40 protein-coding genes and 3 pseudogenes (1 of these 43 running past the window's edge) are annotated in these 57,671 nt (G+C 71.7%); 21 read left to right on the forward strand and 22 right to left on the reverse strand.

The window, feature by feature from the left end; genetic code table 11:
* Positions 1 to 597: 597 nt before the first annotated feature.
* Positions 598 to 849 carry an SCO4848 family membrane protein gene (locus tag EG812_RS27615; RefSeq protein WP_126713315.1) on the reverse strand — a complete coding sequence of 84 codons (252 nt, stop codon included), beginning with the start codon at positions 847 to 849 and terminating at the stop codon, positions 598 to 600.
* A 69-nt stretch (positions 850 to 918) separates the two neighbouring features.
* Here EG812_RS27615 and EG812_RS27620 point away from each other — a divergent pair, with 69 nt between their 5' ends.
* The gene (locus EG812_RS27620) at positions 919 to 1,458 is read left to right on the forward strand and encodes a hypothetical protein (protein WP_126713316.1); all 540 of its coding nucleotides are present in this window, start codon (positions 919 to 921) and stop codon (positions 1,456 to 1,458) included.
* A 69-nt stretch (positions 1,459 to 1,527) separates the two neighbouring features.
* Here the strand turns inward: EG812_RS27620 and EG812_RS27625 are convergent, their stop codons facing one another.
* Genes EG812_RS27625 through EG812_RS30165 form a run of 3 tightly spaced genes read right to left on the reverse strand, consistent with a single transcriptional unit; the run spans position 1,528 to position 7,421 of the window.
* Positions 1,528 to 2,343 (reverse strand): DUF6406 domain-containing protein, encoded by an 816-nt coding sequence (locus tag EG812_RS27625; RefSeq protein ID WP_126713317.1) that lies wholly within the window; start codon positions 2,341 to 2,343, stop codon positions 1,528 to 1,530.
* Positions 2,344 to 2,388: 45 nt separating this feature from the next.
* Positions 2,389 to 3,231, reverse strand: coding sequence for a DUF6406 domain-containing protein (locus tag EG812_RS27630; protein WP_233579671.1), 843 nt, complete (start codon positions 3,229 to 3,231; stop codon positions 2,389 to 2,391).
* A 32-nt stretch (positions 3,232 to 3,263) separates the two neighbouring features.
* Complete coding sequence (locus tag EG812_RS30165; protein ID WP_353505312.1) at positions 3,264 to 7,421, reverse strand: C2 family cysteine protease; 4,158 nt, start codon at positions 7,419 to 7,421, stop codon at positions 3,264 to 3,266.
* Between the two features lie 981 nt (positions 7,422 to 8,402).
* Between EG812_RS30165 and EG812_RS30170 the strand changes: the two genes are divergently transcribed.
* On the forward strand, positions 8,403 to 8,798 hold the full coding sequence (locus tag EG812_RS30170) for a leucine-rich repeat domain-containing protein (RefSeq protein WP_353505313.1): 396 nt from the start codon (positions 8,403 to 8,405) through the stop codon (positions 8,796 to 8,798).
* Positions 8,799 to 11,753: 2,955 nt separating this feature from the next.
* Here the strand turns inward: EG812_RS30170 and EG812_RS30175 are convergent.
* The 5 genes and pseudogenes from EG812_RS30175 to EG812_RS27690 all read right to left on the reverse strand — a co-directional run.
* A pseudogene (locus tag EG812_RS30175) lies at positions 11,754 to 13,433 on the reverse strand (toxin glutamine deamidase domain-containing protein); the annotation flags it as partial.
* Positions 13,434 to 13,465: 32 nt separating this feature from the next.
* A complete protein-coding gene (locus EG812_RS30180; protein WP_126713342.1) occupies positions 13,466 to 13,768 on the reverse strand; it encodes a hypothetical protein in 303 nt (100 codons plus the stop codon).
* 1,153 nt (positions 13,769 to 14,921) lie between these two features.
* Positions 14,922 to 18,851, reverse strand: a pseudogene (locus EG812_RS30185) (YwqJ-related putative deaminase); the annotation flags it as partial.
* Between the two features lie 45 nt (positions 18,852 to 18,896).
* The gene (locus EG812_RS27685; RefSeq protein WP_013736412.1) at positions 18,897 to 19,235 is read right to left on the reverse strand and encodes a hypothetical protein; all 339 of its coding nucleotides are present in this window, start codon (positions 19,233 to 19,235) and stop codon (positions 18,897 to 18,899) included.
* A complete protein-coding gene (locus EG812_RS27690) occupies positions 19,232 to 19,624 on the reverse strand; it encodes a YbaB/EbfC family nucleoid-associated protein (RefSeq protein WP_013736413.1) in 393 nt (130 codons plus the stop codon). Before EG812_RS27690 ends, EG812_RS27685 begins: the two co-directional genes overlap by 4 nt.
* 121 nt (positions 19,625 to 19,745) lie before the next feature.
* On the opposite strand from EG812_RS27690, the gene mycP (EG812_RS27695) reads away from it, so the two are divergent.
* Positions 19,746 to 21,038 carry a type VII secretion-associated serine protease mycosin gene (mycP, locus tag EG812_RS27695; protein ID WP_126713318.1) on the forward strand — a complete coding sequence of 431 codons (1,293 nt, stop codon included), beginning with the start codon at positions 19,746 to 19,748 and terminating at the stop codon, positions 21,036 to 21,038.
* A gap of 81 nt (positions 21,039 to 21,119) precedes the next feature.
* On the opposite strand, the gene EG812_RS27700 is transcribed toward mycP (EG812_RS27695), so the two are convergent.
* The 3 genes from EG812_RS27700 to eccB all read right to left on the reverse strand — a co-directional run bounded on the left by EG812_RS27700 (position 21,120) and on the right by eccB (position 23,336).
* Positions 21,120 to 21,407, reverse strand: coding sequence for a WXG100 family type VII secretion target (locus EG812_RS27700; RefSeq protein WP_013736415.1), 288 nt, complete (start codon positions 21,405 to 21,407; stop codon positions 21,120 to 21,122).
* A gap of 13 nt (positions 21,408 to 21,420) precedes the next feature.
* Complete coding sequence (locus EG812_RS27705) at positions 21,421 to 21,750, reverse strand: WXG100 family type VII secretion target (RefSeq protein WP_013736416.1); 330 nt, start codon at positions 21,748 to 21,750, stop codon at positions 21,421 to 21,423.
* A 158-nt stretch (positions 21,751 to 21,908) separates the two neighbouring features.
* On the reverse strand, positions 21,909 to 23,336 hold the full coding sequence (gene eccB / locus EG812_RS27710; RefSeq protein WP_126713319.1) for a type VII secretion protein EccB: 1,428 nt from the start codon (positions 23,334 to 23,336) through the stop codon (positions 21,909 to 21,911).
* Between the two features lie 140 nt (positions 23,337 to 23,476).
* On the opposite strand from eccB, the gene EG812_RS27715 reads away from it, so the two are divergent.
* Entirely contained in the window at positions 23,477 to 24,223 is a 747-nt protein-coding gene (locus tag EG812_RS27715) for an SUKH-3 domain-containing protein (RefSeq protein WP_126713320.1), read from the forward strand.
* 8 nt (positions 24,224 to 24,231) lie between these two features.
* Here the strand turns inward: EG812_RS27715 and eccD are convergent, their stop codons facing one another.
* Entirely contained in the window at positions 24,232 to 25,620 is a 1,389-nt protein-coding gene (gene eccD, locus EG812_RS27720; RefSeq protein ID WP_126713321.1) for a type VII secretion integral membrane protein EccD, read from the reverse strand.
* A gap of 172 nt (positions 25,621 to 25,792) precedes the next feature.
* On the opposite strand from eccD, the gene EG812_RS27725 reads away from it, so the two are divergent.
* From EG812_RS27725 to EG812_RS27745, 5 genes are all read left to right on the forward strand, one after another.
* Entirely contained in the window at positions 25,793 to 29,755 is a 3,963-nt protein-coding gene (locus EG812_RS27725; protein ID WP_013736420.1) for a type VII secretion protein EccC, read from the forward strand.
* Between the two features lie 131 nt (positions 29,756 to 29,886).
* Positions 29,887 to 30,504: a hypothetical protein gene (locus tag EG812_RS27730; protein ID WP_126713322.1), complete on the forward strand. Its 618-nt coding sequence runs from the start codon at positions 29,887 to 29,889 to the stop codon at positions 30,502 to 30,504.
* Positions 30,505 to 30,538: 34 nt separating this feature from the next.
* Entirely contained in the window at positions 30,539 to 32,269 is a 1,731-nt protein-coding gene (locus EG812_RS29170) for a hypothetical protein (RefSeq protein WP_158632562.1), read from the forward strand.
* A gap of 110 nt (positions 32,270 to 32,379) precedes the next feature.
* Complete coding sequence (gene mycP / locus EG812_RS27740; protein ID WP_126713323.1) at positions 32,380 to 33,630, forward strand: type VII secretion-associated serine protease mycosin; 1,251 nt, start codon at positions 32,380 to 32,382, stop codon at positions 33,628 to 33,630.
* Positions 33,631 to 33,657: 27 nt separating this feature from the next.
* Complete coding sequence (locus tag EG812_RS27745; protein ID WP_013736424.1) at positions 33,658 to 34,116, forward strand: hypothetical protein; 459 nt, start codon at positions 33,658 to 33,660, stop codon at positions 34,114 to 34,116.
* A gap of 18 nt (positions 34,117 to 34,134) precedes the next feature.
* Here the strand turns inward: EG812_RS27745 and EG812_RS27750 are convergent, their stop codons facing one another.
* From EG812_RS27750 to EG812_RS27760, 3 genes are read right to left on the reverse strand one after another with little or no spacing between them, the layout of a single operon-like run.
* Positions 34,135 to 35,415, reverse strand: a complete 1,281-nt coding sequence (locus EG812_RS27750) for an SseB family protein (RefSeq protein ID WP_126713324.1) — start codon at positions 35,413 to 35,415, stop codon at positions 34,135 to 34,137.
* The gene (locus EG812_RS27755; RefSeq protein WP_013736426.1) at positions 35,412 to 35,897 is read right to left on the reverse strand and encodes an SUKH-3 domain-containing protein; all 486 of its coding nucleotides are present in this window, start codon (positions 35,895 to 35,897) and stop codon (positions 35,412 to 35,414) included. The genes EG812_RS27750 and EG812_RS27755 overlap by 4 nt, the downstream gene beginning before the upstream one ends.
* Entirely contained in the window at positions 35,894 to 36,277 is a 384-nt protein-coding gene (locus tag EG812_RS27760) for a YwqJ-related putative deaminase (RefSeq protein WP_126713325.1), read from the reverse strand. The genes EG812_RS27755 and EG812_RS27760 overlap by 4 nt, the downstream gene beginning before the upstream one ends.
* A gap of 140 nt (positions 36,278 to 36,417) precedes the next feature.
* Between EG812_RS27760 and EG812_RS27765 the strand changes: the two genes are divergently transcribed.
* From EG812_RS27765 to EG812_RS27790, 6 genes are all read left to right on the forward strand, one after another.
* On the forward strand, positions 36,418 to 38,097 hold the full coding sequence (locus EG812_RS27765) for a right-handed parallel beta-helix repeat-containing protein (protein ID WP_126713326.1): 1,680 nt from the start codon (positions 36,418 to 36,420) through the stop codon (positions 38,095 to 38,097).
* 31 nt (positions 38,098 to 38,128) lie between these two features.
* Positions 38,129 to 39,643, forward strand: coding sequence for a type VII secretion protein EccE (gene eccE / locus EG812_RS27770; RefSeq protein WP_126713327.1), 1,515 nt, complete (start codon positions 38,129 to 38,131; stop codon positions 39,641 to 39,643).
* The gene (locus EG812_RS27775; RefSeq protein ID WP_043722296.1) at positions 39,640 to 40,332 is read left to right on the forward strand and encodes a hypothetical protein; all 693 of its coding nucleotides are present in this window, start codon (positions 39,640 to 39,642) and stop codon (positions 40,330 to 40,332) included. Before eccE ends, EG812_RS27775 begins: the two co-directional genes overlap by 4 nt.
* A gap of 191 nt (positions 40,333 to 40,523) precedes the next feature.
* Positions 40,524 to 44,699: an ExeM/NucH family extracellular endonuclease gene (locus EG812_RS27780; protein WP_233579672.1), complete on the forward strand. Its 4,176-nt coding sequence runs from the start codon at positions 40,524 to 40,526 to the stop codon at positions 44,697 to 44,699.
* Between the two features lie 74 nt (positions 44,700 to 44,773).
* Entirely contained in the window at positions 44,774 to 45,406 is a 633-nt protein-coding gene (locus EG812_RS27785) for a hypothetical protein (protein WP_126713328.1), read from the forward strand.
* 65 nt (positions 45,407 to 45,471) lie between these two features.
* Positions 45,472 to 46,515 (forward strand): WxL protein peptidoglycan domain-containing protein, encoded by a 1,044-nt coding sequence (locus tag EG812_RS27790; protein ID WP_126713329.1) that lies wholly within the window; start codon positions 45,472 to 45,474, stop codon positions 46,513 to 46,515.
* A gap of 8 nt (positions 46,516 to 46,523) precedes the next feature.
* On the opposite strand, the gene EG812_RS27795 is transcribed toward EG812_RS27790, so the two are convergent.
* Positions 46,524 to 47,102, reverse strand: coding sequence for a hypothetical protein (locus EG812_RS27795; protein ID WP_126713330.1), 579 nt, complete (start codon positions 47,100 to 47,102; stop codon positions 46,524 to 46,526).
* 174 nt (positions 47,103 to 47,276) lie between these two features.
* Here EG812_RS27795 and EG812_RS29820 point away from each other — a divergent pair.
* Positions 47,277 to 47,414: pseudogene (locus EG812_RS29820) on the forward strand (SDR family oxidoreductase); the annotation flags it as partial.
* Between the two features lie 19 nt (positions 47,415 to 47,433).
* Here EG812_RS29820 and EG812_RS27805 read toward each other — a convergent pair.
* The 4 genes from EG812_RS27805 to EG812_RS27820 all read right to left on the reverse strand — a co-directional run bounded on the left by EG812_RS27805 (position 47,434) and on the right by EG812_RS27820 (position 51,644).
* The gene (locus EG812_RS27805; RefSeq protein WP_013736434.1) at positions 47,434 to 48,219 is read right to left on the reverse strand and encodes a nickel/cobalt transporter; all 786 of its coding nucleotides are present in this window, start codon (positions 48,217 to 48,219) and stop codon (positions 47,434 to 47,436) included.
* Positions 48,216 to 48,872: a hypothetical protein gene (locus tag EG812_RS27810; protein WP_126713332.1), complete on the reverse strand. Its 657-nt coding sequence runs from the start codon at positions 48,870 to 48,872 to the stop codon at positions 48,216 to 48,218. The genes EG812_RS27805 and EG812_RS27810 overlap by 4 nt, the downstream gene beginning before the upstream one ends.
* Positions 48,873 to 48,936: 64 nt before the next feature.
* Entirely contained in the window at positions 48,937 to 49,569 is a 633-nt protein-coding gene (locus tag EG812_RS27815; RefSeq protein ID WP_126713333.1) for a hypothetical protein, read from the reverse strand.
* Between the two features lie 113 nt (positions 49,570 to 49,682).
* Positions 49,683 to 51,644, reverse strand: a complete 1,962-nt coding sequence (locus EG812_RS27820; RefSeq protein WP_233579673.1) for a purple acid phosphatase family protein — start codon at positions 51,642 to 51,644, stop codon at positions 49,683 to 49,685.
* A gap of 223 nt (positions 51,645 to 51,867) precedes the next feature.
* On the opposite strand from EG812_RS27820, the gene EG812_RS27825 reads away from it, so the two are divergent.
* Entirely contained in the window at positions 51,868 to 52,380 is a 513-nt protein-coding gene (locus EG812_RS27825; protein WP_126713334.1) for a hypothetical protein, read from the forward strand.
* A gap of 103 nt (positions 52,381 to 52,483) precedes the next feature.
* Here EG812_RS27825 and EG812_RS30360 read toward each other — a convergent pair whose 3' ends face one another.
* Positions 52,484 to 53,488 carry a response regulator transcription factor gene (locus EG812_RS30360; RefSeq protein ID WP_502697218.1) on the reverse strand — a complete coding sequence of 335 codons (1,005 nt, stop codon included), beginning with the start codon at positions 53,486 to 53,488 and terminating at the stop codon, positions 52,484 to 52,486.
* A gap of 189 nt (positions 53,489 to 53,677) precedes the next feature.
* Here EG812_RS30360 and EG812_RS27835 point away from each other — a divergent pair, with 189 nt between their 5' ends.
* The 4 genes from EG812_RS27835 to EG812_RS27850 form a co-directional block, all read left to right on the forward strand.
* A complete protein-coding gene (locus EG812_RS27835) occupies positions 53,678 to 55,333 on the forward strand; it encodes a hypothetical protein (protein ID WP_126713335.1) in 1,656 nt (551 codons plus the stop codon).
* The gene (locus EG812_RS27840) at positions 55,330 to 56,412 is read left to right on the forward strand and encodes a hypothetical protein (protein ID WP_199743973.1); all 1,083 of its coding nucleotides are present in this window, start codon (positions 55,330 to 55,332) and stop codon (positions 56,410 to 56,412) included. The genes EG812_RS27835 and EG812_RS27840 overlap by 4 nt, the downstream gene beginning before the upstream one ends.
* A 1-nt stretch (position 56,413) precedes the next feature.
* On the forward strand, positions 56,414 to 57,427 hold the full coding sequence (locus tag EG812_RS27845) for a right-handed parallel beta-helix repeat-containing protein (RefSeq protein ID WP_126713337.1): 1,014 nt from the start codon (positions 56,414 to 56,416) through the stop codon (positions 57,425 to 57,427).
* Between the two features lie 121 nt (positions 57,428 to 57,548).
* Positions 57,549 to 57,671, forward strand: partial view of an N-acetylglutaminylglutamine amidotransferase gene (locus tag EG812_RS27850; protein ID WP_043722312.1) — the start only. The gene runs 1,662 nt beyond the window's last position; 123 of the gene's 1,785 nt are visible here — the first part of the coding sequence; the start codon lies at positions 57,549 to 57,551; the stop codon falls past the right edge of the window.

Here is a 57,671-nt window from a genome sequence, read left to right on the forward strand (position 1 = left end):
AAGCACCCTGTTGAGTTCTCAAAGAACAACCACACACCATCAAGCAACCCACCAGGGCCACCATCCGGGGCATCCGTTCCACTCTCACACCCGCCGCTCTCGCGCCGGGCACTTTTACTACGTTACCTCACCGTCTGGCCCGTGTCAACCGGTGTGTCCCGGTCCGTCACGCTTCATGCGGTTCGGCACCCGCGATCCGGCGCAGCGGAGATCCGCTTCGCCAGTTCATCGGATTTGGCAGGCCGGCCGCTGCGGTCTCCCGCAAGCTCGCCCGGTGCCCTGCCGGTCGTGAACCTTACCCGGTCGGTTCCGCTCCGCCAAATCCGCCTCGCGACGAACCAGACGAGCACCACCCGGACCGAGCTCACCGAGAAGATCCTCCGCAAGCCCGGTGCCATCGTCGGAGCGGAGTCACCGGGTCTTTCGCCCCGTTTCGCCCGTTCCGCGCTGGCAGAGAGAAACCTACGCGGCGGGCGGATTGATCGTCAAATCGATCGGGAACGGTCCCCTCAGGGTCTCCGGAGCGGGGTCGCGGGGCTGGGGGCGCGGGACGTAGGACGCTGCGCAGTCGCCGTACCTTCCAGACATCGAACCGGCTCAGGGCGTACGACGGCGTGCTGCTCGCCAGGCGCGGACGCCGAGCAGTCCGACGGTCGTGCCGATGGCCAGCGAGGCACCGATCAGCAAGGCGTGCACCCAGAGGAAGCCGGTGGCCGGCCAGTCCCCGACCTCGCCGCTGGTCCAGGACCTGGGGTCGTTCCAGATGGCCAGCGCGAAGCGGGGCCAGATCACCCAGGTCCAGACCCCGACCCCGGTGAGGAAGATCGCCCAGCTCCGCGACAACACCATGGTCGGCGAGTATGCCAGCGGCACCACCGGGGGCGGTGCCGAAGCTCTTGCATCGGTACGGTTGAGCGCATGAATCCGCCGCTCAGCCGTACCAGCGCGGAGGCGCACCTCTACATGGACCTGCACCCCTGTTCGTGCGGGTCGACCCGCTTCCCCCGGCACAGTGCCGTCGTCGCGTTGGCCGACGGTGACCTGGCCAGCCGTTACACCGGTACCTGCGAAGGCTGCGGCGCGGAACGGGAGTTCGTCTTCCGGCTACCGGCCACACCGGGAAGCACGAGCGGCGGGTTCCGCTACGGCGGCAACGAACCGTCTCAGCTGCTCGACCCCGGAGAATGGCTCCTGGTCGCCGACGCGTACGCCGGATCGGTGCCGGCCGAATCCGCCGGTGAGGCCGGCCAGCGGGCCCGCGCCGCGCTCACCCGGGCCGTCGCCGCGCTGGACGAGGTGGGCAAGTTCGCCCCGGAGGGCGGCGGCGAAATTCCCGCGAGCGCCTTCGTCAGCGACCGGGGGCGGCAGTTGCACCAGCGCGAGCCGGGCCGGTTCCGGCGCGAGCGACTCGCTGCGGTTCGCGGCAGCTACGCCGAACTGCTCGCACGGCTCGGCTGAGCGCTTCGGCGCCGGCCCGGCCGAGCCGGTCGGGGCGTAGGACTCTGCGCGTAATCACCCGGCTACCGGTCAGTACCGCCCGCCGTCCCGGTCGATGTCGGTGCCGAACGGGGCAAGCTGGGCTGGCGGGAGATGGGCGACATCGAGCGGTGCCAGCCGGCCGACGAGGTCGGGCATGGACCCGGCCACCGGTCGCAGCTTGCGCTCCCGGGCCGCTGAGATGGGACCGACCATGTCCTGCTCGGGCAGGAAGTAGACCGTGCTGTCGTACGGCTGTGCGGTCGAGACCAGCAGCAGACCGCCGGACGGCCTCGCAATGACCAGCCACTCCGGTGACAACCACGGATCGCGGTGTACGCGCTGCGCCGGCACCAGGTCGGTGGGCGGATGCTGCGGGTGCACCCCGAACAGCGGACGCTCCGGCATCAGGGTGAACGTGACGCCCGGAACGTGGTGGTCCACCTCGGGCTGCGCCCCGTTGTTCCGGCGCAGCCAGTCGCGGTAGTCGGGCGGAAGCGGCTGCCCGAGGGCCGCCTCGACAGCCTGGAGTTGCGCCTCGTCGAGTTGACCGTACGGGCTGAGTCTCGCCCGCTCCCACGGTCGGCCGATGGCTGGCGCCTCGCTGCCGTCCACCCGGCGGACGGTGACCTCCCACTCATCCAGGCTGGACATGACGAGATCGGCGAAGCGCCAGGTCTCCTCCCCGACAGGAAACGTCTCGCCGAGCGTGACCTCGTGGGCGGAGTCCTCGCCGGAGGAGGGCATGACGATGATCTCGGCGCGTACGGGCGGCCCGACGTCGACCCAGCGCACCCCGAGCCGAGCCGGTCCCAGGATCGCCGTGGCGTTGTTCGCGATGGTGGCGACATCAGTGAACGAGCGCAACGCTTGTCTCCCGGTTCTCCCGGCTGGGCGCGACGGCGGACCTGGTCAGAACGGCCTGTCCTGGTAGTTGCGGGGGTCGGTGAAGGTGCCGGGCGGCAACATCTGGACCGGCGGCTGGTCGTCCAGCTCCTTCGGGGTCAACCGTCCGAGGAACTCGCCCATCGACCAGGCAACCGCGCGCAGCTTCTGCTCCCGTACGGCTGAGCCGGCCGGGCCGGGCGGACCCAGCAGATCCATTTCGTGCACGAAATAGATCTTTGGGATGTCCGTCAGTGCGGGGACCACCAGCAGCCCACCGAACGGATTCGCGATCACCAACCAGTCGCGCGACAGCCACGGATCCCGATGTACGCGTTGCGCGTGCACCAGGTCGAAGGGCGGGTACTGGGGGTGCACCCCGAACAGCGGACGCTCGGGCAGCAGCGAGAACGGTTTACCGGGAATATGGTGCTCGACCTCGGGTTGCGCGCCATTGTTCCGGCGTAGCCAGTTGCCGTAGTCCGCCGGGAGCGGGTGCCCCAGAGCCGCCTCCACCGACTGGACCTGCGCCTCGTCGAGCTCGCCGTACGGGCGCAACCGTGCCGGCTTCCAGAGGTGACCGGTGGGCGGCTCCATCACCTCGTCCTCGTCGACCCGACGGATCGTGATCTGCCACGCGTCTTCGCTGGTCATGTCGAGATCCGCGAAGCGCCAGGTCTCCTCGCCCACCGGGAAGGTCTCGCCGAGCCTCACCTCGTACCGTGAGACGTCTCCATCCCACTCCGGCATGACCACGATCTCGGCACGCACTGGTGGCCCGACGTCAACCCAGCGCGCCCCGAGGCGGGCCGGGCCGATGTCGGTGGGGATGTTGTTACGGATGGCGGTTTTCGCGGTGAAGGATCGCAACGGCTGTCCCCCTGTCCCTGCGGCCGGCATCTTCAGCCGTCGATCATTTCGTGCAACGCGGACTCCTCCGGCAGCCTAAACCCGAGCACCTCACGGGCGATCCGCTCGGCCTCCCCCCGACCGACGGGCACCGACCCGCCGATGCCCGGCTCTCCGCTTGTCGTCCAGCGGGCCTCACGCTGGCCGTTTCCGGATGACAGCAGGACGCTCAAGCCGATCACGGTACCGCTGCCGTCGAGCAGCGCGAGGTAGCTGATGTCGGCCCGCTCGTCTTCCAGGTCGGTACGGCCGAGGGTGTGCCGGCGCGGCCTGTCGCTCGCGGCCCTGGCCGCCGGCTCCGCCGACCGGGGTACCGGGACCGACGGCGTCAGCGGCATCGCCGGCGGGACCGGCGCGGTCGGCGGGGTCGGCGGGACATCCGGGCTCGTCACCGAGACGGTCTGCGAGGCGCTGCTCGTGCCACCCATGTCCAGGTGGGCGTGGTGCGGCGACATCAGGTTCAGGAAGTCCCGCACCGGCATTGGCGCGGGATGCTCACTCCCCCACGGGTTGCGCAGTTGCACCAGGCCGTTGGTCACGGACACCACCTCGTAGGCGTGCTCGGCGTAGAGCCCGAACGGCAGGTTGGTGAGTCCCGGTGGGTAGCTCTTCTGAGGCAAGCTGCCGACGATCACCGGGCTTCCAGCGGCCAGGAGGGCGGCAAGTCGAGCAGCGACGGCGGCTTCCTGCCCTGGCCTAATGTCGAAGCGCGACGTCCGGCTCGGTGCACCCGTCAGCTGGGTCATCAGCTCGGCTTGGAAATCACTCGTGCTGCCGACATGCAGCCGGGCATAGCCGAGCGGAGCCGCCCGATGCGGGTCGTCCTTGGAGTGCCAGGCGGTCCAGTCCTGCTGCCAGGCGACGCGACGCTGCATGCTCCACGTCCGGTCGACCGCCGCCAGCGCCTTCTCCAGCACCGACGCCCATCCCGAACCGTTCCGCGACCGGTCCGCGTAGGCGGACTTGCCGGGAGGGTCGGTCCGCAGCGGCACGTCCGGCCGTACGGTGATCCGGAGTTGCCGTCCGGTGGGAGTCGACGTACCGCCGTGCAGCATGCTCTCGTGCAGCAGCACGTCGACAGTGCCGTCCGGGTTCGGCTGGAAGAGTTGGGCCAGCGCATCCGGGCGGTGACCGGCGACAGCGGCCATGGTGGCGAGCATTCCGCAGTCGCCGAGCGCGCCTTGGCGCACCTGCTCCCGCTGCGGCGGGCCGTCGAAGAGTGGTGCCGGTTGCCCGGTCCGCAGATCCAGTGCCTGGCCGTATCCGACCGGAGAGTTCGGGTCGGGGTCGGGCAGGGTGACCCGGTCGGCGACCACGGCCACCTCGCGGCCATTGACCGTCGGTTCGACCTCGATCTCGACATCGACGATGGTGCTGGGGTCGGGGGGAAGCATCGCCCGCAGCGCGTCGGTGAGCGCGTTCGGCACCAGCGCCATCAGCCGCGCGTCGGTCACGTAGTGGAAGCCGTGGGTGCTGAGCACCGCCATCGCGGCGGGGTTGGACCCGTACGCGGCACGGAAGGCGGCGGCGACCCGGCTGCGGTCCTCGGCCAGCAGTGACCTGCGACCGCTCTCGGTGGTCAGGTCGAACGCGGGCGCCGACACGTCGAGTGGGAACTCGGGGGCGCCGTCGAGGGTGTAGGGGCGCAGGTCGAAGCGGCCGGTCAGGTCGACGTAGACGCCTTCGGCGGCGAGCCGGTCGGCCAGCTGCGGATCGGTCTGCCGGATCGCGTCCAGCGCGGCCGATGGCAGCGCGACGACCTGCCCGGCCAGGGCCGGCATCCGGGGCAGCGAGGACTGGCTCCGCTCCCCGTGCACGGCCAACTCGCGCAGCTTGTTGGTGATCTCGGCGGCCGAGGGCGGCTGGAGGTCGGGTGCCAGCCGGGCGCGGTAGTCGATCGCCCGGAACCGCTCGACCCGGTTCGGGTCCGGGTTGGCGGCGAGCACCCCGGCCACCGCCTCCGGCGTGATCTTCGGCACGCTCAGCCGGATGACGTGGTGCCACGCGTCGGCGGGGAGCAGCGCGAGGCGGGCGGGTGCGTCCGGCGTACCCCAGTGCAGGCCGAGCTGGTCGACAAGCGCGTCGATCTCGCGGCGCAGGACCAGCCGGGCGCTCGGGTCGGCATTCGGGTACCCGGCGGCCAGCACGCGTAGCTCGGCCAGCCGGCCGCGGTCGCGGGCGGTGAGGCCGGCCGGGTCGATGGGCGTTTCCGGGGTGCCCTGGTCGAAGAGTCCGACCTGAGCCTGGCCGCTCTCGTGTCGGGCCAGCAGCTCGGCGAACTCGTGGGCCACCGCGCGATCCACCACGGCGTCGACGGCCCGGTCGGAGACGGTGAGGGTGAAGGTGCCGTCGAGGTTGCGGGTCGTCTGCGCCACCGTCGTGCCGGTGAGCGCGCCGGTGGTGACCTGGACCCGCAGCGGCGCCAGGCCGCCCGCCCGGACCTCGAAGACGTCCGGCTCGACGGCGGTTATCTGGTCCGCGCCGATCGTGTCGGCCAGGGTGGGCAGCACCAGTCGCGCCCGGTCGAGCACTGCCGTCGGGTCGGCGGCCGGGCGGCCCTGCCCGTGGAAGTCGGAATCCGGCAGCGCCGCCACGCTGCTCTGCGCCACCTCGACGTGCCCGTACCAGGGACTCATCAGGTCCAGGAAGGCACGTACCGGCATCGGCGTGGGGTGGCTGGCGTTCCACGGGTTACGCAGCTGCACCTCACCGTTCGCCACCGACACGACCTCGTACGCGTGGCCGGGGATGAGTCCGTACGGCGGTTTGCCGGGGTACTGGGCGGCCGGCAGGGTTCCGGTGATCACCGGGCTGCCGGCGGAGAGCAGGGTGGCCAACCGGGCTTCCGCCTCGGCCTCCCGGCCGGGCGTCGGATCGAGTCGACTGACGCTGCTGGGCAGGCCGGTGAGTTGGGTGAGCAGTTCCGCCTGCACCAGTCGGCTGCTGCCGTTGCCGAGGCGGGCGTAGCCGAGCGGGGCGGCCTGATGCGGGTCGGCACCGGGTCGGACGCTCCACTGCTGCTGCCACTGGTCGTGGCGCTGCTCGGTCCAGGTGCGGTCGACCGCCGCGATCGCCTTCTCCAGCAGCGACGCCCAGGAACTGCCGACCGTCGACTGGTCGGCGTAGGCGCTGCGACCGTTCGAGTTGGCGTGCAACGGCACGTCCGGCCAGACGGTGACCCGCAGTTGGCGTCCGGTCGGGGTGACCGACTGCCCCGGACCGCTCGCCTCGTGCAGCAGCACGTCGACCGAGCCGTCTGGGTTGGGGTGGAACATCTGCGCGATGGTGTCCGGCAGGTGGCCGGCGACCGCCCCGATCACGGCGATCATGCCGCAGTCACCGAGCGCGCCCTGCTGCACGTCCTCGCGCCGGGGCGGACCGTCGAACAGCGGTGCCGGCTGTCCCGTCCGGGCGTCCAGCGCCGGCCCGTACGCCGGGGCGGGCGTGGTCGGTGAATCCGGCGGCAGGGTCACCCGGTCGGCCACGACCTGGGTGTCGCCGGACGGCCCCTGCGTCGACGCGCTCTCCGCCGAGGTGGCCGGGGTCGGCGGTACGGGGGTGATGCCGCGCAGCACGTCGGTCAGGACGTCCGGCACCAGCCCCATCCAGCGGGCGGTGCCCTGGTAGTGGAAGTCATGGTCGGCGAGCAGGGTCGCGGCCTGACCGCCACGCAGGGCACGCAGTGCCGCCCGGGACCGCTGCCGGTCCTCGTGCAGTTGGGCCTGCCGCCCGGCTTCGGTGCTCAGGTCGTACGCCGGCCGGGCCGCACCGAGGTCGATCGCCGGCACGTCCGCCATGTACGGGCGCAGGTCGTAGCGGCCGGTCAGGTCGACGTAGACGCCTTCGCGGGCGAGCCGGTCGGCGAGTTGCGGGTCCACCGCGCGGACCCGGTCGAGCTGTGCCGGCGGGATGCCGATGATCTGCCCTGCGAAGGCGGGCATCCGCGGCATGCCGGACTGGGTGTGTTCCGCCTCGGCGGCCAGTTCCCGCAGCCGGGCGGTCAGTTCCGGCGACTGCGGCACCTGGAAGTCGGGGGCCAGCCGGGACCGGTAGTCGATCAGCCGGACCCGCTCGCCCTCGGTGAGGGTGGGTGCCCCGGCGAGCACCGCCGACACCGCTTCCGGGGTGAGGGCGGGGACGCTGAGCTGCATCAGGTGGGCCAGCACGTCGCGCGGGAGCAGCGCCCACCGGGCCCGGACGCCCTGGTCGCCCACGCGGAGGCCGAGGTGGTCGGCGAGGGCGTCGATCTCGGCGCGTACGGCCAGCCGGCCCGGGGCGTCGGTGGTGGCGTACCCGGCGGCGAGCAGCCGGATCTCGGCGAGCCGACCCCGGTCGTGGGCGGTGAGCCCGGACGCGTCGATCGGGCCGCGTACGTTGCCCGGGTCCAGCGGGCCGACAAGCGCCCGGCCGGCCTCGTTCAGCGCCACCAGCTCGGCCACCTCGTGCGCTAGGGCCCGTACGACCGCCTGGTCCACGGCCCGCTCCGACACGGTGACAGTGAAGGTCCCGTCGGGGTTGCGGACCGACTGGGCCACCACGCCGTCGGCCAACGGCCCCGCGGTGAGCCGCACGGTCAGCGGGTGCTGCCCGGCCGGACGGATCTCGAACCGGTCCGGGCCGACCGGCACCACCGCGTCGACCTGCGCGTACGGCGCCACCTGCGGCAGCGCGACCCGCGCGGCGTCCAGGACCGCGCCCGGGTCGGCGTCCGGTCGACCCAGGCCGTGGAAGGTCGAGCCGGGCACGGCACTGGCGGTGAGCGAGCCGGTCGTCGATACGCTGCCGTCATGGCCACGCCCGCCGAGCTGTACGCCGCCATCCTGGCCGACCCCGACGACCTCGACCTGCGCCGGCGCTACGCCGACGCCATCGAGGCCACCGACCCCGACCACGCCGCGGTGATCCGCATCGACCTGGCGGGCACCCGGCCCGACCGGGCCGCCGCCCTGCGGTACCGAAGAGTCGTCCCGCGGCTCGCCGCGCCGGTCGCCGACCTGCTCGTCGACTGGAAGGTCCGCAACGGACTCGTCGAGCTGGTCACGATGACCGCCCGCACCTTCGTCGAGCACGGTGCCGAGGTCTTCGCCCACCTTCCCGTCCGCCACCTGACCCTTGTCGACGCGGCCGGGCTGATGCCGGACGTCGCCGGTGTCGCCGCTCTGGGACGTCTGGTCGCCCTCGACCTGAGTGACAACCCGATCGGTGACGACGGCGTCGCCGCGCTGGCCGGCTCCCCGCACCTGGGTCGGTTGCGGTGGCTGGGCCTGGCCAACTGTGGCGTCGGGCCGGCCGGCGCCGAGGCCCTCGCCGCCAGCCGCAAGCTGCCCGCCCTGCGTTACGTCGAGCTGTGGGGCAACCCCGTCGAGGTCGTCGCCAAGGGCGTCGGGCAGGACATCGACGGCAGGCCCGTCGCTGTCGAGATGCCGCCGCTCGGCCGGGAACTCAACGACCGGTACGGTCCGCTGCCCTGGCTCGACATCCAGTGGGGTTGGCGACTGCTCGGTGTCGCCCGCTGGGACGAGGTCTGACGGCCCACCTGAGGTGTCCGGGCCCGTGCCGCCAGTCGGCTGCCCGCCGGGTGGCACGGGCGGGGCGCCCAGGTTCGCTTCGGCGATCCGCTGGGCGTGGAACCGGATGCTGGGCGGAATGCCCCGCGAATCGTCCGGCAACGCGGCGGCCTGGTCCACGATCGTCTGCCGCAGCGCCGGGCCGACCTTGGCCAACAGCGGACCGGCCACGCTGGCCCCACCGAGGACCCGCAGCTGGCCGCTGGTGCCCCGCAGACCCAACACGTCGGCCGGGCCGTCGTGTGCGGTGGCCGGGCCGTGCAGCGGCGACAGGTCCACCTCGGACAGCAGGTCGGCGACGCCCCCCGGATATTCGGGTGCCTGCCCGATCGAGAAGACCACCCGGTCGTACGCCTGCCGGCTGCCGTCGGTGAACTCCACCAGGAACCCGCCGTCGACCGTGTGCCGCAGACTGACGATCTCCCGCAGCGACTGCTCCACCTGGCCGCGTACGGATTCGGCATAGGCACCGACCTCCGGCAGGGTGTTGCGCCGGTTGTAGCCACCGCCGAAGCTGAACCGCAGCTGCGCCTCGGCGTCGTGTCCGGGATCGCCGGTCAGCTGGTCGGGTGGCGGCGGCACGGCCCGGGCCGACCAGTCGACGCTGCTGGCCTGGGAGGCCACCGCCTGCTCGATGTCCCACGCGCCGGAGGCACCCGCGCCGAAGACGAGCACCCGGTCACCGGGGCGGTACGCGTCGGCCAGGTTCTGCCCGCCGAAGTCGACGACGGGCGCGGCCGGGCGGGGATCACCGAACGAGCCGTCCGGCGCGTGGCCGAGCCGGGCGCGTACCTCGTCGGAGAGGGTGTCGGGGTCGACCGGCGCGCCGTCGGGGTCGAAGACCTGCCCGGTCGTGGGGTCCACGGCGTAGCCGGAGGTCGGATCGACCACCAGGGGATCCGTCGGCCGTCCGTCGAAGTCGGCCAGCAGCGGTGCGTGGGAGACGCCGGCACCGAGGACGGTTCGTACCGTCGCCGGGAGGGTGTCCGGATCCACCACGGTGCCGTCGGGGGCGCGGAACACCGGGGTCGGCCCGGACCGGTCGACCCGGTAGCCGGTCGTCGGGTCGACGTACCGGCCGCCTGCGGTGGCCGGCGCGTTCGGCACCCGGGACGGTCCGGGCCCGGACGCGACATCGACGGAGGCGGTGAAGAACTGTCGCCCACCCACGGTCACCCGGAAGTTCGCGCCGTCCGGCCAGCCCTCGGCGTCGGCCGGGCGGGGCGTGATCGCGGTCGCCGTGCCCTGGTAGGTCGGCATTCCGCTGAGCGCCCGCGCCGCGCCCACCGCGTCGGCGAAGACGTCGGACGGCGTGAACTGGGTGCCCGCCTCGGCCAGGTCGGCCGGCTGGAACGGCATCCCGGGAAGCTCCAGCTCCGACGGGATCTGGCCCATCAGCAGGGCCTGTCGCTCCGCCCAGGGGTCGTGGCCCTGCGACACGCAGAGCACCGGCGGCAGGCCGATGCCGGTGTCGGCGGCGCCGCCCATGGTGACGAAGTCGGCGGTGGCGGCCCAACCGCCACCGATCACCAGCCGGCCGAAGACGTGCTCGGGCGCGATGTCCAGGGTGGCGTCGACCCTGGTGGTCAGGGCGAGGTCGGCGGCGTTGCGCAACGCGGTGGCCTGCTGCGCCCAGGTACGGGCCTCGGCGCGGATCGCCGACCGGGCGGCCCGCAGGTCCGCGACGAGTTGCTGCCCGGTCGCCTGGCCGATCAGGTTCTCGATCGCCGGGGCCGCTGGGCCCAGGTGGCTGCGGATCAGATCGAGTCGGGCCTGCGCCGCCTCCGGTCCGACCACCGGGACGTTGGCACCGAGCCCGTGCACGGCATGCGACGGGTCCTGTTCCAGCAGGCCGGAGGCGACGAGCAGGCTCAACGCCTCGGCCTGCAACTGGCCGGCGCGGGCCGGGTCGGTGGTCGCGGTGCTGTCGGCGAGGACGACCCGCAGTTCGGCGAGGCGGCCGATGTCCCGCGCGGTGAGGACGCGGGTGCCGTCGTACTCGGGTCGGGCCCCCTCGGCGAGCGCGGTGGTGGCGTCGGTACGCAGGTCGACGGCGCGTTCCTGGGCGACCGTGTCCACCTCGGCGAGCATCGCGGCGACGGCCCGCCGGACGTGGTCCGGATGTGCGCCGGTGGACACCTGCACCACGGCACCGTCGGCGGTGTACCCGACGGTGGCGACCGGCACGGCCGGTACGCCCGCCGGCGGGTCGGCCAGCACGATCCGTACCTGGTAGGGGCCGTCGGCCGTGTCCAGGGTGACGGTGGCGGCGGCCGGGTCCACGTTCGCCTGCTCGGGCAGCGGGCCGGCGGTCAGCGCTTCCTGCACGGCCTGCGCGGTCCGGGCCGGATCGGTGTCGAGCAGCGCACCGCCGAAGGTCGTACCGGCGGCGGCCTGCCGCAGGTCGGGCCCGTCGGCAGGGGTCGGGTCGGAGTCGGCGCCCGGCGGTGCGGGCGGTCCGTTGTGGTCGGCGGCGTCGGTCCGGCCGTCCGCGGTGGTGGAGTCGGCGTCGGTCAGGCCGTCCGGGTCGGTCAGGCCCTCGGTTCCGGTTGGGGCCAGACCTGCCGACCCTTGATCCGACCCTCGCGTCGCGCCTGGGTGTACTCCTCCATGATCCGCCTCGGGGGCAGGCTGGAGTGAGCCGTGATCACTCCCGTCCGGTCGATGATGTAGCTGCCCTGCCCCACTGCCATCCCCGCGGACCGTTCCTGTTCCGAGAGCCTCTCCCGGGCCAGCCAGCCGAACTCGAACTCCCGAAGCACTATCGGATTCCCGGTCCCCAGCAACTGGCTGATCAGCGTCAACGCCTCGTCCTCGGTCAACTCGCCCCTCTCCGTCAGGCACCATCATCGCCCAGAGGGCATGGGTGTCCCGCACCTCGCCGGCCGGCATGTCCACCGACGCCGTGCCCGTCTGGGGATCCCACCACACTGGCGCGTCGGCGTCGGCCGGGAAGACGATCACGAAGGCATGCGAGCCGTCGACCTCCGGTTGACCGTTGTCGTCGAGGACGACGTCGCCGGCGTCGTCGAGGAGCAACCAGTCGGCGACCACGAGCGCCGACGCCCCCGGCCCGGCGTCGGCCACCTGCTGGTAGAGGTCGGCGTACTGGGCGGCCACCGCCTCGGTACGGGCCGACAGGTCGGTGGGCAGACCGTCCGGGCCGCCGATCCACTGCCCACCGATCCACGCCTCGGCCCGCTCCAGGCCGCCGCGCTCGCCCGAGAGCCGGTCGATCGAGCCGTCGGGGAGGCGATCCGGCCACCGTGGACGCGACACCTGCGGGTCACCGTGGAAGCTGGCCAGCGCCGACAGCGAACTGTCCAGGCAGTTGTTGCCCCGGCCCGGCTGATCCGGCCCACCGTCGTTGACCAGCCCTCCGTACGGGTGGGTGGACGGGTCGGCGAAGACGGCGTACCCGTGTGGGGTGGCCAGGCTGGCGGCCAGGTCGTCGTGGAAGCGGGTGTCCTCCAGCGGCGCCAGTTCGCCGGGCCCGAACCGCCGGCTCTCCTCGAGCGACGGCGCGGTCGCGGTCAGTCGGTCGGTGTCACCGTCGGCCAGACCTGACGACCCGTCATCCGGCCCGCCCGGCGCGCCTGGGTGTACTCCATGATCAGCAGCGGCACCGGCAGACTCATCTGCGCTGTGATCACCCCGCTCCGGTCGATGATGTAGCTCCCGTGGCCCAGTTGCCGACCCTCCGCCCGTTCCTGCGGAGACAGTTGTTCCTTCGCCAGCCAACCGAACTCGAACGGATGCAGCTCGATCTCGTTCGGCGTACCCAGTAGGCGCTTGATCAGCGTCAGCGCCTCTTCCTCCGTCATCGGGAATCCCTTCCACCGCGGGCGTCATCGACCACAGCGCGTACGTCTGCGCCACGTACGCGGTCGGGGGTTGTGGCCAGGTCATCCCCCGCTGTGGATCCCACCAGACCGGCCCCTCGGCACCCTGCGGATATACCAGGACCAGGGCGTGTGAATCCTCGACCTGAACGTTGCCGTTGTCGAGGAGGAGGTCTCCGGTGCGGCGATCCCGCTTGACCCATTCGGCCACGACCAAGGCCGCTGAGCCGGGGCCGGCCTCGGCGATGTGCTGATGCAGTCGGGCGTACTGTGCGCTGACCGCCGCAGCGCGCTCAGCGGGCGTGGTGGGAAGTCCGGCCGGGCCGCCGGCCCAGGTGCCGCCGAGCCAGGACTCTGCCCGGTCGAGACCACTCGCCTCACCCGTGACGGTGTCGATCGAGCCGTCCGGTCGCACGTCCGACCAGCGGGGGAGGGACACCTGCGGGTCGCCGTAGAAGCTGGACAACGCCGAGAGTGAGCAGTCCAGGCAGTTGTTGCCGCGGCCGGGCCGATCCGGTCCGCCATCGTTGATCAGTCCACCGTACGGGTTGGTGGACGGGTCGGCGAAGAGAGCGTGGCCTTGCGGCGTTCGCAGGGCCTGCTCGACGTCCCAGTGGAAGCTCGGATCCTCCAGCGGCGCGAGCTCACCCGGCCCGATCCGTCTCGTCTGTGACAACCCGCGATCGGTACCGAGCGACACCGCAGGCCGACCTGCGTCGGTGGCGCCGGCGGTCGCGTCGCTCCCCGGAGGCACCGGCGGGGTCTCGGACGCGACAGGGGTGGTGCTCAGGTCGCCTGGCGGCAGATCTCCGTCAGTTCGTCCTCCGTCGGCAGCGGCACCGTCGTGAAGTGCGCCGTCTGGCGTTCCGCCGTCGCCCGGTCGACCCGTTCGATCTCGTGGCGCTCCGGATTCGCCCACAGGATCGCCGCCGCCACGTCCGGACGGAACGTCCACGCGCCCGTCGGACGATCCCAGATCACCGCCTGGGTCGGCCCCGAACTCTCCGCCTCCGCGATCAGGTTGACCGGCGGGCCCGTCGGGTCGTCCGGTCTCCGCAGGAGGAAGTAGCCGAACGTCAGCGCCGTCATGCGGGCCCCCCATCAGGTCAGGATCCAGACCGGGCAGGTCGGACGCCGTCAATCCTCGCGCGGCGAGCACGTCGGCGAACGTCTGGCCCTGCTGCCCGAGCCAGTCGAGGTACGACTGACGGATACTCTCCTGCCGGGCCGAGGACATCCACTTCGCGAAGCTTGTGTTCTTCGGGGTGTCGAACCGCGCGGAGTCCATCCCGCCCGGCATGTGTGCCGCGATGCCGTTCGCCTTGTTGATCGTGAGGATGTCGAGGAAGGCGTGCACCCGGGCGCTGGGTGTCTGCGCCGGGTCACGCATCACCTCGTACGGCAGGTGGGTCTGCTTGCCGATCGCGTAGCTGGTCGCGGTCGGGAACTGCAACTCGAAGGTGCGCCCGGTCGGCGAGGTCAGCGTGCAGTTCAATCCGAAGAACCGGTTACCCGGGTGCCAGAAGTTCTTCAGGTCGGTGACCTGGTAGCCCTGTGCCTCCAACGACGACAGGACCGCGTCCACCGCCGGCCCGTACGCCTCGGTCTCCGGCCCCTGCACCGAGAACCGCACCACGTCGTTGACGGTGTCCAGCGCGGAACCGAGGTCGTAGCCGAGCGGCTCCAGCTCGGTGCGGAACTTGCGGGCCAGCGACTCGGCGCCCTTGACGCGATGCTGCTCGCCGAGCGTGCTCAGCGCGTCCGCCCCGGTCAGCCCGAGCCGGGCGTTCACCTCGGCGTTCACACCGTGCAGGTCGGCCAGGATCTGGTCGGCGTCGCGCTGCGCGTCGGCGAGCGCCTCGTGCAGGGTCGCCTGATCCGGCTCCGCGAGGCCGTCCAGGTAAGGGCTCGCCGCCGGGTCGCCCTCGGGCGTCGCGGCGTCGGCGTCGCTCAGCCCGTCGGATCCGGTACCGGCCAGACCTGCCGGGCTTCCTCCCTGCTCATCGACATGGCCGGGCTGCACCTCCATCGGCGAGCCCGGCATGTCGGGCCTGCTGGGGTCGGGGGTGGTGGCGGAAGTGTCGTCGGGTGCTGTCGAGTCCGGTGGGGCTGGTGGCCGGATGTCGGTGTCCGTCGCTGCGGGGCGGTGCGGGTCACCCTCGGCGTCGAGGACGATGGACCAGACGTTGCCGGGATCGCCGTGCACCGGGTCGGTGTCGGAGATCAGCTGGTTCTGGGCGTCGAGCCAGATGATGGTGCCGTCGTGGTTTACCGCGTTCCAGGTGTGTGCGCCGTTGCCGTCCGGACGGGTGGTGATGATCAGGGCCGCCGAGCCGGGGCCGGCCGCACGCAGCGCGTCGGCGACGGCGTCCAGGCCGGCGGTGCCGGTGCCCTGGTGGGCGAATTCCGTGCGTAGTGCCTGCTCCTGCCGTGCCGTGCTGCCCGCCTCCACCTCGGCCGAGGTGGCGGTCGGGGCGGCCACCTCCGGCCGACCGAACCAGGTGGCCAGGACGGAGAGCCCGACGTCGGCACAGTTGTTGTCGCGGCCAGGGACGGTCGGACCGCCGTCGTTGACCAGGCCCGCCCACGATCCGACGCGCGGATCCGGGTGCACAAGCGGTCGACCGGTCGTCGCATCGCGCGGCACGGCCGCGTCGAGCGCCTGCTGGTCGGCCTGTTCCGGGGGGACCAGACCGTTGGGGTCGCCGTACGGTCGGTTGTCGCTCAGCGGAGGACCGTTGCCCACCACACCGGGGACCGGCGGCTGGTAGGTCCGGGCGTCCCGCTCCGGGTCCACGATCGGCTCGATGGCGAACTGCGGCAGGAAGTGTGCGCACGAGCGGCAGGGCGGCCGGTGGTGCCCCAGGTTGTAGACGATGTCGTTCTGCTGAGCCGGTTTGACCTGGTGAGTGAGGATCTTGGCACCGTTGAAGGCGTCCAGCGCGTACTGCTCGAAGGAGCCCGGCTCACCGGCCTCGCGCCACTGCGTTTCGAGCCGGTAGAGCTGATCCGAGACCAGGGCCACCTCGGCACACTTGCCGTGCCCGCTGCCGGTCCCGTCCGGCAGTGCCGCCTTCGTGCGATCCAGTGCGGCCTGCGCGAGCGGGTGCACGGACGGCTGGGTCGGCGGCTTGGTGCCCTTGTCCACGGTCATGCTGGTGTGCGTGGTGATGCCACCGTCGGGCATCAGCAGGGCACCGGACGTGCCGGGCTGCTTGGCCCGGGAGATCGTGCCGTCCTTCACCGCCCGCCGGGCGGCCTCGGCGAGGGTCCGGGACGCCTCGATCAGAGCCTGCTCCGCGTCCGGGCCGGTGGGGTCGCCGTCCACAGCAGTGGGGGCCAACTGCCAACTGTGGGTGCCGTTGCCGGTCGGCCCCTCGGACCGCCGGAGGGTGTCCGGGTTCACCGGACCCCGGCCGGTGTCCGGCGCGGTCGGGCCACCAGCCTGGAGCGTCCCCGTGCTGCCCGGCACCGCGACGACGACCGGCCCGCCGGTGGCCAACTGGTCGGCCTGGTCCGCCCGGCGCGCCGCAGGATCCGTGGCACCGTCCGGGGAGGCGGGCGTAACCGTCGGGTCGGTGGTCGCGGCGGTGGTCGCCGAATCGGTGCCTGCCGTCTCGGCCGGTGCCGTCGGCCGCACCGCCGGACCGGTGTCGGGCTGGGTCATCGGGGCGGCGCTGGGTGGCGGGGTCAGCGAAACCGATCCCGCCGAGTTTGGGGCCGTGGTGTTGGCCGGTGCCCTCGGGGTCGGCTGCGTACCGGTGTTGCCGGTGGCGGGCGTGGTCGACGTGGGCGTGGTCGACGTGGGCGAGGTCGACGTTGTGGGCGTGGTCGACGTGCCGGCGGTCGGCGTACCGGGTGCGGAGGTCGGGGTGGTGGGCGCGGGGGCCGTCGGGGTGGTGGGCGCGGGGGCCGTCGGGGTGGTGGGCGCGGGGGCCGTCGGGGTGGTGGGCGCGGGGGCCGTCGGGGTGGCGGCTGGGGTGGTCGCGGACGGCACGGCGGTGGTCTGCGCCGGGTTCAGCGTGGTGGCGGGGGTGACGTTGCCCGGGGTGGGTCCCGCCACCGGGCTCGCGGGTGGTGCACCCGGCACCACAGCGGGAGCGATCTCCGCGGCCAGGGGATCAACCCCGGAGACGGCCGGGCCACCGGGACCATCGACGCTCGCGCCGACACCGGAGTCCGGAACCGGACCAACACCGACGGTACGACCGGCACCAGCCGAGGCGTCGACCGGAACGCTCCGGGCACCGTCGCCCGAGGCATCGACCGGCACAGTTCGGGCATTCCCCGCCGAAGTGTCTACCGGAGCGCTCTGAACCCGATCGCCCGTGCCGTCGACAGTCGCGCTCTGAGCCCGGTCACCCGTGGTGTCGACAGAATTCGGTGCCTGGTCGCCCGTGGTGTCGGCAGCGGAACCCGGTGCCCGGTCGCCTGGGCTGTCGACAGGGGAACTCTGTGCCCGGTCGCCGGTGGTGTCGGTGGCCGTGTCCGGGGCCCCGGCGGCGGGCTGGTCGGTTGGCGGTCCGCTGTCGGCGCGCTCCGCCGGGCCGGCCTGCTCGGTCGAGTCGGAGGTGGCGCGGTCGGCGGGTGTGTCCGCGACCGGTGTCGTGGGGTCGCCCGGGGTGCTGTCCCGGTTGGTGTCCCCGGTGGGCTCGGCAGTCGCCGGGGTGCCGTCGGTGGGCACCCGGCCGCCGGTGGTGGCCGCGTCGTCGCGTCCAGCCGTGCCGGACTCGTCACCGCGCGACACGACATCTGTGGAGGTCGGGTCGCTGGCACCGCTGGCCAGGTCCACACCCTCGGTCGTGGTGGCGGGACCGCTGGTCGAAGTGGCCCCGTCTACCGGTGCGACGACGGTCGGGTCGACCGACGGCGCGAGGCTGATGGAACCCGCCCCGCTCTGCGGTACGGTGCCGCCGCTGTCCTGGACCGTACCGGTGTCGGTATCGCTGCTGCCGCGGCCGGAAGTGCCGGAGGAGCCCCCATCCGTGCTGGTGTTGCCGAGGTTGCCGAGGTCCACGTTGCCGATGCCGGGGGACGGGTTGAGGCCCGCGCCCAGGCCGGCACCGGGGGTGGTGGTCCCACTCAGCCGGTCGAGACCAAGGTTGGTGACCTTGGCACCCAGGTTTCCGGTGGCACCACCGGCGAGGGTCGCGCCGGTGCGGCCGGCACCGCTGGCGAACCCGCCGAGGAAGGCGTCCGCGCCGGGGAGCACGAGCTGCTGGTTGACGCTGGCGTTGGCGAGCACGCTCGCGGCCGGTGAGATGAGCGCGTTCTGGGCACCCGAGGCGATGCTGGTGCTGCCCCAGCGCACCAGTCCGCTGCCCGGGAAGGACAACCGGGACGGGCTGAACGAGACAGGCATCTTGGGCGCCACCCGCCGGCCGGCCCAGTTCATGCCGGAACCGAGCACGGCGCCGTACGCGCCACCCACGCCCGCGGTGAGCGTCCGGTTGCCGTCCCACTGCCGCCGCTCGCCGCTGCGCATCTGGTACGCCTGAGCGCCGACGTCGATGATCAGCTCTTCGCCGATCTCCTCCATCAGCTCCAGACCGAGCCGGTTGAGGCCCTGCCGGAAGCCCTGACTGGTGACGATCTGCCCGACCCGACCGCCGGCGGTCCGCAGCGCCGCCTGAAGTCCCGCCCGGGTGAGCAACTGCCGCCCCAGCTGAGCGATGAGCCGCCGGAAGGCGACCGTGACCGCCTGCCGACCGGCCGCCAGGATGCCCGGGATCGCACCGGCCGAGACACCGCCCAGCCAGGCCATCAGCAACGCGACGAAGACCGCGATGACGGTGATGATGACGGCGATCAGCACCGTCAGCTTGGCGTACTCGATCTCCAGGGCCGCCTGGTCGCAGCCGGACGCGTACGCGGCGGCGATCTCCTGGATCAGCGGCAGGCCGGTGTTCGGGTCGACGCCGACCTGGTTCCACAGCGCACCGAACGCCTCGCCGGCCCCGCCGCCCCAGCTCTGCAGGATCTTCATGACCGCCGGGTCGGCCTCGGTCAGTACCTCGCCGACCAGGTCGGCCAGGGACTGCCAGGCATCGGCCAGCTCGCGCATCCGGTCCTCGTCGCCGCTGGGCCACGCCTCACCGGCGCTGACCCAGCAGATGGCGTCCCAGACCCAGCCGTACTCGCCCAGCGAGTGCTTGGGATTGGGTACCGCCACCGGCGCGCGCCCCTCTATCCGATCTCGACCGTCAGCTGCCGGCGGTTACTTGCCTTCGCCCCCGAACAGCGTCTTGACCATGTCGTCGACGTCGACGGTGCCCTCCACAGCACCCTTCACCGTCGGGCCCATCTGCTCGACCACGGGCACCACGCCCGCGGCCAGGTCGAGCACCTTCTGCGCCGGCTGCTCGCCACCGAGGTAGTCCTTGTTGAACGCCTGGCCCGGCTCGTCGTCGCCCCAGGGGTGGCCACCGTTGAGCGTGTTGATCGTGCCGGCCAGGCCCTTCCAGCGGGCGGCCAGCCGGGCACCGGCGGCGCTGAGGGTGCTGGCCCCTTCCAGGGCGGCATCCGGCTTGACGAACGTTTCGCGGAGCTCGGTCATCGCTTGTCCTCCCCGGGCAGGTCACTGTCCAACTGACGGAAGATGCCGTCGAGGTCGTGGTCGATGTAGGCCTGGAACTGGCTGTCCGGCACGTACGGCCGCATGAGCCGCTCGACGTCGGCCATCGCCTTCGCAGTGGCGCGGTGAATGGTCTCGGTGACCGTGGCGGACAGCTCCTTGGAGTTCGGTCGGCGATAGATGCGCGAATCGAACTCGACCTTCGTCACCTGACCGCGCGGCCCGACGGTGACCGTGACCAGACCGTCCTCGGAGGTGACGGTCGCCTGCACGGCCTTGAGCTGCTGCTGGAGGTCACCGACCCCGGAACGCATCCGCTCGAACTGAGCCATCAGCTCGTCGGCGCGGGCACGCAGCGCCTGCACGTCCATGGCGGTGTCCCTCCCCCGTTCGCGCCCATGACGACTCGACCATACTGAATGCGCGCCCCGTCAGGGGATGGGCAAGGGGTCGTTAGGATTCACCGGCACCGGCGCACCGGAGGTGAGCAGCATGGCCCGCGGCCGTCCTATCACGACATTCGCCCTGGTGGGGGCGCTGCTGACCACGACGCTGACGCCTCCCGCGCCGGCGCACGCCGCCCCGGAGATCTGTCAGAATCCCAGCGATCCCGGCGAGGTCAACACCGAGACGCCCTGGCACCAGCGGTGGCTCGCGCCGCAGCGGGTGTGGCCGTTCAGCACCGGTGCCGGGGTACGGGTCGCGGTGATCGACTCCGGTACCGACAGCAGCCATCCGCAGTTGACGGGCCGGGTCGACAGCGGATTCGACGCGCTGCGTAATGCACCCGGCGGTGACGTGGACTGCGTCTCGCACGGTACGGCGGTCGCCAGCATCATCGTCGCCGCCCGGCAGGAGGGGGTCGGCTTCCACGGCCTGGCGCCGGATGCCACGATCGTGCCGATCCGGGTCAGCGAACGCAACGCCAACGAGAGCACGGACACCGCCGGGGCCACCGTCGGCGGCGCGGTCTTCGCGCAGGCCATCATGCGCGCGGTCGAGGACGGCGCCGACGTGATCAACATGTCGGTGACGCTCTACCGCCCCGACCCGGACGTGCAGCGGGCCATCCGGTACGCGGTGGACAACGACGTCGTGCTGGTCGCCGCCGCCGGCAACCGGCATCAGGACGGTGCCCGACCCGACCCGGTGCCCTACCCCGCGAGCTACGACGGGGTCATCGGAGTGGGCGCCGTCGACCAGAACGGCGCCCGGATCCGGCAGTCCCAGATCGGACCGTACGTGGACATCGTCGCGCCGGGTGGGGCGGTGGTCGCCGCGACCAGGCTGACCGGGCACGCCGCCTACGACGGCACCAGCTTCGCCACCCCGATGGTCAGCGCGACGGCTGCCCTGATCCGCGCCGCCGAGCCGAACCTGTCGGCGAAGGAGGTGACGCGGCGGATCCTGGCCACCGCCGACCCGGCCCGGGGCGACGCGGCACGCGGCTACGGCAGCGGAGTGGTCAACCCGTACCGGGCGGTCACCGAACGGTTGACAAGCGCGAAGCCGGTGGCACAGCCGCCCCTGCCCGAGGTGCCCCTGGACGCGGCGGCACAGGCCCGCGAGCAACGTTGGGCGCTGTTCGGCCGGCTGGCCCTCTGGATCGGTCTGGGCCTGGCCACTGTCGCGGTCGGCGTAGCGGTGCTGGCGGCGCTGCTGCCGCGCGGGCGGCGTACCCGGTGGCGGCCCACCCGGCCCGCCGCGTCACCGGACGACCGGCCGGAGATCGACGAGCCGGAGGAGGTCTTCTTCCGGGTGCCTACCTCGACCTCACGGGAATGACCGCGCCAGCGGCACGATCGGCGGCGCGGACGACGATGGCCCGGCGATCGGCCGGGCCATCGGGTGCAGCGGTCGGGTGACTCAACCGCCGAACTTGGCGCGGTTGGCCGCCTCGCGGGCCTGCATCTTGCCCGCCGACTCGCGCAACGCCCGCTCGATCCTGCCCAGCAGGTCACGCAGGTCGTTGGCGGCCGACTCCCACTCGCGCTGACGCTGGAAGTACGCCTCGCGGGCGTCGCCGTCCCAGGTGGCCAGCAGCGGAGCGATGCCCGACTTGAGGCCCTCCAGCTCGCTTGTCATGTTGCGGACCGAACTGCCGCAGCTGTCAGCCGCCGCGTTCAGACCGGCGAAGTTGTACCGGATTTCCATCGTGATCCCCCCGTCAGAGCTTCAGAGCCGCAGTGATCTGGCCGGCGGTCGCACCGGCGCTGTCCATGTCGGCCCGGATCTCCTCGTCGCTGACGTCGTAGTCCTTACCGGCGGAGCCGACAGCCTCGGCGATCGCGCGCAGCGCGACGTTGAGCCGGGCCATGTCCTGGTCGAACCGCTCACGAACCTGCTGGAACGAACCCGCACCAGCACCCTTCCACTGGTCGTAGAGCGGTGCGAGCTGGTCCATCAGCCCGTTGAGGTTGCTGGTGAGCCGATCGGCGACGGCATCGACGTCACCCTCGGTCTTCAGCATCAAGCCGGTGTCGGTACGCATCGACATGGCGGAAGTCACCCCCGTCCTCGTTGGATCGCCCCGCGACACCGGGGGCGGTCTGTCAATCAGCGCTTACGCACCATCGTCACTGAAACGGTATCGGGTTGCGTCGAGCCCGCGCTAGACCGCGGGCCAGGGGTGCCGCTCCTATGTGGCTGGTTTCGTCACTCCGGGTCGATGGCCTGTTTCGCGGTGGTCGGATCGAGCGCCGGCCCGGCAGGCAGGCGAACCACCAGGCTGGCGGGCAGGCGGATCGGCCGCAACCCCGAGTAACCGAGCATCGCCGGCACCCCCTCGGAGGCCAGCGGATAGCGGTAGCCCAGATCGGTGACCAGGTTCAGGGTGCCGCCGTCCTGGTCGGGCGACGAGAGCGCGGCGACCAGCACACCGTAGCCGGGCTCGATGACCACCCGGTCGGCAAGCGGTATGCCGCTGCCGGTCTGCTCCCGGGTGCGCACCGGTTCGCGTACCGGCTCGACCTGGGCGTCGAGCAGCACCGTCGGCTCGTCCTGATCCGGCTGGTAGGCCGCGCAGACGGCCGGGTCGCTCCCGCTCAACCGGGCGATGTCGGGTCGCTGCTCCGGTGCGCGGTGCCGCCCCTGCTGCGGTGCCGACGCCTTCGGTGCGGCGGCGGCCGTACCGGCGGCGAGGTCGATCGGAGCCGGCTTCGTCCCGTCCGGGTACGCGGCCTGCGTCTCGCCGTCGGCAAGCAGGACGTCCGCCTCGACGGGGGTGATCGGGACCAGCCGCTCCCGTTCGACGATGTAGTACTGGCGGCTGCCGTTCTGGCTCTTGACCACGTAGACCTGACCGACTCGGGCGTCCGGCAGCGCCGTCGAGGCAGCGCCACGGTCGGTGACCCGTCGCGGGGTGATCGGCTCACCGGCGGGCAACGCGTTCAGCCACGCCCCACCGACCTCCACCACCGGCTCGGCGGTCATCACGAGACCTTCCAGCACGACCTTCTCGTTGCGGATCTCGTAGCGGTGGTCGCGCCACACCAGATGCAGGCGCTTGGTCTTACGGTCGCGGACCAGCAGCGCGGCGTCGCCCGGTTCCCGGCCACCGACGGGCGCCCGACCGACGGTGAGCACGGTGGTGGCGACGATCCCGCCGGCCGCGTCCCGAGCCGGCTGGGTGCACAGCGTCCACGGCCCGTCCAGGATCCGGCTCGGTGCCGGCAACGCGTCCGGCGCGTCCGGGATGCCGATGCGGGGACCGCGAGGCGTACCGACCAACGAGTTGCGGGACACCGAGACCGTCGGGGCGGCCGACTCCAGGGCCAGCAGGGCGGACGCGTAGTTGACAACCGGGTGCAGTCGGCCCTCCCGGTAGAGATACCGGGTGCCGGTCTCCTTCTCCAGGATGACCCCGGCACCGTCCTTCCACTTTGTCGCCCCGCCCGGGCGCAGCAGCCCGTACACGCCCACCGCCGCGAGGCAGAGCACCGCCACCATGACGCTGGCGAAGCCGGCACCACCCAACCGGCGAAACGGCGCCGCCTCCGGGTCCGGCTCCCGCGCCACCAGGGCGGAGGTCATCCGCTGCACGAAGAACTGGTACGACTGGACCTGATCCCGCCGCGACGGCATGGCACCCTCCCCCTGGCGTACGCCGTGCGGTCACGACCGCCGGACCGCGGTGCCTACCATAGGCACGATGTCGAGCCAGCCGGTCTCCGCACTCGACGCCGACCGTTGACGTCGACCACGGCAGCCCGAGGAGCGCAACGATGATCAGTCGCGACGAGGCCCTGGAGATCGCCCGCCAGTGGGCCGGTGCCGGTCGCCCCGGGCCCGCTCCCGAGGTCTTCCTGCACGAGTTCGACCTGGGCTATGTCGCCTGGCGAGCCGAACCGACGCCTGCCGCCACCGACGGGCCGCCGGCTCCGCCGCCCGCCACCGGCTACCCCCGGGCGGTCATCGACCGGGAGACCGGCGAGGTGTCCCAGTGGCCGTCCCTGCCCGAGCAGACGATCGCCGAACGGTACGCGAGTCGCCGCGCCGCCGAAGGGCGGTTCCCGCCGGACGTACGCCATGTGCTGGAGTCCGCCGGCTGGTTTCCCGGCCGTGACGTCAGCTCGGCGGTCGAACACTGGATGGTCCGGTTCGCCGACGACCTGGCCGGCCTCGACTGCCCGCCGGCCGCGCGGGCGGCGCTTGTCGAGTTCGGTGGCCTGACGCTGCCGCAGTTCGGCAGGACCGGCCGAGCCGGTGCCGGCTTCACCAGCTACCTCCATCCCACCCGGGGCGGGGTGGTGACCGAGGGGGCGCGGGGCTTCGCCGAGGAGTACGGCATTCCGGTCTATCCGATCGGCAACAACGAGGACGGCCCGTCCGAGCTGGTGATGGACGCCCAGGGGCGGGTCTTCCTGCTGCACTGGGCCGACGAGTTCCTCGTCGGCCCGGATCTCGACTCGGCAGTCGTCAACCTGATCCGGGGCGGCGAGATGACCGAGGCGAGCGACCTCGACTGGTGACCTGCCGGTCAACCGTTGATCGCCCGCATGAACGCGTACAGGCCCAGCACGCTGCAGGCCACCGGCACCACCGCGAGCTGGAGCAGGATGTCGAGCACGTCGCCGAGCCGGGCCAGCCGGGGCGAGGGGGCACGCCGACTGTAGGCGAGCCCGGCAGCGGCCGAGATGCCGGCCGCGACCAGCGCCACCGGCAGTACGGCCAGCACCCGGGTGGCGGTGGACGCGTCGGCGGCACCCACCAGCGGCAGCAGGCCGAGGCCCACCAGACCGACGGCCAGCAGCGGAACCCGGTGCCGGACGGTCGTCACCAGCCGCGCCCGCAGCAGGTAACCCAGCGAGATCACGGCGGCGAGCAGCAGCGCGGCGACCGTGCCGGTCGCGGTGAGCACCACCAGGCAGCCGATGGTGACCAGGAACGCGCCGAAGATCATGCCGGTGAGCACCTCGTCGGCTCGGGCGGTGGCCTGGTAGATCACCTCCCGCTTCGGTTGCGGCTCGTCGCGCAGCAGGTCGTCGGCGGTACGCGGCAACGCCGGCATCGGCATCTTGCCCAGTCGCACGGACAGCAGCGGCATGGCCGGCAGCAGCAGGGCGACCGCGCTGATCACCACGGCGCTGCCCTGAGCGGCATCCATCGAGCCGAGGGCGAGCAGCCCGCCCACCATGCCCCAGAACCCGACGAAGACCGCCGCCACGAAGACCCGGGTCGCGTCCCCCACGCCGAGCAGGCCGAGCAGCCCGGACAGCAGCAGCACCGCCGAACCGAGCAGGATGTGCGGTGCGCCCAACGCCCACACCGACTCGCCGGTGCCGATCACCAGCACCCCACCGACGAAGGCGTAGGGCAGGCCGGCGGCGGCGAGCACCGCACCGGCCAGGGAGTCGGCCATCGCCCGGGACAGCACGATCCCGCCGATCAGCAGCAGCGTGGCGGCTCCGAGGGCCACCGTACCGCCGAGCCAACCGGGCTGCTCGGAGGTGACGATCACGGCCAGCCCGAGCAGCAGCAGCACGCCGGCCACGATCAGGCCGGTCAACCGGGTGGCGAACGGGGTCCAGGCCACGCCACGGCGGCGGGCACCGTCGGCCACGGCCTCCATCAGGTCGTCGTACGCCAACTCGGGCCACTCGGTGCGGCGCGGCACCAGGTGCAGCGTCTCGCCGTCGCGGACGTTCTGGGCGGCCAGCGTACGCGTCAGATCGACGGCGCTGCCGTCGCTGCGGCGCAGCGCCCAGCCACCGTGGGCGGTGCCGTCCGAGGGTTCCTCGTCGGCTTGACGCAGCACCGCCGGCAGCAGCCCGACGAGCGGCAGATGCTCGGGCAGGGCTAGATCCAGTCGCCGCTTGGGGGCGGCGACGGCGATACGCGCGAGTCCGGTTCCGGCCTGGGTGACCACTGACGACCCCTCGATACGAGGAGCGGGCCGATGCGGCCCGCGGCTGTCCTGACGGGAGAAGGCTACCTACCATGTGCCGGTGACGCGGGGTGCCGGTTCGCGGCGGTGGCCGAGCGTGCGGGGGTGCCGGGCGTGACCACCACGCCCAGGAGAGGCAACGGAGGTCTGTCACGTGAGCACGGTCGTCGTCAAACGACCCGCCCGACAGCCGGAACCGGAGTATCCCTCCGGCGAGGTGCTCCTGGAAGCGCCACCGGAGGTGCCTGCACCCAGTGGTAAGGCGTGGGGGCAGATGATGATGCTGCTGCCGATGCTCGCCGGCTCCTTCGCGATGGCCCTGATGTTCGCCGGTCGCGGCGGGTCGACCCTCGGCTATGTCACAGGTGGCCTGTTCGGACTCTCCGCCATCGGCATGCTCGGCGCGCAGCTGACGAACAACTCCGGCGGCCCGAGCAAGCAGGAGATGCTGCAGAAGCGCCGGGAGTACATGGCGCACCTGTCGCGGCAACGCCGACGCGTCCTCAAGACGGTCCGCCGGCAGCGTGAGGCCGCTTTCTACCGGCACCCGGATCCGGACACGCTCTGGTCCCTGCCGCTGGGGCCCCGGCTGTGGGAACGGCGACGCGGCGATGTGGACTTCGCCACCGTCCGGATCGGACTCGGGCCGCAGGAACTGGCCACTCCGCTGGTGCCGCCACCGGCCACGTCGCTGGAGAAGCTGGAGCCGATGTGCGCGCTGGCGCTGCGGCGGTTCCTCACCACGTACGGCGAGGTGCCGGACCTGCCGGTGACCATGGCGTTGAACGGGTTCGCCCGGGTGCACCTGCGCGGCGACATCGACGCCGCCCGGGGCCTGGTGCGGGCCCTGCTCGCCCAGGCGACGGCCTTCCACGCCCCGGACGACATGCTCGTCGCGGTCTGCGTCTCAGCCGAGCGCCGGGCCGACTGGGAGTGGACGAAGTGGTTGCCGCACGCGCTGCACCCGTCGCGTACGGACGCGCTCGGTCAACTGCGGCTGGTGTCGTCCTCGGTGACCGGCCTGGAGGCGATGCTCGACGACGTGCTGGCCAGCCGGCCCCGGTTCAACGCCAGCGGCGGATCGTCCCAGGTCGGCGGGCCGCACGTACTTGTGATCATCGACGGTGGCGACACCGCTGGTTCCGATCACCTGATGACCGACGGCGGCGTCGAGGGCGTGACCCTGCTCGACCTGTCCAGCCCGGCACCCCGGATGTTCGACCGGGCGCGCCTGGTGCTCGACGTGGCGGCGGACCGTCAGCTGCACGGTGTCACCGTCGACGGTTCGGCGGAGATCGGTCGGGCCGACGACTGCCAGGTCGCGGAGATCGAGGCGTTGGCCATGCAGTTGGCCCCGCTGCGGCTGTCGGCTGCCTCCCGTGGCGGTGGCGACACCCCGCTGACCAGTGAGCTGGGCCTGGCCGATCTGCTCGACATCGGCGACCCGTACGAGTTCGACGTCGATCGGGCCTGGCAGCCGCGACCCAACCGGGACCGGCTGCGGGTGCCGATCGGGGTGGGTACCGACGGTGGGCCGGTGGAGCTGGACCTGAAGGAGTCGGCGCAGGACGGCATGGGCCCGCACGGGCTGCTCATCGGCGCCACCGGCTCCGGCAAGTCCGAGCTGCTGCGCACCCTGGTGCTGGCGTTGGCCGCGACGCACTCGTCGGAGAACCTCAACTTCGTCCTTGTCGACTTCAAGGGTGGTGCCACCTTCACCCGGCTGGACGGGTTGCCGCACACCAGCGCGGTGATCACCAACCTGGCCGACGAACTGCCGCTGGTGGACCGGATGACCGACGCCATCAACGGCGAGCTGGTACGCCGGCAGGAGTTGCTGCGGTCGGCGGGCAACTACGCCTCCCAGCGCGACTACGAGAAGGCGCGGGCGGCGGGCGCTCCGCTGTCGCCGCTGCCGAGCCTGCTGATCATCTGCGACGAGTTCTCCGAGCTGCTCACCGCGAAGCCCGACTTCATCGACATGTTCGTGCAGATCGGTCGGGTGGGTCGGTCGCTGGGTGTGCACCTGCTGCTGGCCTCGCAGCGGCTGGAGGAGGGGCGGCTGCGCGGGCTGGACACCCACCTGTCGTACCGGATCGGTCTGCGGACCTTCTCGGCGATGGAGTCGCGGGTGGTGCTCGGCGCGACCGACGCGTACGAGCTGCCCCGCTCTCCCGGGCACGGGTACCTGCGCTTCGGCACCGAGCCGCTGGTCCGGTTCAAGGCCGCGTACGTCTCCGGCGCCTACCGCAGCAAGACCGCCGCGGCGGTGGCGGCCGGTGACGGCGAGGACCGGGTACGCGAGTACACCACCAGCTACGTCGCCCCGCCGGTGACCCGTACGCCGAAGGAGGAGCAGCCGCCCGAGCCGGCCGACGGGGTCGGTGAGAGCGTGCTGGACATCCTGGTCGGGCGGCTCGCCGGCCGGGGCAAACCGGCCCACCAGGTGTGGCTTCCGCCGCTGGCCGAGCCGCCGACGCTTGACCAGTTGCTGCCGCCGCTGACCGCCGACCCGACTCGTGGGGTGACCGTGGCGCACGCCGGTCTGCTCGGCGAGTTGCAGGTGGCCGTCGGCATCGTCGACAAGCCCTTCGAGCAGCGCCGGGACGTGCTCTGGTTCGACCTGGCCGGTGCGGCCGGCCACGCGGTGATCGTCGGCGGGCCGCAGAGCGGCCGGAGCACCCTGCTGCGCACCATGGTCACCTCGCTGGCGCTGACCCACACCCCCCGGGAAGCCCAGGTGTACTGCCTCGACCTGGGCAGCAGCGCGCTGTCGTCGTTGCGGGACCTGCCCCATGTCGGTTCGGTGGCGACCCGACTGGACGCGGGCCTGGTCCGGCGTACGGTCGCCGAGATGCAACTGCTGATGGGCGAGCGGGAGCGGCGTTTCGCCGAGCGGGGTGTCGACTCGATGGCCGAGTACCGGCGGGCCCGTCGGCACGGGCAGCACGGCGACGACCCGTTCGGCGACGTCTTCCTGATCATCGACGGCTGGGCGACGTTGCGCGCGGAGTTCGAGGACCTGGAACCGACGATCAACGACATCGCCAACCGGGGACTGTCCTTCGGCATCCACCTGATCGTCACCGCCGGCCGCTGGATGGACCTCCGCCCGGCCGTACGGGACGTCTTCGGCACCCGCCTGGAGCTGCGGCTGGCCGATGCCAGTGACTCCAACCTGGACCGTCGGGCGGCGCTTAACGTGCCGGAGAAGGCACCGGGGCGCGGCATCACGCCGGACGGGCAGCAGTTCCTCGCGGCGCTGCCGCGTATCGACGGCGCGCAGGAGACGGAGTCGCTGCCCGAGGGGGCCCGCAAGCTGGTCACCGACCTGGCTGCCGCCTGGCAGGGCCCGGGTGCCCCACCGATCCGGCTGCTCCCGCCGAACGTCCCGTACGGCAGCCTGCCGAACACCGGGCAGGCCGGGATCCCGATCGGCATCGCCGAGGTCGACCTCGCGCCGGTGCACCTGGACTTCACCGCCGATCCGCACTTCATCCTCTTCGGCGACGGCGAGTCGGGTAAGAGCACCTTCCTGCGGGCGCTGGCGCAGACAATCGTCGACGGCCACGAGTTGACCGAGGCGCGGCTGGTCATCGTCGACTACCGGCGCAGCCTGCTGGGCGACATCGAGACACCGCACGTCATCGGGTACGGCTCGACGGCGCAGATCACCGAGAGCATCGTGACCGAGGTCGCCGCGGTGATGCGGGACCGGCTGCCGCCGGCGGACATCAACGCCGAGCGGCTGCGGGCCCGGGACTGGTGGAAGGGCCCCGACCTGTACGTGCTTGTCGACGACTACGACCTGGTCGCCGGTGCGGGCAGCAACCCGCTGACGCCCCTGCTGGAGTTCCTGCCCCAGGCCCGGGACATCGGTCTGCACCTGATCATCGCCCGCCGCACCGGCGGCGCGAGTCGGGCGCTCTACGAGCCGGTGCTGATGCGGTTGCGGGAGATCAGCACTCCCGGCATCGTGATGTCCGGCAACCGCGACGAGGGCGTACTGCTCGGCACGGTGCGGCCCGGACCGCTGCCGCCGGGTCGGGGCTGGCTGGTGTCCCGACGGGGTGGCACCCGACTGGTGCAGTTGGTAAATCTTCCGCCTCGTGCATAGCCGGCGTACGGGGTTGCCGGACCGGACTACCGTCGGCCAGAGTGGACCTACGGTACGCGGTCGGGTCGCTCCGGTAACCGGAGTTCGGGTCGGCCGCGCCAGCACCGTGTGAGCGGGACGGGGGAGGGACCATGGGCGGCGAGTGGCTCGTCAACGAGAACATCGACGTCGACGTCAACCAGTTGCAGGACTTCGCCAGGGCCATTCAGAAGGAGCTGGACACCAACTTCCAGCCCAGCTTCGAGAACGGTCTGCGTCCGATGCTCACCGTGCAGGCTCCCTTCGGCGGCGGCGGGATGAAAGAGGCCGCGTTCTTCCGGGGCCGGCACGACGAGAGCCGGATGGCCGTGTCACACCTGATGGGCGATGTGATCAAGGGTCTGACCGCGCTCAGCGCGGCGGCCACCTCCATCTCCGGCGAATACCTGCTGGGCGACGCACTGGCCGAGGCCACGAACGACGATGTGTACAACGCCTTCAACGCGGTGGACGGCCAGAACACCCTCAGCGGCAAGTGGCAGCAGGAGGGCGACCCGATGGAGGAGATCCCCGAGCAGGCGAGGGATCCGGAGGTCGTCGGGCCCTACCACGGGATGGATTCCTGCCCCACCGAGGACACCCGTGAGCAGGCACCCAAGTGGGCCGCGGCGGAGACCGTGGGTAACGGTCCGGGCGCGTACCAGATCGAGGCCGAGGATCAGCGCATGCACGGCGAGGAATTCCGACTGGACCAGTCCAACCTGCGATGACGGCTGCCAGGAACGGGGGACCTGAGGAGCGGGGATGACCGACGACTACTACGGCTACAGGCCGATCAGCTACCCGGCGTACGGGGGCATGCGGGACGACTACGCGGCCGACCGCGCGGCCCAGGCGACGCCGTACCAGCCCACCGACTGGGACGGCGTCAACATCGAGCAGATGTGGGAGTACGTCCGCAAGGAGAGTAACGAGCGCACCGTGGCGCTCGCCGAGATGTGGCGGCGGGCGGCGAGCCTGCTGGAGTCCACCAGGGACAACCTCAAGCGGCACGCCGACGCGCTCGGCGCCAAGTGGAACTCTCCCGCCTCCCGGGTCTTCATGTCGAAGGTGGGTGCCACTCTGCACTCGCTGGACGAGTGGAAGAACGTGGCCAGCAGCAACGCCACCGGTCTGGACCAGTTGGCGAGCAAGATCTCGACCGCGCAGCGGGAGATGACCCAGCTCTGGCTGGAGTACAAGGCCGAGCAGCAGCACCAGCAGGACGTTTACGAGAAGGACAAGGCCAAGATCACCTTCAGCGACATCTTCGGCGACAAGCACAAGTCGTACGAGGAGGTCCAGAAGGAGTTCCACCAGCGCGCCAAGAACATCACCAAGCCGCTCGCGGACATGTACATCGACGTGTACATCTCGAACATCTCGCGGGGCGGCAAGTTCAAGGGCCCGACCGAGGCGGCCCTCTTCGACGGCAAGACCGTGCCCGGTGGTCCGGGGCGAACCGGCGGCCCGACCCGCCCGGGTGCCGTCCCGCCGGGTGCGCGGGGCCCGCGGCCGGACCGGCCGGAGATGCCGAACCGGCCGGAGCAACCGAACCAGCCGGAGGTGGGCGCTCGACCGCCCCAGCCCAGTGCGCCGACGCTGCCCGACGGCGTCGACCTCGCCGGCGGCACCGCAACCGTGGCCCCGCCGGGACCCGCGCCCACCCCGCCGCCGGTCACCACCGCGCCGAACGCGCCCGGAACACCCGGCCCGCCGCTACCGCCGGTGGTCCCGCCGGGACAGCGGCCGGGCGGCGGCGGTCCGGGCACGCCGAACCCGGGTGGCCGACCGAACGCACCCCGGGCCACCCTGCCGGGCTCGGGTGGCGCTCCCGGCCCGGGCGGCGGTCGTGGCCCCGCACCGAACCGTCCGACGCTGCCCGGCGCGGGCGGCGGCTCCGGCGCGCCGGGCAGTGGCCGGCGTGGGCCCGCACCGAACCGTCCGACGTTGCCGGGCAACACGGGTGCCCCCGGGCGTCCCGGTGCCGGTGCGCTTCGCCCGAAGCCGTCGGCCGGCCCGCCACCGTCCAGCCCGCGTCTACCGGGCTCCACGGCGCCGTCCGGCCAGCGGGGCGCAGCCTCGGGCCGGCCCGCCGCGCCGCCGCCGAGCCTCGGTGGTCAACGCGGTGCAACCCCCGGCACCCCACCCAAGGCGGGCGGCCCGCTCGGCAGCCGCCCCGCCACTCCGCCGGGTGGTCGGGCCAGCGGTCCGGGAGCAAAGGGCAGTGCCGGTCGGCCCGATCTGAGCGGTCGTACCGGTGCCGCACGGCCGGCACCGGCCACCGGGCCGGGTCCGTCGCTCAGCGGCCGGCGCGGCGCTCCGGCCGCACCGGGCGCGCGCAAGGGCACCCAGCACGACCTGGAACAGGAGACCTGGGAGTACGGCGACGGCGACGACGAGTTGTGGGTCACCGAGTCTTCCGCCGTCGGGGTCGTCGAGGCACCGGCGGAGCACCGGCCTCGGGAGCAGGGCAGGACGCTCGGCCAGAGTTGAACACGGACGGGCCAGTCACCGCAGCTTCGGTGACTGGCCCGTACCATGCGGTGAACGCCCGTTTTCGGCCGTCCCGTGACGAAGGAACCACAAAGGAAGGTAGGACGGGCATGCGTGTCCTCACCCGACCGACTGCCGTCCTGGCGCTCAGCACCGTGAGTGCCCTGGCGGTGCTGACCCTGCCTGCGGCACCGGCCCTGGCGGATTCCACCCGGGACGACTCGTGGCACGTCAAGGCCCTGGAGTTGCCCGAGCTACACAAGATCACCCAGGGCGAGGGTGTCGTGGTGGCGGTGGTGGACACCGGGGTGGACGCCAAACACCAGGACCTGAAGGGCAACGTGCTGCCCGGCGCGGATCTCTACGACGACGACACCAAGGGCGGTGTCGACCGGGTGGGCCACGGCACCGGGATGGCGTCGCTGATCGCCGGGCACGGGCATGGGCCGGGCGGCGGCAACGGGGTGCTCGGGGTCGCACCGAAGGCCAAGATCCTGCCGGTGACGATCAAGAGTGAGCGGAGCCCGCTGATCGCACCCACGGCGCTCGCCGCTGGGATCAACTGGGCGATCGACAACGGCGCGGACATCATCAACGTGTCGCTGGGCAGCAGCTTCAACGAGGAACTGGACCGCGCGGTCGCCCGGGCGTACCAGCGCAACGTGGTGGTGGTCGCCGCCGTGGGCAACCGCGAGGACATGATCATCAGCAACCCGGCCCGGCACCCGGCCACGATCGCCGTCAACGGCACCGACCGCAAGGGCGTCATCAGCAAGGAGGCCGCCCTGCCGGCCGAGGAGGTGAGCATCGCCGCGCCGGGCGAGGACATCGTCCAGGCCGCACCCGGCGACAAGTACGTCACCTCGCTCGGCAGCAGCAGCAGCGCCGCGCTCGTCTCGGGTGCCATGGCCCTGATCAAGGCCAAGTACCCGGACCTGAACGCGTACGAGCTGTTCGAGCGGCTGCTGGAGACCGCGCGCGACGCGGGTGACCCCGGCCGGGACCTGGACTACGGGTGGGGCGTGCTCGACCTGCGCACGGCGCTGACCGGTGAGCCCGACGGCCGGGCCAGCCCTCGTGCCAGCGGCCCACCGTCGGCCCAACTCGAACCGTGGCAGGTGAACCCTCGCGAACGCGAGGACGGCATCCTGGTCTTCGTGTGGGCCGCCATCCTCGTCGTGCTGGTCGGCGGGGGCATCGCCACCGTCTGGATGCTGCGCAACCGGTCGCAACGTCGGCAGGCCGAACTCGTCGACGACGAGCCCGTGCCGGTGGGGACCGCTTTCGGCGATGGACCGCCGAACGACCCTGGTCAGCCTGCGGAGGCTACGGACGACGTCTGGCGGCGCCCGCCCGGCTGAGCCATCGGACCTCAGGAGGTCACACCCATGTCGACCACCCCGTCCGGAGCGTTTCCGCCGCCCGGTCGACGGCCGATCGTCGTGACGCTGGCCGTCGTCCTGATGGTGCCGTCGATCGTGACCTGGTTGATCGCCGGCATCGCCTTCTTCCGGGCGATGTTGGCCGCCGAGGGCACCGGGCCGGGTCGCGTCCTGGTGGTGGGCATCGGCGCGGGGGTGCTCGCGATCGCGCTGCTGATGGTGCTGCTCGCCGCGCTCGGGATACTCATGGCGTGGACCGGTGACAGCGCCCAGGGGCTGGCGGTGCCGGCAGGCTTCACCTTCGGTCTGTTCGTCGTCGTCATCGTCGTACTGCTGGTGCAGGGCAAACTGACCTTCGAGCCGACGATGGTCACCCCACTTGTCGTGGGCGGGCTGGCCGGCGTGGCACTGGCCCTGGTCAAGAGCCCGCCGGCACGCGCCTGGTTCGCCAGCCGGCGGCGCTGACCCCGGCGTCCAGGCCGGTCAGGCGGGTGACCAGCGGCGGGTGGTGGCGTCGAAGCGGGCCAGGAACTCGTCCCGGCCGTCCTGGTGCAGGCAGCGCAGTTCGGTGCCGTTCGGGACGGCCAACGACTCCATTCGCGGCTGACCCTGACCCCACTCCGGCGGTGTGCTCTCGTCGGGCGGCCAGCGCAGCACGGCCACCCACTCGTCCGACTCCTCGAAGGGCGAGCCCGGGCCGAGCAGTCCCAGCCGCCGGTAGAGCCGGACCGGGGTGTCCCGCCTGGGGCCGTACCAGGCGTGCACCAGGCCAGCCGCGCGGTCGTATCCGTCGTCGAGATAGGACGCGAGGTAGCGATGCGGGATGACCAGTTGCAGCCGCAGCGGGACGTCCGGATCGGGGCCCTCGTCGACGTCGACCGTCGACTCCGCCGCTGGTCGGGGCACAGGTACGCCCACCGTCGAGGGGTCGGCGTACGCGGCGCTCACCCGCCGACTCCGCTCCTGCTCGGCGGCGTCGTCGAGGACGTGGCGCAGCTCGCCGAGCCAGTCACGCAGGGTCAGCACCGCCTCGCCGGGCAACGCCGCGGCCAGCGGTGTCTCCGGGTTGAGCGACAACTGCCAGGAGGCGTCCGGCCAGTGTTCGGTGAGCTGGAGACTGCTGATCGCCACCAGGTCGTGATCGCCGAGCGCCTGCCGCAGCCGGGCCTCGGAGGTGAAGACCGGCAGGCTCGGCCGGCCCTGCTCGTCCGGTAGACACCACCAGGGGAAATCGGGATCGCCGAGGTCACGGGTCGCCGGCCCGTCGGGCCGCAGGGGGAGTAGGAGTTCGGTCCGCAGCAGCGCGGACATCAGGGCGTCCGGATCCTGTTGGCGGACCGCCTCCCGTAACGGCCGTTCCGCCTCGACCATGGCGGCGGCGAGGCTGGTGAGTTCGTCGGCGGTCAGCCGTACGGCGATGGGCAGGCCGGCGTTCACGGCCAGCACCCAGCGCTCGTCGGGCCAGTCGACGGCGAGATCGGTCAGCACCGACACCCGGTAGGTCACGTCCTGGCCGGGCAGCCCGGCGGCGATCGCCGCCGGGGACGTGTAGGCCATCACGTGGGTGACGCCCTCGTGGTGACCCGTCGGCCAGGGCACCGGCGCTGCGGCGGTCGCCGCCGGCACCGGCAGCAGCAACGGCCCGGTGGCGAGCGCGGCGAGGAATGCCGCGCCGTCCTCCTGCTCGGCGGCGGCCAGCAGCTCGCGTTCGGCGGCTGTGGTCGGTTGCCAGCCGGTGGCGGTGGTCGGCTGCGGATCGGTCACCAGGTGCCGTCCTCGCGTACCCGGGACGGTTGGCGGCCGAGCAGCAGCGTGCCCAGCGCCTCCTCGACACTCGCCCCGAGAAACCAGTCACCCGTGTGATCCAGTACGAACACCCGGCCCTGCTCGTCGACGGCGAGGATGCCGGTGCCGTCGCCCTCCTCACCGAGCGGACTCAGCGGTGCCCCGGTCACCGAGGCCAACTCCGCCAGCGTGGCCACGCAATGGCGGACCCGGAACGGGTCGAGGTGGACGTCGCTCGGGGCGACCTGCTCACCCGCACCCTGCGGGTGGAGCCGCAACCCACCGAACTCGGCGTACGCCTGCATCGCGGCGGGCGTCATGACGTGCTGGCGGCCGTCCAGCGCGGCGTCGGCGGCGATGCGCAGCGCCCACTCGCGGGCCCGCTCCTCGTCGCGCCATCCGGGTGACCAGCCGGCGGCGGCGAGGATCTCGGCCACCTCGGACGGAAAGCGCTCGGTCATGTCAACGCCTCCATACCGAACCAGTCCAGCAGGGCCGCGCACGATCGGCAGGGCGGCTGGACCTCGCCGTGCCGCGGGTCGCCCTCCTCCCGTACGCGGGTCAGTCGCACCTTCGCCCCCCACAGCAGCGCGCGGGCCCGGGCGGTGTCGACCGGCGGCCCGTCCGCCTCGGCGGCGTACAGCCGGTCGGATATCAGCACCGGCTCGGCGCACCAGCCGGTGAACCGCTCCCGTTGCCCGACCGGCAGCCCGTGCAGGAACCGCCGGACGATCGGATGCAACTCCGGTGCCGTCTGACCGCGTACGGAGGTGTGCGTGTGGATGGTCCCGTCGACCAGCAGTGCACCCGCCACCAGCGGCAGCGTCCGCAGCTCGGTCATCCGTCCCCCCGCAGTCGAGAGTGTCCCGGCGCCAGAAGTCGACCGGTCCGCCCGACGCAGCCTAGCGAGCGGGGCTCCATGGCATGGACCGCCTGGGATATCGTCGGCCCAACCCTCATCGCCGTACGAAGCCCGGAGTCATGACGCGCACCCTTCTCGTCGCCCCGGATCAGCCCGGCGCCTACCCCTCGATCGGGGAGGCTCTGGCGGTGGCCGGCGACGACACAGTCGTCTCGGTCAGCCCTGGCACCTACTACGAGGCGCTGTTCGTCAACGACCGTGCGGTCACCGTCGTCGCCGCACAGGGCGCCGGAACGGTCACCATCGACGCCTCCTCCGGGGCGTACCCGACGGTCTCCTGCAACTCGGGTCGGCTGGAGTTGCGCGACCTCGTGCTCAAGGCGGGCGACGCACCGGTGGTCGTGGGCGACCGGGCCACGCTCACCATGAGCGGCTGCGAACTGAGCGCCGGCTTCGGTGCGGCCATCCAGGTGGCCGGCCGCTCCGAGTTCACCCTGACCCGCTGCCGGGTCACCGGCGGGCGGTACGGCCTGGTCGTCGAGGACTCCGACGGCACCGTCGAGGGCTGCGAGTTCGCCGACCTCAGTGAGGACGGCATCATCGTGCGCATCGGTGCCGCCCCGACGATCCGCACCAGCACGGTGACCCGCTGCGGCAACCGGGGCATCTACATCTACCAGTACGGCCGCCCGACGATCGAGGCCTGCGACATCTCGCAGACCGGGCACGCCGGGGTGGCGGTGGTGCACCAGAGCGCCCCCGTGCTGCGACGCTGCCGGATCCGGGACACGCGTGGGCCGGCGATCTCCTTCGCCCGTGGCTGCCAGGGCACGGTCGAGGAGTGCACCACCGAGAACACCGCCCAGCCGGCGATCGAGGTCGCCGAGGGGGCCGCGCCGACCATCGTGGAGGGTACGGCGAGCCGGAAGGCGGCCTACGGCGCGGACGCCGCCCGGGCCGCCACTCCGCAGGACACCGCCCGGGTCGACAAGCTGCTGGCCGAGCTGGAGCAGATGGTCGGCCTGGAGTCGGTGAAGGAAGAGGTCCGGGCCCTCATCGACGAGATCCAGGTCAACGAGTGGCGACGCAGCGCCGGGCTGCCGGTCGGTGCGGTCAGCCATCACCTCATCTTCGCGGGTGCGCCCGGTACGGGTAAGACCACCGTGGCCCGCATCTACGGTGACCTGCTCGCCGCGTTGGGTGCGCTGCCCGGCGGCGCGTTCCGCGAGGTGTCCCGGCGGGACCTGGTCGGTCAGTACATCGGCCACACCGCCGAGAAGACCGCCGCCGCGTTCGAGCAGGCGCGCGGTGGCGTGCTCTTCGTCGACGAGGCGTACACCCTGTCCCGGTCCTCCGGCAGTGGCGGTGACTTCGGGCAGGAGGCGATCGACACGCTCGTCAAGCTGATGGAGGATCACCGCGACGAGGTCGCGGTGATCGCCGCCGGCTACACCGGCGAGATGCTCCAGTTCCTCGATGCCAACCCCGGTCTGGCCTCCCGTTTCGCAAAGACGATCGAGTTCGGCAACTACAGTCCCGACCAGCTCGTCGTCATCGTGGAGCGGATGGCCGGTGGCGACGAGTACCTGCTCGCCGACGGTGTGACCGACGTGCTCCGGGAGCACTTCGGCACGATCGAGCGGGACCAGAACTTCGGCAACGCCCGCGAGGCTCGCAAGCTGTTCGAGGGCGTACGCAAGGCGCAGGCGCAGCGGCTGCGCCAGTCCGGTCAGCGGCCCAGTCTCGACGAGTTGCGTACCGTGACCGTGGCCGACGTGCGTACCGCGATCGGCCGTTGATCATGTCGGGCCGGTCAGGGAGGGGCGCGCGGTGACTCATCCGGGCGCGGCGCGGCCGGGGGATCCAGGTTGGCAGCATCAGCCGGAGGCAACGGCACCGCCAGCACAGCGAACGGGCTCTCCACAGCAGACCGGCGTACCGGCCCCCACGGTCGGTGGGACCACGGGACCGGCCTGGGCCACCCAGCGGGGACAGGGCCGAGCGACGGTCGGCACCGCGTACCGCAGCCAGGCCGCCGCCCCGGCGTCGGCCACCGTGTCGACGGCCCAGCCCGCCCAGGCGGCTCAAGCAGCGCAGGCGGCTCAAGCAGCGCAGGCGGCTCAAACCGCCCCGGCCGCTCGGGCCGCGGACGCCGCCGCGTCGCCGGCAGATCAGGCACAGCCCACGGCGGCGACCGCCCCGGTGGTACGCCCCTACCGGCGACCGTTGCGCATCGCCGGCATCCACGTCGCCCAGCTGGTGGCCTGGCAGGCCGGTGCGGCGGTGGTGTTGGCCGCGACCGGGCACGGCACCCTGCTGACCGTCGGGGTCGGCGCTGCGGTGCTGCTGCTGCTCGCCCCGACCGTGCTGCGCTACCGCGGCCGGTGGGTGTACCAGTGGTTGACGGTCTGGTGGGGTTATCGGCGTCGCCGCCGGCAGCTCGCCGCGACGGGGTCGGATGCCCGGTGGCAGCTGCTCACCCATCTTGAGAACGGCGTGGAGCTCGAACAGGTCGAGATCGACGACCAGCCCGCCGTGCTGCTGACCCATCGTGGTGGGCTCAGCGCCGTGCTGGAGGTCGACCCGACCGAGGGCGCGCTGCTGGTGGGCTCTCCGCAGGCCCTGCCACCGCCGGTGTCACTGCTTCCGGCCACCGATCCCAAGGCGCCGCCGGTGACGGTGCAGGTGTTGATCCAGGTCACCCCGGCCCCCCGGGTGCGGGCGGCGGCGGTGGAGCGGGCGTACCGCGAGCTGACCGAGGGCAACGTGCCCGCCAGTCGGCAGGCCTGGGTGGTGCTTCAGGCACCCCGTACCCCCGATTTTCATGCCGACCGTGACCTGCGGCCGGCGCTGACCGCGGCGATCCGCCGGACCCGACGCCAGCTCCGTCAGGATCGGGTGACCGCCCGTCTGCTCAACCGCGACGAGGTGCTGGCCGCCGTCGCCAACCTGACCCATCTGACCGGTGAGCCGGTGACCGGTGACCGCCCGTTGGCCCGAGAAGGTTGGCGCAGTTGGTCGGCGCAGGGCACTCCGCAGAGCTGCCACCGGCTGCTCGACTGGCCCGACCGGGTGTGGGATGTGGACCCACTGCTGAGTGGGCTGCCCGCTGCGGCGGCCGTGGTGTCGATCGCGGTGGCCCGGGAACCGGATCGTGAGGGTGCCGACGACGCCGTGGTGGAGGTGGCCTTCCGGCTGATCGGTGCGGACGCCGCCGCCCTGACCGCCGCCGACGCCGCGCTGCACGAGGCGATCCGTGGTCACGGTGGTCGCCTGCAACGACTCGACGGCGAGCATGCCCGGGGCGTCGCCGCCACCCTGCCGCTCGGAGGTTTCCTGCGGTGAACACCGTCTCCTTCCCGGGCAGCCGGATCGGCCTGCACGTCACCGACGGGCCCACCGTGGCCGGCCTACGCCTGGTTGCCGGCGGGGGCGGGCTGGTGGTGGGACGCAATCGCCAGCAGGAGCCGGTCGGCCTGCGGCTGTTCCGGGCCGAGCCGACCCGGCTGATGTTGACCGGCGGGGTACGCGCCGCGGAACTGCTCGCCTTTCGGGCCCTGGCGCTCGGTGCCCGGCTGTTCATCCAGACCGCTCGCGAGCAGGAGTGGGACGCCTTTCTGCGACGCTGCGTCATCGGCCGGGAGATCGCCTCGTTCCTCCCGCCCGGGGTGCCGCCACCGCTGCCGGCGACGCCGACCGAGCCTCAGCTCGTCGTGATCGACACCGGCCCGGTCACCGGGCCGGACACCAACCTGAGCGCGCCGTGGCGGGCGACCCTGGTGGTCCGCGACGACCTGGCCGGCTGGGATGTCGAGGTGCTGGTACGCAGCGACATCGTGGTGCTCCAGCGACTCACCGCGCCCGAGGCAGCCACCGCGGCGAACGCCCTCGGCCTGGTCAGCGTGCAGAGCTGGTTCACCCAGCTCCATCCGGAAATGGTCGGCCTGATCACCAAGGGAAAGGTGCAGTGGGTCATGCTCAGCATGACCGGCACCGAACGGCAACTGATCGGGCCGGTCGCCCGCGGCGGTTGAGCCGTCGCCGCCGAACCGGCTCCGGAAAACTCTGTCGACATCGCGATTCGCGCACGATCACGCAGGCCAATGCCGTGACGGCTACCACCTCGTTTCGCGAATAAGTACATCTGGTGGCTCCCGCGCGGACACTTGTGCCGCTTATCCTCCAGCGGTCTAACACCCTCGGAGGCCCCGCGGAGGCCCAGCAGATGCAGCTACGAAAAAGCAGGCGGCAACTCACAATTCCGGGCGTACTGGTCACCGCCACTGCGCTCTTATTGGGCAGCGGCACCACCGCTTTCGCCGCGCCCGCGTCAGCTACACCGTTCATCAGCGAGATCCACTATGACAACGCCGGCACCGACGTCGGCGAGGCGATCGAGATCGAGGCGCCGGTCGGCTTCGACCTGAGCGGCTGGCAGATCGTTCTCTACAACGGCGGAAACGGTGCGGCGTACAGCACCCGGACGCTTACCGGCTCGGTGCCGGAGTCCGGTGTGGTCGTCGCCGAGTACCCGGTCAACGGCATCCAGAACGGTGATCCCGACGGTGTCGCTCTGGTCTCGCCCAGCAACTCGGTGAGTGAGTTCATCACCTACGGCGGCACCTTCACCGCGGTCGGCGGGCCGGCGAACGGCCTGGCCGGCACCGACATCGGAGTCAAGGAGTCGAGCAGCATCCCCGTCGGGCACTCGCTCCAGAAGATCGACGGGGTCTGGAAGGCACCCGCACCGAACAGCTTCGGCGTCCGCAACACCGCTGGCGGCGACCCGGGACCGGGCGACCCGCCCGTCGGCTGTGACGTCGCGGTCAGCCACACCATCGCCCAGGTCCAGGGCTCCGGCACCGCCACACCGGTGGCCGGCAGCCGGGTCACCGTCGAGGGCGTCGTCACCGCCGACCACCGCACCGGTGGCTACAACGGCGTGTACGTGCAGACCGCGGGCAGCGGCGGGGAGCGTACGGTCGCCGCCGGCACCGCCTCGGACGGCATCTTCGTCTACCTGACCACGAACACCGCCAACCACCCGGCGGTCACGATCGGTGACCGGGTCCGGGTCAGCGGTACGGCCAGCGAGTTCAACGGGCTCACCCAGCTCAGCATCGCCACCCGTGGCGACGTGCAGGTGTGCGAGCAGGGTGCGCCGCTGCCCGCTCCGGTCCCGGTGGAGCTTCCGCTCACCGACGACGCCCGCGAGTCGGTCGAGTCGATGCTTGTCGCCCCGGTCGGCGCGTACGCCGTCTCCGAGGTCTACAACACCAACCGCTACGGCGAGGTGGCCCTCGCCGCCGGTGACAAGCCGGCACTGACCCCGACCGATGTGGCCCGGCCCGGCTCGGCGGAGGCCCGCCAGATCGCCGCCGACAACAAGGCCCGCCGCATCCTGCTCGACGACGGCAGGACCACAAACCTGTCCACCGCCGGCCTGCTGCCGCCGTACCTGTCGAAGGACAGCCCGCTGCGGGTCGGCGACTCGGTCGAGGCGTTCGGGCCGTCGGTGCTGTCGTACGCCTTCGATGAGTGGCGTCTGCAGCCCACCCGCCCGGTCGACGCGGACACCCGCCCGGGCGACCGGACCACCTTCAAGGTCACCAACCCGCGTACCGCCGCCCCGGTCAACGTCGGCGGCGACCTGCGGGTGGCCAGCTTCAACGTGTTGAACTACTTCGTGCACTTCGGTGGCGACGCGCGTGGCGCTGCCAACGAGGCCGCGCTGGCCAAGCAGGAGGCGAAGATCGTCTCGGCGATCAGCGCGCTGGACGCCGACGTGGTCGCACTGGAGGAGATCGAGAACTCGGTCCGGTTCAGCTCCTCGGACCCGCAGCGGGCGCTCAAGCGCCTGGTCGCCGCCCTGAACACCGCCGACGGCGCGGGCACCTGGGACTACGTTCGCACCCCGACCGAGCTGCCGGGCGCCGCCCAGCAGGACTTCATCACCACCGCGATCATCTTCAAGCCGGCCAAGGCACAGCCCAAGGGCGCGTCGCGGTCGGTGAACGACGAGAGCGTCTGGTTCAACGCCCGCGAGCCGATCGCGCAGACCTTCACCGCCGGGCCGCTCGACTTCGTGGTGGTGGCCAACCACTTCAAGTCCAAGAGTGGTGCCGGTTCCGGCGACAACGCCGACTCCGGTGACGGTCAGGGCGGTTGGAACGGTGACCGGGTCCGGCAGGCCACCGCGCTGGCCACCTTCGTGGACCAGGTCAAGGCCGACAGCGACACCGACAACGTGCTGCTGCTGGGTGACTTCAACGCGTACACCCAGGAGGACCCGATGCAGGTCCTCTACGGCAAGGACTACCGCAACCTCAACAACACCGGGAAGACCAGCTACGTCTTCAACGGTGAGTCCGGCTCGCTCGACCACGCGCTGGCCTCGCCGTCGCTTGCCGACCGGGTCACCGGCGTGGACGTGTGGCAGATCAACGCGGTCGAGTCGTACGCCTTCCAGTACGACGGGCTGGCTGCCTTCTACGCTCCGGACCCGTACCGGGCCAGCGACCACAACCCGCTTGTCGTCGGGATCAACACCGGGGCCAGCCCGGTCGACCTGCAACTGCTGAGCATCAACGACTTCCACGGCCGGCTGGAGTCACCGGCCACCGTGGGCGGTCAGCCGGCCGGTGGGGCGGCTCAGCTCGCCGGTCTGGTGAACCAGTTGCGTACGCAGAACCCGAACACCGCGTTCGTGTCGGCGGGCGACAACATCGGCGCGTCCACCTTCATCTCGGCGATCGACGACGACAACCCGACGATCGACGCGTTCAACGCGGCCGGTCTGATCGCCTCGGCGGTCGGTAACCACGAGTTCGACAAGGGCATGGCCGACCTGACCGGTCGGGTCACCGACCGGGCGGACTTCCCGCTGCTGGGCGCCAACGTGTACCGGGACGACACCCGGGCGCTGCCGGCGTACTCGGTCAGCAGCATCGGTGGGGTCCGGGTCGGCTTCGTCGGTGTGGTCACCGAGCAGACCGGCTCGCTGGTCAGCCCGGACGGCATCGCCGGCATCACCTTCCGCGACCCGGTGGCCGAGGCCAACCTCGTCGCCGGTCAGCTCAAGGACGGCAACCCCGCCAACGGTGAGGCCGACGTGGTGGTGCTGCTCGCCCACGAGGGGGCCGCCACGGAGAACATCGACTCCGCCGAGGCGCTGGCGAACGACCCGGTCTTCGGCAAGTTCACCCGGGTCGACGCCACCATCGACGCCATCTTCAGCGGCCACACCCACCAGCCGTACGCCTTCGAGGTCCCGGTGCCGGGTACCGACAAGCTGCGTCCGGTGGTGCAGGCCGAGGACTACGGCAAGCGGCTGGGCAAGGTCACGCTGACCTTCGACCCGGAGTCGAACTCCGTCACCGCCGCCGACGCCTCGCTCGTCGACGTGGTCGGTGCGCCGCAGGACCCGGCGGTGGCCGACATCGTGGCCGCCGCCAAGGTCCGGGCGCAGGAGCTGGGCCAGCGGCAGCTGGGCGAGATCACCGCCGACATCCGCCGGGCCTACACCGACGGCAACGAGGACCGGGGCAAGGAGTCGGCGCTTGGTAACTTCATCGCCGACGTGCAGCTCGCCGGCACCTCCGCCCCGGGTCGGGGTGGGGCCCAGATCGCCTTCATGAACCCGGGTGGTCTGCGGGCGGACCTGCTGTACCGCACCGACGGCACGGTGACCTACGCCGACGCCTTCTCCGTCCAGCCGTTCTCCAACGACGTGGTCACCAAGTCCTACACGGGTGCGGAGATCAAGCAGACGTTGGAGCAGCAGTGGCAGCCGACGGGCGCGTCCCGTCCGGTGCTGTGGCTGGGTGTGTCGAAGGGCTTCAGCTACACCTACGACCCGCAGGCCGAACGGGGTTCGCGGATCACCTCGATGCAGCTCAACGGCGTACCGATCGACCCGACGGCCACCTACCGGGTGACGGTGAACTCGTTCCTCGCCTCCGGTGGGGACAACTTCACCGCCCTCGGCGGCGGCACCAACCCGGCGACGACCGGCGACAACGACCTCACCATGCTGGTCAACTACCTCGCCGCCAACTCGCCGGTCACCGCCGACACCACGCCCCGCTCCACCATCGGGCAGGGCGGCCCGGCGTGGGAGGTCGAGGTGCAGGCCCGCACCCAGTGCGTCGGCAGCAACGCGTACGTCTCGGTCAGCGCCCGCAACGCCGACGACGTGGCGCTGAGCATCGAACTGGTCACGCCGTACGGGTCGCGCGTCGTCGCCGACGTCGCCCCGGGCAAGACGGCGTACCAGGCGTTCAACAGCCGGGCGAAGACCGTGGCCGCCGGCACCTCGACGGTGAAGATCACCGGTACGGTCAACGGCCAGCCGGCGACGATCCAGGTCGAGTCGGCGTACGCCGCGATCACCTGCGGCTAGTTCTCGTACGGGGTGGCGGCGATCCTGCCGCCACCCCACCCCCCATCGAGCAGATACGCACAACGGAGCAACGCATGCACAGAAGGAACCACCGGCGACTGTTCGCGGCCGCCGCGGCCAGCGCCGTTCTCGCCGGGTCGGTGGCGCTCGGCACGCCGGCCTCGGCCGAGCCGGTCGACAGCAGCGACGTACGGGTGACCGTCGACATCGAGGAGATCCGCGAGCCGGGTGTCCTCGCCATGACCGTCGCCGCCGACTCGGTCGCGCTGGCCGAGGACGGGTCGACGCTGCTGGTCCGTCAGTTCGTCGGCACCCTGCCGACGGTGACGGTCACCGACACCCGGACCGCCGACGAGGTGCCCGAGGGGGCCGCGTGGGCGGTGCTGGGCAGCGCCACCGACTTCGTCGGCGACGCCGACCAGGCGTCGATCGGTGCCGGGCACCTGGGCTGGAAGCCGAAGCTGATCGACGGCGGGGACACCGGCCTGGTCAGCGAGGGTGAAGAGGTCGTCACCGTGCTGGACGAGCCGACCCAGCCGGGCAACAACGTGGGTCTGGTCGACCAGGAACTGCTGGTCTCGACCTTCGACTCCGGAGCGGTCGCCGGTGGCGAGTACACCGTCAACGCGAACCTGTTCCTGCGCACCCCGGCGGACGTCGCCGCCGGCAAGTACACCTCGACGCTGACCCTGTCGCTGTTCGAGTAGATCCATCGAGGGGAGCCACCTGGGCGTGGCTCCCCCACCCGCTCCTCCCGCAAAGGAAAACCGCCATGATCCGAACCCCGCTGCGAGCACTGACCCGGATGCTCGCCGTGCTGGCTGTGGTGCTGGCCGTCGTGCCGATCTCGTCGACCGGCGCGATGGCGGAACCGACCAGTCCTGCGGTCACCTGGGCGGTCCAGCCGGCCGACCGCAACGGCCCGGACGGCCGCCGGTTCATCGAACGGACCCTCGACCCCGGCCAGGTGGTGACCGAGCACCTCGCGGTACGGAACTTCAGCGACTCGGCGGTGGTCTTCTCCCTCAAGGCGGCCGACGGATACCTCACCGACAAGGGCCGCTTCAACATGCTGCCCTCGAACGAGAAGTCGGTGGACGGTGGCACCTGGATCACCGTCCAGGAGACGGTGACCGTCGAGGCCAACGGTACGAAGGTGGTGCCGTTCACCATCACCGTGCCCGAGGACGCCACCCCCGGCGACCACCCGGCGGGCATCGCGGCGACCGTCACCAGCACCGGCGGCACCGTCGCCGTGGAGAGCCGGGTCGGTTTCCGGGTCATGCTGCGGGCCAGCGGCACGGTCACCGCCAGTGTGGCGATCAGTGACCTCAGCACCACCTACACGCCCTCGTGGAACCCGTTCTCCGCCGGCACCCTCAAGGTCGGCTACACCGCGAAGAACGACGGCAACGTCGCGCTGACCGGTACCGGAAAGGTGTCCGTCGGCGAACTGTTCGGCCTGGTCAAGCAGGAGGACCCGACCCAGGTCACCGAGACGCTGCCCGGCGGCGTACAGGTGGTGGACACCCAGGTCGACGGGGTCTGGGGGCTCGGCCGGCTCAAGACCACCGTCTCGGTCACGCCCGCCGTTCAGGGCGGCGACCCGACGGGCGCCGAGATCCGCCCCGGCACCGCGACCGTCACCACCTGGATCGTCCCCTGGCCGCAACTGGCGCTGCTGCTCCTGCTCGGCCTGCTCGTGCTCGCCTACCGGGTCATCACCCAGCGCCGTCGGCGGCGGCTGGCACAGCTGCTCGCCAGCGCCCGGGAAGAGGGCCGGGCCGAGGGTCGCCGGACCACCCCGGTCGGCTGAGCTGCCCCTCAACCGGCGCGGAACACGATGGTGTAGCTGAACGACGTGCCGTCGACCTGGTACGCGTAGCAGCCCGGACCGTCGACAGTGGTGGTGCCCGGCAGGTCGGTCTCCGGCCTGGTCAGCACGGCATGGTGGCCGTCGTGGCGAGGCTCGCCGAGGTAGGAGAACCTGGCCGAGGCGGCACCCGGTGCGTCGATGCGCCCCGCGCGTACCAGCACCGGGCCGGTGTAGTCGGCGGCCAGCCAGCGCACCTTCGCCGTGTAGCTGCCGTCGACCTGCCGGTCGCTGGGGCGCAGCGGCAGGGCTCCGCCGGTGAAGTAGTCGGCGATCGGGTAGACCGGGCCCGGCCCCAGCACCCGCTGGGCCTGGCCCGGGTTGCTCCAGCGCTGCGGTTCGGCGACCGGGCAGGTGCCGTCGGGGGCCACGCTGGGCAGTTGCAGTGGTGGGACCGCGAGGTCGCCGGGGGATGCCGACGGGGAGGGCGCCGTCGGTGAGGGTGACGGGGCGTCCACCGGTGCGCGGTCACAGGCGACAAGTGCCGACCCGAGCACCACGAGGGTCAGCACCCGTACCAACGGCGTCATCTCCGCAGTATCGACCGTCGTCGGCGTTTCCGCTGCCCCGTGGCGCACGGCCCGGCCGACCGGTGGCCGCGTACGGTGCATCTGTTCGCGCCGTCCGCGCCGCCCCGGCGAAGGTCAGCGCAGGCCGCGCATCAGGTTGTCGACAAGCGTGGTGGCGAACTCCTCGGTGAGTGGCTGGTCCGGATCGCCGCCGAACCGCCGTTGGAGCGCATCGGGACGCCTGACGACATCGCCGAGTTGGTCGTCTTCCTGGCCGGCCCGGGGCGCTGGGTGAACGGCCAGGTGCTCTACGCCAACGGCGGCGCGGTCTGACCGACGAGCAGGGCCAGGATCACGCGGTGAGCGTCGAGACCGCGGCGGCCACGTAGAGGCAGCCGCCCAGGCAGACCGCCACCCCGGCGATCGCCGGAGTCCAGGCCGACACGCTGGACAGCAGGGCCCACCTGCGGCTCTGACCCGCCAGCAGGGCCTGCCCCCGGATGGTCAGCACCCCGACCCCGGTCAGGGTCAACGCCATCCCGGCCCCGAAGGCCAGCACGATCACGACGGCGCCGACGGCGCGACCGGTCAGCAGTCCGCTGACCAGGATGAGGAAGGCCGACGGGGAGGGCAGCAGCCCACCCGACAGCCCGAGCGCGACCAGACCCCGACGGGACCACGGGTCGACCGTCTCGTCGTGGTGATGGTGGTGGTGATCGTGGCTGTGATCGTGAGCGTGGCCGTGGTGGTGATCGTGGGCGTGGGCGTGGCGACGCCGCAAATGGCGGCGGATCAGGTGCGCGCCGACGCCGATCACCACGAGCCCGGCCAACACCTGCAGCCCGGCCGTGATCGTCGTGGTGCCGAGGCTGGCCGCGCCGCTGAACGCGGTCCAGACCAGCGCCAGCACCAGAACGGAGAAGGTGTGCATCACCGCGACGATGACGCCCAGCCGCAGCGCATCCCGGTACCGGCCATGGGTGCCGACCAGGTACGCGGCGGTGATGCTCTTGCCGTGTCCCGGTGCCACGGCGTGTGCCGCGCCGACGCCCACCGCCACGACCAGGGCCAACCAGAACAGGGTCGAGTTGTCGAAGAGTGCCAGCAGTCGTTGGTCGAGGTCGTTGAGGCCGTTCATGCCGTGCTCCGGGTACGTCGTCGGGAAAGTGGTACGAGCAGCGCACCGAGCACAGCGGCAGCGCCGACCCCGAAGGCCAGCGCGGTGGCCGATCCGAGCCCGCCGCCGGACTGCGTGAAGTCGACCTGGTGGGTGTCGGCCGCGGCGGTGTACAGCGTCTCGGCCGGGCTCGCCGAGTCGGCACGCAGGATCGTGCGGTACGCCTGGTTGAGGTCGGTCAACGCGGTCAACGTGATGTCGAGCGTGCGGACCGGGGCGGGACAGTCGAAGGTCAGTCGGGCGCCCTGCGCGAGCAACCCGTCCAGCGGCTTGAGTTCGCCGCGACAGGGCTGGCCGTGCTGGCTGACGGTGATGCGCTCGCGCAGGTAGTCACGGACCGCGGCGGACTCCCGGAGCTTCTGTTCGCCGGTGAGCTGGGTGGCCACCGGGCCGGCGCTGGGGTCCTCGAAGGCACCGAGTGACTGGCCGAGCGCCACCCAGTCGTCCTCCGCGGGCTGCCAGGAGATGTCGACCCGGGAGCCGTCGACGACGACCTGGGCGGTCGTCGGCGGGCCGAAGGGATGCGCGGCGGCCGGCGCGCCGCCCCCGACAGTCGCCGCCAGGGCCGTACCGCCGGCGAGCAGAGCGCCGATCATCTTGCTGCGGTGATTCATTGTCGTCTCCGGCAGACCACGGGTGTGGGGGTTCGCCGCCTGCGGACCCCCACACCCGCGATGGTCACTCGAACAGGGACAGGGTCAGCGTCGAGGTGTACGCACCCGCCGCCACGTCCGCCGGCGTACGCAGGAACAGATCGGCGTTGACGGCGTACGCGCCGCCGGCCACCGCACCCGAGTCGAAGGTGGAGACCAGCAGTTCCTGGTCCACCAGACCCACGTTGTTGCCCGGCTGGGTCGGCTCGTCCACCACGGTCACGACCTCTTCACCCTCGCTGACCAGGCCACTGTCGCCACCGTCGATCAGCTTCGGCTTCCAGCCCAGGTGCCCCGCGCCGATCGGTGCCTGACCCGCACCGCCGACGAAGTCGGTGGCGCTGCCCAGCACCGCCCACGCGGCCCCCTCGGGCACCTCGTCGGGCGTACGGGTGTCGGTGACCGTCACCGTCGGCAGGGTGCCGACGAACTGACGGACCAGCAGCGTCGACCCGTCCTCGGCCAACGTCACCGAGTCACCGGCGATGGACATCGCCAGCACACCCGGCTCCTTGATCTCCTCAATGTCCACGGTCACCGACACGTCGGCGCTGTCACCGGGTGCGGCGAACACGGGTGATCCCGCCACCACCGATCCGGCCAGCAGGGCACCGGCGGCGCCCACCGCGAAAAGCCGCCTACGACTTGATGTCTTCATCTCGATGCTCCATCGCCACTCAGGGCAGTTGAAGGAAGTTCAGCCGGAGGAACGCTTGTCCACCGGCGGGAGGGCGGTGGCAAGGTCGATCCGGCACCGCCACCGCACCCGGGCTACTCGCAGCTGGCCGCCTCGTAGGCAGCCTCGACCCGCATGGTGACCGGGTCACCGTCGACCATCCCGGTGACGTCGACGGTCGCGACGCCGGCCGGTACCGACTTGGCCCGGCTGTTGAACGCCTGGCTGGCGGACTTGCCACCGGCCACGCCGGCGACGGTCCGCGACCCGTACGGGGTCACCATCTCGACGCTCAGCGGCTCACCCTCGCCGTTGCGCACGGTGACCGAGACGTACGCGTTGGCACCGACGCAGTGCGCGCGGGCCTGGACGTCGGCACGCCAACCGTTAAGCGTGATCGCCGGGCTGGTGATCTGCTGGTTGGCGCTGGACAGGAACACCTCGTAGGTGCCGCCGGCCTTGGCGGAGGCGGGAATCGCCAGCTGGTAGCTGATCCGGCCCAGCTGGTCCGCGGTCAGGTTGGCCACGGGGATCTCGGCCTGACCGGGGGTGTTGCCGAGCTTGCGCAGCGAGACGGCGACCTTCTCGGCCGGGTCGTAGCCGTACGCGGAGACCTTGACCTCGCCCTTGACCGCGACGCTGGTCCGGTCGACCGTGACGTGCTGGCCCGTCGTGTTCGACGGGGTACGCAGCTCGTTGACGGTCCGCTCGCCCTCGTCGTTCTTGCGGATCAGGAACCCGTCGTGGTGCTCACCGTTGGCGTACCGGGCCTCGTAGCGCAGGGTGCCCTGCGAGACGTCGATGAGCTGGTAGAGCTGGGTGTTCTGGCTGGTGCTGGTCACCTCGGCACCGTTGCCGGTCCAGTTCTGACCGTTGTTGAGGGCGTACATCTTGCCGCCGGAGACCGACACCGCGTACACCGTGCCCTCGTGCACGGCGGCCGAGCGGCGGTTGGTGGCCACGTTGCCCCGGCCGTACGAGTGGTCGTGGCCCTGCAGCACCAGGTCCACGCCGTACCGCTCGAACAGCGGGCCCCACTGGGCCCGGACCTGCGGGTTGTTGCGGGTACCCGTGGTCGAGTAGACCGGGTGGTGGAAGGTGACCACCGTCCACTTGTTCGGGTTGTCCCGGAGCACACCCTCCAGCCAGGCGGTCTGGGCGGCCATCAGGGTGCTGTTGCTCTGGTGGTTCGAGTCCAGGGCGATGAAGCGTACGCCCTGGTAGTCGACGTAGTAGACGGTCTGCTTCAGCTCCGGGTTGCCCGGGCCGTTGTCCGGGTACGGGAACTGCGGCCGCCAGAACTGCGACAGGCCGCCGCTGTACTCGTGGTTACCCGGCACCGAGATGTTGTTGATCTGGCCGTCGATGAAGCCGCTGGCCTTGTACCACTGGCCCCACTGTTCTTCGCTGTTGGCGTTGTCGATGAGGTCACCGGCGTTGACGATCATCTTGGCCTCGGGCCGCTCGGCGAACGCCTGCCGGAACACCCGGGGCACCGCCGAGTCGATGTTGTTCTGCGCGTCGCCGTAGTAGATGAACGAGAACGGCTCGAAGTCGCTGGCCGCGGTGGTGAAGTCGATCCACTCGCTCCAGTTGGTGCCGTCGCCGACCCGGTACGTGTACCGGGTGTCCGGCTTCAGGCCGGTGAACTCGACGGTGTGGTAGGTCGAGGCGTACCCCAGGGAGGTGTTGACCGGGGTGCTGGAGAGGGCGGCGAGGCGGGTCACCGCGCTGCCGGACGCCGGCACGCCACCGACGAGAGCCCGGGGGGCCTCGAGGAGCTCGGCCCGCGCCCACTCCGCCGTGGCCTCGGCCCGCCAGGTCACCCGCTGCGAGGTGGACGGGGTGGCGGTGGGGGTCAACATGATCCGGTCCGGCACCGGCGACGGCTTGTGAATCTCGGCGGCGGGGAACTTGGCTGGCGTTGCATCACCGAAGGCAGCGGGGCTGAGGGCCACGCCCCCGGCGAGCAGTGCCGCGGCACCGATCGCCACGATCTTCGCCCGACGGGCCCCGATGCTCCAGGGGAGCTTCTGGTCGGTCACGACTCTGGTCACCCTTCAAATGAGGAGGTGGGTGGCGCCCGACCACGGGTTGTGCGGGCGGCGCGCCGTCGTCATTGGCCCAGTCCCGCTCAACCGGACAGCTACAAGATCCTTTCCAGCACATGAACACTCGCCGCGTCGCCTGCCCCACCAGCCGGTGTTGGTCGTCGCGTCACCTCGTCGACACCTGTGCGCAGCTCGCCGGAAGGGATCGCGTTCCTACGATCGACGCGCTATGACCAACCAGGACACTGTCACCGGCCAGCTCCCGCGCCGTTCGCTGCGCGGCGTCGTCGCCCTGCTCTGCACGGCGGGACTGCTCGCCACCATGGCCGGCAGCGCCACATCGGCCCCCGCCGTCGTCAAGGACGAGACCTTCGTCGACGCGCAGACACCGGGCATCCTTCACATCGAGGGCGGCGAGTGCTTCGATGATCCGGCCCACCTGCCGGAGGCAGGCGGCGTCGTCGTCCGCTACCGGCCCTGCGCACTGGGTGCCGACAACCAGGTGTACGGCTTCGTGCACGCCGACGACACCAACTGGGACCCGGCGGCGCTACGGGAGTTCGCCTGGTCGGCCTGCCGGCAACTGTTCACCAGCACCTGGCCCGACGACACCGGCCAGGCACTGCGCTTCTACCCGGTGCTGCCCACAGTGGAGACCTGGGCCGACGGCGACCGGGACGTGATGTGCGTGGTCTACCGCTTCGGTGGCCGACTAACCGGTTCGATGCTGCCGAGCTGGTGAGGTCCGGCGCGCGGTTTCGGCGAAATGGCGGTGTTCGCGACGGCGGGATACCGCCGTTTCGGCGAAACGGAGTCGATCACCGAGAGGGACCGGCCGGGTCGCCCTATCGCAGGCCTGATTCGTATACGGCGATCACCGCCTGTACGCGGTCGCGGCAGCCGAGCTTGCGCAGCACCTCGGAGACGTGGGTCTTGACGGTCTCGTCTCCGATGCCGAGGTCCGCGGCCACCTCGGCGTTGGATCGGCCCCGGGCGACGGCCAGCAACACCTCCCGCTCCCGGGCAGTGAGTGTCGCGATCCGTTCAGCCCACGGCCCGGTCAACACCTGCGCTCCGGCCCCGACGGCCGCCGGCCCAACAGGCGTCGCCTGCGGTCCGACCTCGGCCACCTCCGATCCGACCGGTCCCACCGACGACTCAGCCTCGACCACCCCCGGCCCGGTCACCTCGGGCGACTCGACCGCAGGTGGCATGGGCGCTGCTGCCGCTGCGGGAGTGGCGGCGATCGATCTGAGGCGAGCGGCGCGACGTCGGCGCAGTACAGCGGCGAGCAGCACGACGACGCCGACCGCGCCCAGATAGAACGCAAGGTAGATCAGCCGCGTCTCGTCGAGCCACCGATCCGGCTCACGGGAGAAGAGGTTGACCGGCCCGACGATCGGCACCTGCCAGTACATCCCGCTGGTGCAGTACCCGACCGCGAGCGTGACGGCCAGGGCCGCCATGGCGAGGGAGAGCCGGCGCGCACCGTCGAGGACAGCGATCCCGAGCACGGCCAGCACGGCCGACCACCAGGCCCAGGCGACTGCACCCAGCAACGGCGAGAGAACCCACGGGACGGTCGCCACCACGCAGGCCGCCCCGAGCCGGTACCGGGACAACGCGACCGCCGCGACCGCCGCGAAATTCGCGAGCCCGAGCACCAGCCGTTCCAGATCCACGAACCATGGACTGGAGGTCTCGTCGAGACCGTCCACTCCCCACCACGGGGTCGCCACGAGCAGCATTCCGACCGCCGCCGCGAGCACCAGCGGCGCACCCCACCTGGCTGCCCCGCCACGGGGGTCCGCATCGGCCGGATCGGTCGGCTTCTGGTCCGGATTCGCCATACCCGCGAGCATGCCAGCGGGCCGCCTGCCGGCGCCTCCCCGATCATCGGGAAATCACGGCTCGAACCTCTCCCCCGAACGGGGGAGACAGGTCTTCACCGGCTGGTCACCGACTGTTCGGCTGCCGTGCGTAACCGGACCGTACAGTCCCGACGCTGGTTGCCGTTACGGGGTGAGGACGGGTCTCGGGTGTGGCTCAGGGCTGACAAGAAGGCGTTCGACGGGTTCCTCGACGCCGCCTCGGTGTACTGGCGCAAGAACCTGGGATCCACGTCGTCCCAGCGGTACCTGGTCGTCGAGGTGTTCCACCAGGACATCCGGGTGGCGCTGCGGAACCTGGCGGTGGCCAACGCGATCCGCCGGATCGTCCCCGCGCAGCTCGTCGTCGTCACCGGGGTCGAGCAGATGTGGCACGACGCGCTCTGGACCGAGTTCGACGTGCAGCTGGTCCGGCGGCTCGCCGAGGCGTACGGCGCGAGCGAGGTCATCGACCTGTACCGCCTGGTCGACGGGCCGGCCCGGTCCGCCACGCCGAGCGAGGTACGGCTGGAGCTGTTCGGCAGGCCGCTGCGCCCCGGACCGGCGATCAGCGAGCAGACGCTTGCAGAGTTCGTCAGCGCCACCTACTGCCGGGTGACCAAGCGGCCCCGACCGCCCGAGGATCCCACCGCCGACCCGCGCTACCAGCGGCGGCACGCACTGGCCCGGGCCATCTCGTCGGCGTACGACGCGCTGCTGGGGGACGAATCGGTGGTGGCGCTGGTGACCAGCCACGTCGACTACGACCACTGGGGCCTGGCGGTCGACTCCGCCCGGCGCGCCGGGGTGCCGGTGGTGCACACCCAGCAGACCGGGTGCCTGAAGGCGTACGCCCTGTTTCCCGAGACCGACACCGGCAAGCACACCTTCCGGGGCGAGCTCACCCAGCAGATCGGTGCCTTCTTCGCCGAGCGGGTCTGGTCCCGACGCGAGGAGGTACGCCGCAACGCGGAGCTGGTGGCCTGGCGTTCGAAGGTCAACCTGGGTCGCCCGAGCTGGTGGCGGGGTGGGGCCAGCGCCTCGGTCGACATCAACAACAGCGCGGAGCGGGCCCGGCTGCGTACCCATTTCGCGGCGCGTCTGGGCTTCGACCCGGCGCGGCCGATGGTGGCGGTGTTCAACCACGCCGTCTCCGACGCACCCGGCACCAACCACCAGTCCTTCCCCACGTTGGCCGACTGGTTCGAGGAGACGGCCCGGTTCGCGAGCACCGCGACGCAGGTGCAGTGGCTGTTCCAGGATCATCCGAGCCAGTTCCGGTACGACAGCACCGGCTTCTTCGAGTCGGTGGCCGCCCGGTACGCCCGACACCGGCACATGGTGTTCCAGCCCAGCAAGGATCTGAGCAAGAACGGGTTGTGGAGCCTGGTCGACCTCGGTGTGACCGTGCGGGGCAGCGTGAGCAACGAGCTGCCCGCGTACGGCATCCCGGTGATCCAGGCGGGTTGGTCCGAGTGGAGCGAGTGCGGCCTGTCCACCGTCGTGCACGACCCGGAGACGTACTGGAAGGCCCTGGACTCGGCGATCGGCGCGCTCGGCAGCGGCGAGGAGCTGATCTCCGCTGAGCAGGTCGAGCGGGCCCGGTTGTGGTTGTGGTTCTACCGCAGCGCCACCGACCTGTTCACCCCGCAGGTGCCGCAGTGGGAGGTCTGGCCCGCCGACCACCTGCTCAAATCCGTACAGGTCGCGTTCCGGCACATCGAGAGCGACGCCGATCCGCTGTTCGAGGCGGTGGAGCGGATGTGGAACCGCCGCGAGCCGGTGTTGACCCGCACCGACCTGCACCGGCCCGGGGGGCAGCGGTGACGGCCACGGGTGCCCGGTTCGCCACCGAGTTCGACGAGCCGGCTGCGCCGCGCGAACTGCCCGCCGTGTTCACCAGCGGCGGCGACCCCGAGGTGCTGGTCGCCGACCAGCTCACCCGGGGCGCGGCCATCGTCGGGCGGGTCCAGGGCGACTCCGGCGCGGTCATGCTCAAGGTACGCAGCGGCGGGCGGCCGATCCGGGTACGCGTCGATCTGCACGTGGACGGTGCCACGCAGGCGGCCTGGTCCCGCGCCGTGGTGCCCGACCGCGGCATGCGGGAGCTGCCCCGGCTGATCATGGTCCGGGCCCAGGGGGTGGCCCGGGCCGCCGCGCTGATCTGCCGTCAGCGTGGGCGGCTGCGGATGGTGGAGGCCCACGCCTGGGTCGAGTTCGACCTGGGCGCGCCGGAGATGGGCGTCGACGATCTGCTGATCATCGAGCTGGCGGACGCCACGTTGCCGCCGTGGGCGGCCCCGGCGCTCAGCCCGCTGGCGGCGGTCGGCGTACGGATCAATCAGGTCGAGGTGACCGCGATCGAGGGCGGCGACGACAGCCCGGACGGGCCGCCGCTGACCGGGGCGTCGGCGCAGCTCGCCGGCCTGGTCAGCGCCGGCGGTCTGGTGGGGGCGAAGGGACGCACCGAGGGGCCCGCCCGGTCCAGGTTCGTCGTGGTCAACGCGCCGGGCCCGACCGTACGCTGCCGGTTGCGCACCACCGTCGCCTCGGTGCCGCCGGCGGCGTTCCGCCATCCCACCCGACCCTGGCTGCGTCGTCAGCAGGGCCAGACCGTGCTGAAGGCGGTCCGGGTGGCCAAGCGGGGAGCGGGGTACGCCCTGTTCGAGGCGTCACCGTTCACCCGAGCACCGCAGACCGACCGCCTGGTCGTGCGCGCCACGCATCTCCTCGACGGCACCGACTGCCCGGTGCGTACGACGACTGTCGCGCCGGATGTGCTCGACGTGCTGATTGAGCGGGCCACTGCGGGGCCGGTGCTGCTCGGGCTGACCGACCCGGCGGCCGAGACGGTACGGCCACGAGTGTCGGAGATCGCCTGCCAGGTCACCGAAGTGGAGTGCTGAAATGGCCGCAACGGACCGTCGCGACGTGCCGCTGGGCGCCGACCCGGCGGCCAATCGGCACGCGATCGAACGCCTCCTGGCCGATGGGGCAGGCGGCACGCTGCACCTGCCGGCCGGCACCTTCCCGCTCGACGGCGGGATCGTCGTCGGTGCGGGCTGGACCCTGGCCGGCGCGCCCCAGCACGACGGGCCGGTACGAACCTGGTTGACCTCGTCCGCCTCGGACGGCCAGCCGATCGTCCACGTCCTCGGCTCCCAGGTGACGATCCAGGACATCGGGTTCCGACCGCCACCGGTCTCCCCCGGCGAGCACGGCGGGGACCGGGGCACCGCCATCACCGTCGGCAGTTACCTCTACCCGGCCGAGGCGGAGTGGATCGAGGGAATCCAGCTTCGCCGGGTACGGGTGGAGCGCCCGGACACCCGGGCCGCCAACTGCATCGCGCTCGTCGGGGCGGTACGCCACCTCACCCTCGCCGACGTGTCGATCGTGGGTGGCTGCACCGGCATCGCGGTGCACTGGGGTGCGGTCGGCGACAGTGTCAGCTCGATCAGCGGGCCGTCGTACCACCCTCACCACATCGACATCCAGGATCTGGTGGTCAGCGACGCCTTCGAGGGCTTCTATCTCAGCTCCGTGCATGACGTGTCGGTGCGGCGGGCCCGCCTGTCGGACGTCGAGATCGGCTTCCGGCTGCTGCCGGGCGACAACACCGACCGCTTCCACGTCGGCGACGACGACGTCATCGGGCAACGGATCCGGGTGTCGGATGCCCGGGTGTCCTGGAACGGCCCGTTGTACGCGATCCGGATCGCGGGCTGGGGCCGCAGCGAGGTCGACCATTCGGTGCGGGTGCTGGAGTACCGCGACGTGGTGGTGACGGACTGCATCCTGGTGCCGCTGCCGGTCATCGGCGCGAAGGACCCGCTCCGCTCGCGGACCCCTGTCGTCGTCGAGCAGGCGTCCGGGGTGCTCCTCGACAACATCCGTGTCGACCTGCGGGGCAAAGCGTGATGGACGCTCGATATTCCTCCTCACCGATCTAGGCTCGGTCGCCCCTCCGTGCCGCATACGGTCAAGGTCAGCCGCTGCTCCGAGCGCGTGTTCGCTGACCTATGGCTAGCTAGGGGGAGGCATGTGCGGGATCAGTGGAGAGGCGAGGTTCGACGGTACGAGCCCGGACGCTGCCGCGGTGACTCGGATGACCGAGGCGATGCGGTCCCGAGGTCCGGACGGCACGGGCCGGTGGAGTGCCGAC

The organism is Verrucosispora sp. FIM060022, assembly GCF_003977705.1.
Lineage (GTDB): Bacteria > Actinomycetota > Actinomycetes > Mycobacteriales > Micromonosporaceae > Micromonospora > Micromonospora gifhornensis.

Bases quoted from the DNA above. Each gene is read 5' to 3' on its own strand.
- EG812_RS27615 (WP_126713315.1), bottom strand. From the start codon at position 849: ATGGTGTTGTCGCGGAGCTGGGCGATCTTCCTCACCGGGGTCGGGGTC.
- EG812_RS27620 (WP_126713316.1), top strand. From the start codon at position 919: ATGAATCCGCCGCTCAGCCGTACCAGCGCGGAGGCGCACCTCTACATG.
- EG812_RS30165 (WP_353505312.1), bottom strand. From the start codon at position 7,421: ATGCAGCTCAGCGTCCCCGCCCTCACCCCGGAAGCGGTGTCGGCGGTG.
- EG812_RS30170 (WP_353505313.1), top strand. From the start codon at position 8,403: ATGCCGGACGTCGCCGGTGTCGCCGCTCTGGGACGTCTGGTCGCCCTC.
- EG812_RS30180 (WP_126713342.1), bottom strand. From the start codon at position 13,768: ATGACGGCGCTGACGTTCGGCTACTTCCTCCTGCGGAGACCGGACGAC.
- EG812_RS27685 (WP_013736412.1), bottom strand. From the start codon at position 19,235: ATGACCGAGCTCCGCGAAACGTTCGTCAAGCCGGATGCCGCCCTGGAA.
- EG812_RS27690 (WP_013736413.1), bottom strand. From the start codon at position 19,624: ATGGACGTGCAGGCGCTGCGTGCCCGCGCCGACGAGCTGATGGCTCAG.
- mycP (WP_126713318.1), top strand. From the start codon at position 19,746: ATGGCCCGCGGCCGTCCTATCACGACATTCGCCCTGGTGGGGGCGCTG.
- EG812_RS27700 (WP_013736415.1), bottom strand. From the start codon at position 21,407: ATGGAAATCCGGTACAACTTCGCCGGTCTGAACGCGGCGGCTGACAGC.
- EG812_RS27705 (WP_013736416.1), bottom strand. From the start codon at position 21,750: ATGTCGATGCGTACCGACACCGGCTTGATGCTGAAGACCGAGGGTGAC.
- eccB (WP_126713319.1), bottom strand. From the start codon at position 23,336: ATGCCGTCGCGGCGGGATCAGGTCCAGTCGTACCAGTTCTTCGTGCAG.
- EG812_RS27715 (WP_126713320.1), top strand. From the start codon at position 23,477: ATGATCAGTCGCGACGAGGCCCTGGAGATCGCCCGCCAGTGGGCCGGT.
- EG812_RS27730 (WP_126713322.1), top strand. From the start codon at position 29,887: ATGGGCGGCGAGTGGCTCGTCAACGAGAACATCGACGTCGACGTCAAC.
- EG812_RS29170 (WP_158632562.1), top strand. From the start codon at position 30,539: ATGACCGACGACTACTACGGCTACAGGCCGATCAGCTACCCGGCGTAC.
- mycP (WP_126713323.1), top strand. From the start codon at position 32,380: ATGCGTGTCCTCACCCGACCGACTGCCGTCCTGGCGCTCAGCACCGTG.
- EG812_RS27745 (WP_013736424.1), top strand. From the start codon at position 33,658: ATGTCGACCACCCCGTCCGGAGCGTTTCCGCCGCCCGGTCGACGGCCG.
- EG812_RS27755 (WP_013736426.1), bottom strand. From the start codon at position 35,897: ATGACCGAGCGCTTTCCGTCCGAGGTGGCCGAGATCCTCGCCGCCGCC.
- EG812_RS27760 (WP_126713325.1), bottom strand. From the start codon at position 36,277: ATGACCGAGCTGCGGACGCTGCCGCTGGTGGCGGGTGCACTGCTGGTC.
- EG812_RS27765 (WP_126713326.1), top strand. From the start codon at position 36,418: ATGACGCGCACCCTTCTCGTCGCCCCGGATCAGCCCGGCGCCTACCCC.
- EG812_RS27780 (WP_233579672.1), top strand. From the start codon at position 40,524: ATGCAGCTACGAAAAAGCAGGCGGCAACTCACAATTCCGGGCGTACTG.
- EG812_RS27785 (WP_126713328.1), top strand. From the start codon at position 44,774: ATGCACAGAAGGAACCACCGGCGACTGTTCGCGGCCGCCGCGGCCAGC.
- EG812_RS27790 (WP_126713329.1), top strand. From the start codon at position 45,472: ATGATCCGAACCCCGCTGCGAGCACTGACCCGGATGCTCGCCGTGCTG.
- EG812_RS27795 (WP_126713330.1), bottom strand. From the start codon at position 47,102: ATGACGCCGTTGGTACGGGTGCTGACCCTCGTGGTGCTCGGGTCGGCA.
- EG812_RS27805 (WP_013736434.1), bottom strand. From the start codon at position 48,219: ATGAACGGCCTCAACGACCTCGACCAACGACTGCTGGCACTCTTCGAC.
- EG812_RS27810 (WP_126713332.1), bottom strand. From the start codon at position 48,872: ATGAATCACCGCAGCAAGATGATCGGCGCTCTGCTCGCCGGCGGTACG.
- EG812_RS27815 (WP_126713333.1), bottom strand. From the start codon at position 49,569: ATGAAGACATCAAGTCGTAGGCGGCTTTTCGCGGTGGGCGCCGCCGGT.
- EG812_RS27825 (WP_126713334.1), top strand. From the start codon at position 51,868: ATGACCAACCAGGACACTGTCACCGGCCAGCTCCCGCGCCGTTCGCTG.
- EG812_RS30360 (WP_502697218.1), bottom strand. From the start codon at position 53,488: ATGGCGAATCCGGACCAGAAGCCGACCGATCCGGCCGATGCGGACCCC.
- EG812_RS27845 (WP_126713337.1), top strand. From the start codon at position 56,414: ATGGCCGCAACGGACCGTCGCGACGTGCCGCTGGGCGCCGACCCGGCG.